General features: G+C 71.7%; 59 protein-coding genes (1 of these 59 only partly in view). 33 read left to right on the forward strand and 26 right to left on the reverse strand.

The window, feature by feature from the left end; genetic code table 11:
- Window positions 1-58 precede the first annotated feature (58 nt).
- Complete coding sequence (locus G5C51_RS07065) at window positions 59-913, reverse strand: menaquinone biosynthetic enzyme MqnA/MqnD family protein (RefSeq protein WP_206313550.1); 855 nt, start codon at window positions 911-913, stop codon at window positions 59-61.
- A 225-nt stretch (window positions 914-1,138) separates the two neighbouring features.
- Between G5C51_RS07065 and G5C51_RS07070 the strand changes: the two genes are divergently transcribed.
- Complete coding sequence (locus G5C51_RS07070; RefSeq protein WP_165233495.1) at window positions 1,139-1,342, forward strand: cold-shock protein; 204 nt, start codon at window positions 1,139-1,141, stop codon at window positions 1,340-1,342.
- Between the two features lie 80 nt (window positions 1,343-1,422).
- Here the strand turns inward: G5C51_RS07070 and G5C51_RS07075 are convergent, their stop codons facing one another.
- The gene (locus G5C51_RS07075) at window positions 1,423-3,168 is read right to left on the reverse strand and encodes an AMP-dependent synthetase/ligase (RefSeq protein WP_165233497.1); all 1,746 of its coding nucleotides are present in this window, start codon (window positions 3,166-3,168) and stop codon (window positions 1,423-1,425) included.
- A gap of 105 nt (window positions 3,169-3,273) precedes the next feature.
- On the opposite strand from G5C51_RS07075, the gene G5C51_RS07080 reads away from it, so the two are divergent.
- Window positions 3,274-4,380, forward strand: coding sequence for an AraC family transcriptional regulator (locus G5C51_RS07080; protein WP_165233499.1), 1,107 nt, complete (start codon window positions 3,274-3,276; stop codon window positions 4,378-4,380).
- A gap of 85 nt (window positions 4,381-4,465) precedes the next feature.
- Complete coding sequence (locus G5C51_RS07085; protein ID WP_165233501.1) at window positions 4,466-5,626, forward strand: lipase family protein; 1,161 nt, start codon at window positions 4,466-4,468, stop codon at window positions 5,624-5,626.
- Window positions 5,627-5,645: 19 nt separating this feature from the next.
- Here G5C51_RS07085 and G5C51_RS07090 read toward each other — a convergent pair whose 3' ends face one another.
- Window positions 5,646-6,653 carry an alpha/beta hydrolase-fold protein gene (locus tag G5C51_RS07090; protein ID WP_165233503.1) on the reverse strand — a complete coding sequence of 336 codons (1,008 nt, stop codon included), beginning with the start codon at window positions 6,651-6,653 and terminating at the stop codon, window positions 5,646-5,648.
- 135 nt (window positions 6,654-6,788) lie between these two features.
- Here G5C51_RS07090 and G5C51_RS44245 point away from each other — a divergent pair, with 135 nt between their 5' ends.
- The 6 genes from G5C51_RS44245 to G5C51_RS07120 all read left to right on the forward strand — a co-directional run bounded on the left by G5C51_RS44245 (window position 6,789) and on the right by G5C51_RS07120 (window position 11,781).
- Window positions 6,789-7,367 (forward strand): hypothetical protein, encoded by a 579-nt coding sequence (locus tag G5C51_RS44245; RefSeq protein WP_165233505.1) that lies wholly within the window; start codon window positions 6,789-6,791, stop codon window positions 7,365-7,367.
- Between the two features lie 110 nt (window positions 7,368-7,477).
- Window positions 7,478-7,999, forward strand: coding sequence for a GNAT family N-acetyltransferase (locus G5C51_RS07100; RefSeq protein ID WP_165233507.1), 522 nt, complete (start codon window positions 7,478-7,480; stop codon window positions 7,997-7,999).
- Between the two features lie 59 nt (window positions 8,000-8,058).
- Window positions 8,059-8,394 (forward strand): DUF4229 domain-containing protein, encoded by a 336-nt coding sequence (locus tag G5C51_RS07105; RefSeq protein WP_165233510.1) that lies wholly within the window; start codon window positions 8,059-8,061, stop codon window positions 8,392-8,394.
- A 281-nt stretch (window positions 8,395-8,675) separates the two neighbouring features.
- Window positions 8,676-10,052 (forward strand): cation:dicarboxylate symporter family transporter, encoded by a 1,377-nt coding sequence (locus tag G5C51_RS07110; RefSeq protein ID WP_165233513.1) that lies wholly within the window; start codon window positions 8,676-8,678, stop codon window positions 10,050-10,052.
- Between the two features lie 110 nt (window positions 10,053-10,162).
- Window positions 10,163-10,558, forward strand: a complete 396-nt coding sequence (locus tag G5C51_RS07115; protein ID WP_240929447.1) for a YciI family protein — start codon at window positions 10,163-10,165, stop codon at window positions 10,556-10,558.
- Window positions 10,559-10,566: 8 nt separating this feature from the next.
- On the forward strand, window positions 10,567-11,781 hold the full coding sequence (locus G5C51_RS07120) for an RNA polymerase sigma factor (RefSeq protein ID WP_338118040.1): 1,215 nt from the start codon (window positions 10,567-10,569) through the stop codon (window positions 11,779-11,781).
- Here the strand turns inward: G5C51_RS07120 and G5C51_RS07125 are convergent.
- Window positions 11,755-13,269, reverse strand: a complete 1,515-nt coding sequence (locus tag G5C51_RS07125) for an MFS transporter (RefSeq protein ID WP_165233516.1) — start codon at window positions 13,267-13,269, stop codon at window positions 11,755-11,757. The genes G5C51_RS07120 and G5C51_RS07125 overlap by 27 nt on opposite strands.
- A 115-nt stretch (window positions 13,270-13,384) precedes the next feature.
- On the opposite strand from G5C51_RS07125, the gene G5C51_RS07130 reads away from it, so the two are divergent.
- Window positions 13,385-14,230 carry a helix-turn-helix transcriptional regulator gene (locus tag G5C51_RS07130; RefSeq protein ID WP_206313546.1) on the forward strand — a complete coding sequence of 282 codons (846 nt, stop codon included), beginning with the start codon at window positions 13,385-13,387 and terminating at the stop codon, window positions 14,228-14,230.
- On the opposite strand, the gene G5C51_RS07135 is transcribed toward G5C51_RS07130, so the two are convergent.
- Window positions 14,223-15,158, reverse strand: coding sequence for an SDR family oxidoreductase (locus G5C51_RS07135; RefSeq protein ID WP_165233524.1), 936 nt, complete (start codon window positions 15,156-15,158; stop codon window positions 14,223-14,225). The two genes, G5C51_RS07130 and G5C51_RS07135, sit on opposite strands and share 8 nt — an antisense overlap.
- 82 nt (window positions 15,159-15,240) lie before the next feature.
- On the opposite strand from G5C51_RS07135, the gene G5C51_RS07140 reads away from it, so the two are divergent.
- Both G5C51_RS07140 and G5C51_RS07145 read left to right on the forward strand, forming a co-directional pair.
- Window positions 15,241-15,804, forward strand: coding sequence for a TetR/AcrR family transcriptional regulator (locus G5C51_RS07140; protein ID WP_165233663.1), 564 nt, complete (start codon window positions 15,241-15,243; stop codon window positions 15,802-15,804).
- Between the two features lie 81 nt (window positions 15,805-15,885).
- Window positions 15,886-17,817, forward strand: coding sequence for an AMP-dependent synthetase/ligase (locus G5C51_RS07145; protein WP_165233527.1), 1,932 nt, complete (start codon window positions 15,886-15,888; stop codon window positions 17,815-17,817).
- 18 nt (window positions 17,818-17,835) lie between these two features.
- Here the strand turns inward: G5C51_RS07145 and G5C51_RS07150 are convergent, their stop codons facing one another.
- Both G5C51_RS07150 and G5C51_RS07155 read right to left on the reverse strand, forming a co-directional pair.
- Complete coding sequence (locus G5C51_RS07150) at window positions 17,836-18,294, reverse strand: Lrp/AsnC family transcriptional regulator (RefSeq protein ID WP_165233666.1); 459 nt, start codon at window positions 18,292-18,294, stop codon at window positions 17,836-17,838.
- A 19-nt stretch (window positions 18,295-18,313) separates the two neighbouring features.
- Window positions 18,314-19,027, reverse strand: a complete 714-nt coding sequence (locus G5C51_RS07155; RefSeq protein ID WP_165233530.1) for a UbiX family flavin prenyltransferase — start codon at window positions 19,025-19,027, stop codon at window positions 18,314-18,316.
- 178 nt (window positions 19,028-19,205) lie between these two features.
- Here G5C51_RS07155 and G5C51_RS07160 point away from each other — a divergent pair, with 178 nt between their 5' ends.
- Complete coding sequence (locus tag G5C51_RS07160) at window positions 19,206-19,745, forward strand: rhomboid family intramembrane serine protease (protein ID WP_165233669.1); 540 nt, start codon at window positions 19,206-19,208, stop codon at window positions 19,743-19,745.
- A gap of 83 nt (window positions 19,746-19,828) precedes the next feature.
- Here G5C51_RS07160 and mqnP read toward each other — a convergent pair whose 3' ends face one another.
- The gene (gene mqnP / locus G5C51_RS07165) at window positions 19,829-20,743 is read right to left on the reverse strand and encodes a menaquinone biosynthesis prenyltransferase MqnP (protein ID WP_165233533.1); all 915 of its coding nucleotides are present in this window, start codon (window positions 20,741-20,743) and stop codon (window positions 19,829-19,831) included.
- Window positions 20,743-22,188 carry a menaquinone biosynthesis decarboxylase gene (locus G5C51_RS07170; protein WP_165233536.1) on the reverse strand — a complete coding sequence of 482 codons (1,446 nt, stop codon included), beginning with the start codon at window positions 22,186-22,188 and terminating at the stop codon, window positions 20,743-20,745. The genes mqnP and G5C51_RS07170 overlap by 1 nt, the downstream gene beginning before the upstream one ends.
- A 91-nt stretch (window positions 22,189-22,279) precedes the next feature.
- On the opposite strand from G5C51_RS07170, the gene G5C51_RS07175 reads away from it, so the two are divergent.
- From G5C51_RS07175 to G5C51_RS07195, 5 genes are all read left to right on the forward strand, one after another.
- Window positions 22,280-22,990, forward strand: coding sequence for a B3/B4 domain-containing protein (locus G5C51_RS07175; RefSeq protein ID WP_165233539.1), 711 nt, complete (start codon window positions 22,280-22,282; stop codon window positions 22,988-22,990).
- Between the two features lie 65 nt (window positions 22,991-23,055).
- Window positions 23,056-23,397, forward strand: a complete 342-nt coding sequence (locus tag G5C51_RS07180) for a PLD nuclease N-terminal domain-containing protein (RefSeq protein ID WP_165233542.1) — start codon at window positions 23,056-23,058, stop codon at window positions 23,395-23,397.
- A gap of 42 nt (window positions 23,398-23,439) precedes the next feature.
- Window positions 23,440-23,685, forward strand: a complete 246-nt coding sequence (locus G5C51_RS07185; protein WP_165233545.1) for a type II toxin-antitoxin system VapB family antitoxin — start codon at window positions 23,440-23,442, stop codon at window positions 23,683-23,685.
- On the forward strand, window positions 23,682-24,089 hold the full coding sequence (locus tag G5C51_RS07190; protein ID WP_165233548.1) for a PIN domain-containing protein: 408 nt from the start codon (window positions 23,682-23,684) through the stop codon (window positions 24,087-24,089). Before G5C51_RS07185 ends, G5C51_RS07190 begins: the two co-directional genes overlap by 4 nt.
- A 79-nt stretch (window positions 24,090-24,168) precedes the next feature.
- The gene (locus G5C51_RS07195; protein WP_165233551.1) at window positions 24,169-25,638 is read left to right on the forward strand and encodes a purine-cytosine permease family protein; all 1,470 of its coding nucleotides are present in this window, start codon (window positions 24,169-24,171) and stop codon (window positions 25,636-25,638) included.
- Here the strand turns inward: G5C51_RS07195 and G5C51_RS07200 are convergent.
- Window positions 25,557-26,954, reverse strand: coding sequence for a PucR family transcriptional regulator (locus G5C51_RS07200; RefSeq protein ID WP_165233554.1), 1,398 nt, complete (start codon window positions 26,952-26,954; stop codon window positions 25,557-25,559). The genes G5C51_RS07195 and G5C51_RS07200 overlap by 82 nt on opposite strands.
- A gap of 112 nt (window positions 26,955-27,066) precedes the next feature.
- On the opposite strand from G5C51_RS07200, the gene G5C51_RS07205 reads away from it, so the two are divergent.
- Both G5C51_RS07205 and G5C51_RS07210 read left to right on the forward strand, forming a co-directional pair.
- A complete protein-coding gene (locus G5C51_RS07205; protein WP_165233557.1) occupies window positions 27,067-27,507 on the forward strand; it encodes a nucleoside deaminase in 441 nt (146 codons plus the stop codon).
- Window positions 27,504-28,463, forward strand: a complete 960-nt coding sequence (locus G5C51_RS07210; RefSeq protein WP_165233560.1) for an isopenicillin N synthase family dioxygenase — start codon at window positions 27,504-27,506, stop codon at window positions 28,461-28,463. The genes G5C51_RS07205 and G5C51_RS07210 overlap by 4 nt, the downstream gene beginning before the upstream one ends.
- 9 nt (window positions 28,464-28,472) lie before the next feature.
- Here G5C51_RS07210 and G5C51_RS07215 read toward each other — a convergent pair whose 3' ends face one another.
- Genes G5C51_RS07215 through hemL form a run of 8 tightly spaced genes read right to left on the reverse strand, consistent with a single transcriptional unit; the run spans window position 28,473 to window position 36,409 of the window.
- A complete protein-coding gene (locus G5C51_RS07215) occupies window positions 28,473-29,417 on the reverse strand; it encodes a CU044_5270 family protein (protein WP_165233563.1) in 945 nt (314 codons plus the stop codon).
- A complete protein-coding gene (locus tag G5C51_RS07220; protein ID WP_165233567.1) occupies window positions 29,414-30,028 on the reverse strand; it encodes a sigma-70 family RNA polymerase sigma factor in 615 nt (204 codons plus the stop codon). The genes G5C51_RS07215 and G5C51_RS07220 overlap by 4 nt, the downstream gene beginning before the upstream one ends.
- Before the next feature lie 48 nt (window positions 30,029-30,076).
- On the reverse strand, window positions 30,077-31,165 hold the full coding sequence (gene ccsB, locus G5C51_RS07225; protein ID WP_165233570.1) for a c-type cytochrome biogenesis protein CcsB: 1,089 nt from the start codon (window positions 31,163-31,165) through the stop codon (window positions 30,077-30,079).
- Window positions 31,162-32,901, reverse strand: a complete 1,740-nt coding sequence (gene resB, locus G5C51_RS07230) for a cytochrome c biogenesis protein ResB (protein ID WP_165233572.1) — start codon at window positions 32,899-32,901, stop codon at window positions 31,162-31,164. The genes ccsB and resB overlap by 4 nt, the downstream gene beginning before the upstream one ends.
- A gap of 3 nt (window positions 32,902-32,904) precedes the next feature.
- On the reverse strand, window positions 32,905-33,669 hold the full coding sequence (locus tag G5C51_RS07235; RefSeq protein ID WP_165233672.1) for a cytochrome c biogenesis CcdA family protein: 765 nt from the start codon (window positions 33,667-33,669) through the stop codon (window positions 32,905-32,907).
- Between the two features lie 12 nt (window positions 33,670-33,681).
- Window positions 33,682-34,302, reverse strand: coding sequence for a TlpA family protein disulfide reductase (locus G5C51_RS07240; RefSeq protein WP_165233575.1), 621 nt, complete (start codon window positions 34,300-34,302; stop codon window positions 33,682-33,684).
- A 50-nt stretch (window positions 34,303-34,352) separates the two neighbouring features.
- Entirely contained in the window at window positions 34,353-35,084 is a 732-nt protein-coding gene (locus G5C51_RS07245) for a histidine phosphatase family protein (protein WP_165233578.1), read from the reverse strand.
- Between the two features lie 8 nt (window positions 35,085-35,092).
- The gene (hemL, locus tag G5C51_RS07250) at window positions 35,093-36,409 is read right to left on the reverse strand and encodes a glutamate-1-semialdehyde 2,1-aminomutase (RefSeq protein WP_165233581.1); all 1,317 of its coding nucleotides are present in this window, start codon (window positions 36,407-36,409) and stop codon (window positions 35,093-35,095) included.
- Window positions 36,410-36,526: 117 nt separating this feature from the next.
- On the opposite strand from hemL, the gene G5C51_RS07255 reads away from it, so the two are divergent.
- From G5C51_RS07255 to G5C51_RS07265, 3 genes are read left to right on the forward strand one after another with little or no spacing between them, the layout of a single operon-like run.
- The gene (locus G5C51_RS07255; RefSeq protein ID WP_165233584.1) at window positions 36,527-37,081 is read left to right on the forward strand and encodes a hypothetical protein; all 555 of its coding nucleotides are present in this window, start codon (window positions 36,527-36,529) and stop codon (window positions 37,079-37,081) included.
- Between the two features lie 39 nt (window positions 37,082-37,120).
- A complete protein-coding gene (locus tag G5C51_RS07260) occupies window positions 37,121-37,477 on the forward strand; it encodes a hypothetical protein (RefSeq protein ID WP_165233587.1) in 357 nt (118 codons plus the stop codon).
- Complete coding sequence (locus G5C51_RS07265) at window positions 37,474-38,139, forward strand: nucleotidyl transferase AbiEii/AbiGii toxin family protein (RefSeq protein ID WP_165233590.1); 666 nt, start codon at window positions 37,474-37,476, stop codon at window positions 38,137-38,139. The genes G5C51_RS07260 and G5C51_RS07265 overlap by 4 nt, the downstream gene beginning before the upstream one ends.
- A 23-nt stretch (window positions 38,140-38,162) precedes the next feature.
- Here G5C51_RS07265 and G5C51_RS07270 read toward each other — a convergent pair whose 3' ends face one another.
- Window positions 38,163-38,954: a thioesterase family protein gene (locus G5C51_RS07270; protein WP_165233593.1), complete on the reverse strand. Its 792-nt coding sequence runs from the start codon at window positions 38,952-38,954 to the stop codon at window positions 38,163-38,165.
- A 42-nt stretch (window positions 38,955-38,996) separates the two neighbouring features.
- Window positions 38,997-39,578, reverse strand: a complete 582-nt coding sequence (locus G5C51_RS07275) for a TIGR03086 family metal-binding protein (RefSeq protein ID WP_165233596.1) — start codon at window positions 39,576-39,578, stop codon at window positions 38,997-38,999.
- Between the two features lie 65 nt (window positions 39,579-39,643).
- On the opposite strand from G5C51_RS07275, the gene G5C51_RS07280 reads away from it, so the two are divergent.
- On the forward strand, window positions 39,644-40,507 hold the full coding sequence (locus G5C51_RS07280) for a helix-turn-helix domain-containing protein (protein ID WP_165233599.1): 864 nt from the start codon (window positions 39,644-39,646) through the stop codon (window positions 40,505-40,507).
- A gap of 42 nt (window positions 40,508-40,549) precedes the next feature.
- Window positions 40,550-41,335, forward strand: a complete 786-nt coding sequence (locus G5C51_RS07285) for a class I SAM-dependent methyltransferase (protein WP_165233602.1) — start codon at window positions 40,550-40,552, stop codon at window positions 41,333-41,335.
- Here G5C51_RS07285 and G5C51_RS07290 read toward each other — a convergent pair.
- The 5 genes from G5C51_RS07290 to G5C51_RS07310 all read right to left on the reverse strand — a co-directional run bounded on the left by G5C51_RS07290 (window position 41,319) and on the right by G5C51_RS07310 (window position 45,146).
- A complete protein-coding gene (locus G5C51_RS07290; RefSeq protein WP_165233605.1) occupies window positions 41,319-41,729 on the reverse strand; it encodes a TIGR03618 family F420-dependent PPOX class oxidoreductase in 411 nt (136 codons plus the stop codon). The two genes, G5C51_RS07285 and G5C51_RS07290, sit on opposite strands and share 17 nt — an antisense overlap.
- Before the next feature lie 90 nt (window positions 41,730-41,819).
- Window positions 41,820-42,449, reverse strand: coding sequence for a TIGR03086 family metal-binding protein (locus tag G5C51_RS07295; RefSeq protein WP_165233607.1), 630 nt, complete (start codon window positions 42,447-42,449; stop codon window positions 41,820-41,822).
- Window positions 42,446-43,504, reverse strand: coding sequence for a sigma-70 family RNA polymerase sigma factor (locus tag G5C51_RS07300; RefSeq protein WP_165233610.1), 1,059 nt, complete (start codon window positions 43,502-43,504; stop codon window positions 42,446-42,448). The genes G5C51_RS07295 and G5C51_RS07300 overlap by 4 nt, the downstream gene beginning before the upstream one ends.
- A 128-nt stretch (window positions 43,505-43,632) precedes the next feature.
- The gene (locus G5C51_RS07305) at window positions 43,633-44,316 is read right to left on the reverse strand and encodes an SDR family NAD(P)-dependent oxidoreductase (RefSeq protein ID WP_338118041.1); all 684 of its coding nucleotides are present in this window, start codon (window positions 44,314-44,316) and stop codon (window positions 43,633-43,635) included.
- Window positions 44,313-45,146, reverse strand: a complete 834-nt coding sequence (locus tag G5C51_RS07310; RefSeq protein WP_165233616.1) for an SDR family oxidoreductase — start codon at window positions 45,144-45,146, stop codon at window positions 44,313-44,315. The genes G5C51_RS07305 and G5C51_RS07310 overlap by 4 nt, the downstream gene beginning before the upstream one ends.
- Window positions 45,147-45,235: 89 nt before the next feature.
- On the opposite strand from G5C51_RS07310, the gene G5C51_RS07315 reads away from it, so the two are divergent.
- From G5C51_RS07315 to G5C51_RS07340, 6 genes are all read left to right on the forward strand, one after another.
- Window positions 45,236-46,663: an FAD-dependent monooxygenase gene (locus G5C51_RS07315; RefSeq protein ID WP_165233619.1), complete on the forward strand. Its 1,428-nt coding sequence runs from the start codon at window positions 45,236-45,238 to the stop codon at window positions 46,661-46,663.
- 214 nt (window positions 46,664-46,877) lie between these two features.
- Window positions 46,878-48,083 (forward strand): threonine--tRNA ligase, encoded by a 1,206-nt coding sequence (thrS, locus tag G5C51_RS07320; RefSeq protein WP_165233674.1) that lies wholly within the window; start codon window positions 46,878-46,880, stop codon window positions 48,081-48,083.
- 33 nt (window positions 48,084-48,116) lie between these two features.
- On the forward strand, window positions 48,117-48,932 hold the full coding sequence (locus G5C51_RS07325; protein WP_338118042.1) for a helix-turn-helix domain-containing protein: 816 nt from the start codon (window positions 48,117-48,119) through the stop codon (window positions 48,930-48,932).
- A gap of 208 nt (window positions 48,933-49,140) precedes the next feature.
- Window positions 49,141-49,689: a GlcG/HbpS family heme-binding protein gene (locus G5C51_RS07330; RefSeq protein ID WP_165233622.1), complete on the forward strand. Its 549-nt coding sequence runs from the start codon at window positions 49,141-49,143 to the stop codon at window positions 49,687-49,689.
- 157 nt (window positions 49,690-49,846) lie between these two features.
- Window positions 49,847-50,443 carry an ankyrin repeat domain-containing protein gene (locus G5C51_RS07335; protein ID WP_165233680.1) on the forward strand — a complete coding sequence of 199 codons (597 nt, stop codon included), beginning with the start codon at window positions 49,847-49,849 and terminating at the stop codon, window positions 50,441-50,443.
- Entirely contained in the window at window positions 50,440-51,552 is a 1,113-nt protein-coding gene (locus G5C51_RS07340; RefSeq protein ID WP_165233625.1) for a YncE family protein, read from the forward strand. Before G5C51_RS07335 ends, G5C51_RS07340 begins: the two co-directional genes overlap by 4 nt.
- A gap of 9 nt (window positions 51,553-51,561) precedes the next feature.
- Here the strand turns inward: G5C51_RS07340 and G5C51_RS07345 are convergent, their stop codons facing one another.
- Window positions 51,562-52,329, reverse strand: coding sequence for a sugar isomerase domain-containing protein (locus G5C51_RS07345; protein WP_165233628.1), 768 nt, complete (start codon window positions 52,327-52,329; stop codon window positions 51,562-51,564).
- A gap of 36 nt (window positions 52,330-52,365) precedes the next feature.
- On the opposite strand from G5C51_RS07345, the gene G5C51_RS07350 reads away from it, so the two are divergent.
- Window positions 52,366-53,340 carry an N-acetylglucosamine kinase gene (locus G5C51_RS07350; protein WP_165233631.1) on the forward strand — a complete coding sequence of 325 codons (975 nt, stop codon included), beginning with the start codon at window positions 52,366-52,368 and terminating at the stop codon, window positions 53,338-53,340.
- A gap of 94 nt (window positions 53,341-53,434) precedes the next feature.
- On the forward strand, window positions 53,435-53,817 hold the 5' portion of the coding sequence (locus G5C51_RS07355; RefSeq protein WP_165233634.1) for an alternative oxidase. It continues 358 nt past the right edge of the window; 383 of the gene's 741 nt are visible here — the first part of the coding sequence; the start codon lies at window positions 53,435-53,437; the stop codon falls past the right edge of the window.

Raw genomic sequence — 53,817 nt, forward strand, 5'->3', positions numbered from 1 at the left:
CCCAACCCCCAAGTCCCCTGTACCCACGCCAGCTTAGAGGCCCGAACCAAGCGCCCGCTCAGCTCTCCGGGAGCAGCTCCACCTTCACGTCTGCCGGGAAGCCCGTGTTGGGGCCCGTTCGGCGGGCGAACTCCGTGATGCCTGCCAGTTGGCGGGTGCCCAGGGTGAATTTCAGGGTGGTGAAGTAGCGCTCGAGCAGGGGGGCGTCGAAGGCTTCCCAGCGGGCGGCCTGTTCGGCGACCTTCGTGACCTCTTCGCCGGAGAGTTCTACCGATTCCAGGAAGGCGCGGTGGACCTCGCGGACGAGTTCGGGCTCGCGTTCGGCGTAGTCGCGGCGGGCGGCCCAGACGGCGAAGACGAAGGGGAGGCCTGTCCAGTCCTTCCACATCTGGCCGAGGTCGTGGACGTGCAGGCCCAGCTCGGGGGCGTCGTGCAGGGAGGCGCGGAGGGCGGCGTCGCCGATCAGGACCGCGGCCTGGGCCTCCTGCATCATCAGGCGCAGGTCCGGGGGGCAGGTGAAGTAGTCGGGCGCGATGTCGTAGCGCTCGGCGAGCAGCAGCTGGGCGAGGCGGACCGAGGTGCGCGAGGTGGAGCCGAGCGCCACCCGCTCGCCGTGCAGCTGGTCGAGCGGGACCTGGGAAACGATCACGCAGGACATCACCGGGCCGTCGCAGCCCACCGCGATATCCGGCAGCGCGATGAGATCATCCGCGTGCCGGAGGAATTCGACCAAGGTGACGGGACCGATATCGAGATCGCCGTCGATGAGCCGCTCGCTGAGCTTTTCCGGGGTGTCCTTCGTGAGCTCGAGGTCGAGCAGCGTGCCGGTGCGGGCGAGGCCCCAGTACAGCGGCAGGCAGTTCAGGAACTGGATGTGGCCGACTCGTGGCCGGGTAGGAGTCACGTCTCGCAGGCTACGCCTGCCGGGAACCGCACGAGGGTGCGGGGGTTCACTGAAACGTGATCTTGTCCTCTTCCGCGCCCGGCGGCTGCGTGCTAGGCTCGGCGCAAGTTGCAGTTAGGTTTCCCTTGCAGTACAGAGCCTGCGGAGCTACTGACGCCGCAGGCTTTTGTAGTTTTCAGACTTCTTTGTAGGTTCTGGAGCAGAGGGCAACCCTTTTAGGCCCAAGGAGGGCTTATGGCTACCGGAACCGTCAAGTGGTTCAACGCCGAAAAGGGCTTCGGCTTCATCGCCCAGGACGGCGGCGGTCCCGACGTCTTCGTCCACTACTCCGCCATCAACGCGACCGGCTTCCGTTCGCTTGAGGAGAACCAGATCGTCACCTTCGACGTCACGCAGGGCCCGAAGGGCCCGCAGGCGGAGAACGTGCAGCCCAGCTGAAGCTGAGCTTTTGATTCTCACCTGAGACGGCCCGGGACCTTTCGGTCCCGGGCCGTTTCGTGTTCCCGCAGGCAGCGCCCCTACTCGTACAGCGCGTCGATCTCCTTCGCGTACAGCCGTGCCACCGCCGCCCGCCGCACCTTCAGCGTCGGGGTGAGCGCGCCGGAGTCGATCGAGAAGTCCTCGTCCAGGATCGCGAAGTTCCGGATCCGTGCGGGCCGCGCCACCTTCTCGTTCGCCGCGTCGACCGCCTCCTGCACCAGCTCGCGTACCCGCGGCTCCCGCGCCGGCGGCCCGGTCAGGCCCAGCCGGCCGACCTCCTCCTCGTCCAGCGTGATCAGCGCTACGGGATGCGGCCGCCGGTCGCCGATCATGATCGCCCGGGAGACCCAGCGCGACTGCTGGATGCCGAATTCGACCAGGGACGGCGTCAGGTTCTTCCCGGCCGAGGTGATCACGATGTCCTTCTTGCGGCCGGTCACCCGCAGATAGCCGTCCTCGTCCAGGGACCCCAGGTCGCCGGTGTGCAGCCAGCCGTCCGGGTCCAGCGCCTCCGCCGTGGCGGCCTCGTTCGCGTGGTAGCCGGAGAAGATCATCGGGCCGCGGGCCAGGATCTCCCCGTCCTCGGCGATACGGACCTCGCAGCCCGGGATCGGCTTGCCCACCGCCCCGTGGCGGCAGGCGTCCGGGTGGCTGAGCGAGATGATCCCCGCCGACTCCGTCATCCCGTACCCCTCGTACAGCGGAATGCCGCACGCCCGCAGGAAGTCCAGGGTCTGCGGGGCGATCGGGGCGCCGCCGGAGTTGGCGTGCCGCAGCCGGCCGCCGAAGGCGCCGCGGACCAGGCTGAAGAGCTTGGCGTCGGCCGCCTCGTAGCGCTCCAGCAGCTCGCCCGCCGGCTCCTGGCCGGCCGCGCGCAGCTCGTCCACCTCGACCCCGGTGCGTATCGCCGCGTCGAAACGGTCCTTGCCGTCCGGGCCCTGGCTCTCGGCGAGCGCCTGGACCTGGGAGTGCACCTTCTCGAAGAGGCGCGGGACCGACGGCAGATGGGTGGGCTGGGCCTGGCCGAGCTCGGCGACGATGTTCTCGATCCGGCCGCCGAAGAAGTGCAGCGTCGAGCCGGCCAGCAGCGTCGCCATCTCGGTGAGCTGGGCGAGGAGGTGGGCGAGCGGGAGGTAGATGTACGTGCAGTCGCCCGGGCCCATGTGCTGGAAGCCCTCGGTGGCGTCGCGGATGGCGGACGAGTTGCCGTGCGTGAGGCGGCAGCCCTTGGGCAGGCCCGTGGTGCCGGAGGTGTAGATGATCGTCGACAGGTCGTCGTCCGTGACGGATTCGGCGCGGGCGAGCTGGTCCGCCTCCGGGGCGGGTTCGGGAACGCGGTCCATACGCAGCGGCGCGTCCTCGCCGGTCATGTGCACCACGTGCTGCAGCTCCGGCAGCTTGTCCCGCAGCCGCGCCACCTTCTCCGCCTGCGCGGCGTCCTCGACCAGGATCGCCGTGGCCGCGGAGTCCGACAGCACCCAGCTGACCTCTTCATCGCCCGCCGTCGGATAGACCGGCACCAGCACGGCCCCGGCGGCCAGCACCCCGAAGTGCGCGTACGTCCACTCCGGCCGGGTCTCGGCGAGGATCGCCACCCGGTCGCCCTTGCGGACGCCGAGGCCCATCAGGCCGCGGGCGATCCGCCGGACGCGGTCGCGCAGTTCGTCGTACGTGACATCGGGGACCGCCTCGGGGCCGCCGCGCAGCGCGGGCAGCTCACCGAAGCGGTCGGCGGTCCATTCCGTGAAGAGCGCGAGGGTACGGGGGCGTTGTGGCTCGGTCATCGGCTCCACCTCCGTAGAAGAAGCTAGGCAGCCGTGATCCGTCCGGTCATGGCCGGAAGTGTCACCTACGCTGACCTGACAGCTCATCAGGACTACCGTGCAGCCATGGGCGAGCCGCGGGAGCACGACAACGGGCAGCACAACGGGGGCAGAACCGTCACCGTGCACCACGTCCGCGCCGCCCTCCGTGGCGTCGAGCGGCGCGGCCTGGACACGCTGCCGCTGCTCCAGTACGCCGCGATCGCGCCGCTGCTGCTCGCCGACGACCGGGCGCGGGTGACGCCGGAGCAGTTCACCCGGCTGATCCAGGCGCTGCATGTGGTGATGGACGACGAGTTCCTCGGCCTCGGCCCGGCGCGCAGCAAGCGCGGCACCTTCGCGATGATGTGCTACGCGGCGATCGGCTGCAGCGATCTGCGGGGCGCGCTGCGCCGGGCGGCGCGGTTCTACGCGCTCTTTCCCGGCGGGCCCGAGCTGACGCTCGAGGTGCGCGGCGACCCCAGCGATCCCGGCGATACCAGTGCCCCCGGCGCCGAAGCCGTGCTGGCGATACGGAACGAGGCCGAGTTCCACGACCCGTTCCTCTCCGAGTGCCTGATGGTCATCTGGCACCGGCTCTCCAGCTGGCTGATCGGCCGCCGGATACCCCTCGCCACCGCCGACTTCGGCTTCCCCCCGCCGGTGTACGCCGACGAGTACCCGGCGCTCTTCGGCTGCCCGGTGCGCTTCGGCGCTGCCCATACCGAGGCGCGCTTCGCCGCGCACTGGCTCGCCGCCCCGGTCGTACGGAAAGAGAGCGAGCTGGAGGTGCTGCTCCGCCGGGCGCCCGCGGATCTGCTGTCCCGGCGCGAATACGGCACGACGGTGAGCGAACAGGTGCGGCACGCGCTCGCCGCCGCGCTGCGGGACGGTGGCCGGCGGCGGCCGCGGCTGCCGGAGCTGCGCGAGGTCGCGGGGCGTCTCGCGGTGAGCCCGGCGACGCTGCGGCGGCGTCTTGAGGCGGAGGGGACGTCGTTCACCGAGCTGAAGGACACCGTGCGGCGGGACGCGGCGATCACCTCGCTCGCCCAGGGGCAGGAGCCGATCGCGGGGCTGGCGGCGCGGCTGGGGTTCGCGGAGGACGCGTCGTTCCACCGGGCGTTCCGGCGCTGGACGGGGACGACGCCGGGGGCGTATCGCGGCGGCTGTGAGACATCGGGTCAGCAAAGCTGAGCCCTAAGGACAGCCCGCTCGTTACTGATGCGTCATTACGTTTCTCGTCCGACCTGCTCCCTCACAGCAGACGAACGGAGCTTTCATGAGCCGCAAGCTCGCCGCCATCGCGGCGGCACTCGGGCTGGCCTTCGCGCTCCCGGCCACCGGCATCGCGGATGCCGCCCCGACCGCCTCGGCCGCCGCCCCCGGCGACCTGGTCACCACGTCCAGTACAGACTTCCGCACCCTCAACCCGCAGCTGTCCAAGGCCTGGCACATCGAATACGGATCGACCTCCGGCACCGACAAGCCGAACACCGTCTCCGGCACGGTGATCGTGCCGCGCGACGGCCGCACCGGCACCCGCCCGCTGATCACCTACGCCGTGGGCACCGTCGGCATAGACGACAGCTGCGCCCCGTCCGCGGGCTTCCCGTACGGCACGACGCTCGAGGGCAACCTCATCGCCCAGGCGATCCAGCGCGGCTATGCCGTCGCCGTCACCGACTACGAGGGCCTCGGCACCCCCGGCGACCACACGTACACGGTCGGCCGCGCCGCCGGCACCGCGATGCTCGACGCCGCGCGGGCGGCACAGAAGGTGCCGGGCGCGCGGGCAGCCGGCGTCAACGAGAACTCGCCCGTCGGCATCATGGGCTACTCCCAGGGCGGCCAGGCCGCGAGCTGGGCGGCGCAGCTGCACAAGGCGTACGCGCCCGAGCTGAAGGTCAAGGGCACGGCGACCGGCGGGGTGCCGGCGGACCTGATGAAGGCCGCCGAGTTCAACGACGGCGGGCTCGGTTCGGGCCTGATCCTGATGGCGGCGGTCGGCCAGAACGCCGCCTTCCCTGAGCTGAAGCTCGACTCGTATCTGAACGACCGGGGCCGCTCGCTGGTCGGGACGATCAAGAAGAACTGCGTCGCCGTCAACGCGGTGGCCGGCGCCTTCACGAAGATCACCGACGTGACGACCAAGAACCCCCTCGAACAGCCCGACTGGCAGGCGCGGCTAGCCGAGTCCAAGCTCGGCGGGACCGCCCCGGACGCGCCGGTGTACCTCTACCACGCGCAGAACGACGAGCTGATCCCGCGCGCGCTGGGCGAGGGCCTGCGGGCCGACTGGTGCGCGAAGGGGGCGCCGGTGTCGTACAAGACGATCCCGGTGCTTGAGCACGTCAGCGGCGTCATCGCGGAGACCCCGTCGGCGCTGAGCTGGCTGGGCGACCGCTTCGCCGGAAAGCCGGCCGCGGGTAACTGCGGCTGAGACGGTGCGGGGGCTCGGTCTACTGCACCCCGAGCCCCTTCGCCAGCACCGGCCAGCTGGACTTGAACTCGGTCTGCCAATGCGGCCATTCGTGCGAGCCGCCCTGGTAGAAGTGCACCGTCGCCGGGATGCCGAGGGCCTTCAGGCGGTCGGTGAAGCTGTGCGCCTGCACCCACAGGGCGCCCTCGAGGACGCCGCCGACGATGAGGTTGGCGAAGTCCTTGTTCGGGCCGAAGCCGGTGCCCTGGGAGACGTAAAGGCCGAGGCCTTTGAGCTTTTCGGCCTGGGTGTAGGGGTTGTTGGCCTTCCAGGTCGACCGGTTCAGGAGCGGGCCGCCCCACAGGCCGGTGGGGAAGAGGCCCTCGCGGCCGACGATCGCGGACACGGTCGTCGGCATCCCGGTGTTGAGGGTGTCGAGAATCCCGCTGTACGAGGCGGCCGCGGTGTACGTGCCCGGGTGCCGGACGGCGGCGGCCATCGCGCTGTAGCCGCCGGAGGAGATGCCGGCGACGGCACGGGTGCCGTTCGCGCGGTAGTTCTTCTGCAGCAGCTGCCAGACCTCGGTGTTCTGGAAGGTGTCGTAGTCCGGGCTGTTGCTGCCGAAATTCCACCACTTGCTGACGATGCCGGTCGGCCCGGCGTCGGGGATGACGGTGATGACGTCCTTGTCCGCCATGAACTCCTCGACGTCGGTCTGCTCGGTCCAGTCCGAGAACTTCCCGTCGGCGCCGTGGAGGAGATAGAGCACGGGATACGTGCGGTTGGGCTCGGCGTCGTACGACTTCGGCAGCAGGACCCGTACCGGCGCGGACTTGCCGCCGAGCGCCGGGGACTGCACGGTCAGGTCCACGGCCTGCGCGCCCGCCTGCGTCGTCTGCGTGATCCGGGCGCCGTCGTCGGCGGCGACCGGCGTGGTGCCGGCGTCCGCGGCGGTGCTGAGGGCGCCGCCGGTGAGCGCGAGAGCGGCGGCCAGGAGCACGGCGGCGAGCTTGCGGCGGGGGCGCCTGAGGCGACGGGTTCCAGACACGACGCAAGGGTCGGCGGTCTTGCGCGCGGCGGTAAGTCGCCGGACTGACAGTCGTCCAGGGCCGTTCTGTCAGCGAGGTGACAACCACGTACGCTCTGCCTGACGGCACCGAGCAGGGATGGGGCGTAACGGATCATGAACGCGGAGCTCAAGCGCCAGCTGGAGAAGAAGGTCGCGAGCGGAGAGCGCCTCGACCGGGCCGACGGCATCGCGCTCTACGAGTCCGGGGACCTGGCGTGGCTGGGCGGCCTCGCGCACGGGGTGCGCACGGCGCGGCACGGGGACGCGGGGTTCTTCGGCGCGGGTGACGCCGTCGAGGCGCCGCTGTCGTACGGGGCCGACGCCGGCGAGCTCGTCGATGAGCTGCTCGCGCTGCGCGAGCAGGAGGGCTTCGAGGTCCTGGTCCCCACCCGCGCCTCGGACGCGGTCACCGGCGCCCAGACGCTGAAGACGTACGCCGTCGCCCGCCTGCTGGTGGACACCATCCCGCACCTGCGGACCTCGGCCGACGCCGACGGCGAGCAGGGCGCGAAGCTGGCGCTGCAGCACGGGGCGGATGAGCTGGCGGGCGACCTCAGCGATGAGGACCTGGTCATCCTGATCCGGGAGGCGGGCTTCCGTCCGGTGGAGCGGGGTGCGTCCTACGCGGTCGTCGCCGAGCACCCGGGGCCGGACGCGTCTTTGCGTGAGACGCCGCAGGCAATGCGCCTCTGAGCGGCCGCGTGCCGGTCGCATCGGCGGCCGCCGGAAACGTCCGGGCCCACCCGTCCCGCCATGCGGGACGCCTGCCCCCGAGGGGTACGGCCCGGATTAGCCTCGCTCCTATGCATTTCCAGCTCGACCCCCCGATCGACCGCCCGCTCCGCGATCAGCTCCTCGCCCTCTGGTCGGACGTCACCGACGCGGGCGGGGCCGTCGGGTTTCTGCCGGGGACCGATCCGGAGGAGATACGGCCCGAGCTCGTGCGGCATCTCGTCGCCATGGCCGAGGGGCGGGCGCGGCTGCTCGTCGGGCGGGACGAGGAGGACGGGCGGGTGACCGCCAGCGCGTTCGTGTACTTCAACGGGCACCGGCTGATGAAGCACTGGATCTGGGTCTACACCGTGATGGTGCACCCGGAGCAGCAGGGCGGCGGCAGCGGCCGCGCGCTGATGGCCGCCGTCGCCGAGGCCGCCCGCGGGTTCGGCGGCATCGAGGGGATCCGGCTCACCTGCCGCGGCGGCACCGGGGCCGAGCACTTCTACGCCGCGTGCGGATACAAGGAGGTCGGGCGGGTGCCGGGGGCGATCCGTACCGACGACGGGGACCGCGACGACATCACCATGTGGCTGCCCCTGCATACTTAGGGAGCGAAGGGGAGGAAGCCCCGTAAGCCCCGTATTGCAGGAGAGAGAAGTTGTCCGCCGTGAGCACCCCCAAGCCGAGCGCCGCCCTCCGCTACACCGCGATGCGTCTGGGCATCTTCGCCGTCTGCTTCATCGTCCTCGCCGGCCTGGTCCGGCTGCGGGTGCTGCCCGCGGGCCTGGGCGACTCCAACTATCTGTGGGTGCTGCTGCTCGCGCTCGTCGTCTCGATGCCGCTGAGCCTCGTGCTGCTGCGGCGCCAGCGGGACGAGATGTCCGCGCAGATCGTCGGCCGCATGGACCGTGCGAAGGAGCGGCTCGACGCGAACCGCGACATGGAGGACGAGGCCGTCGACAACGCCGCCGCCGCCGAGCGACGGAACGACGCGCAGCAGTAACAGCACGTAGCGACACGCGGGCCAGGCCTGTGTACCTGGTCACAGTGGGGCCGTATACCAAAGCTTGGCTTTGAGTATCCCAAAGCGCCGGTGTTAACGTTTTCGACATGAGGTCTTCCGCTTACGTGCCGCAGCAGCCGACGAGCACCCTGCTCGTCGAGCGCCTGCACGTCGACCTCTGCCGCCGCGTGGCCGCGGCCTGTATGGGCCGCTGACCTGCGCGCTTTCTGCGCCGCCAGGTCCCCGGCTTCCCCATCTCTTCTTCCCCACGGAGTGCCCGCGTGTCCACGCCCGCCCCTGCCGCCGAGTCCAAGTCCGGCGCCCCGGAAAAGTCTCGTCGAATACCCAAGATCCCCTTCTGGGTGCAGATCATCGCCGGTCTCGTCATCGGTGTCCTGCTCGGCTGGGCCGCCCGCAGCGGCGACGTCAGCTGGCTGAAGACCACCCTCGAGGAGGTCGGCAACACCTTCGTCAACCTGCTCAAGCTGGTCGTCGCGCCGCTGGTCTTCTTCGCCATCCTGGTGTCGATCACCAATCTGCGTAAGGTCAACAACGCCGCCCGGCTGGCCTCCCGCACGCTGCTGTGGTTCTTCATCACCTCGCTGATCGCGGTCGGCATCGGCCTCACCATCGGCCTGCTGACCAACCCCGGCTCCGGTACGGGCCTGACCCCGAAGGACGGCGCCAAGCCGGACCAGTCCGGGTCCTGGATCGACTTCCTGCACGAGATCGTCCCGACGAACATCATCACGCCCTTCACCGAGCTGAAGGTCCTGCAGATCGTCTTCATGGCCGCCGTCCTCGCCTTCGCCGCGCTGAAGCTCGGCCCGAAGGCGCAGCCGGTCATCGACCTCAGCGAGACCGTTCTCGAGCTGCTGCAGAAGGCCCTGTGGTGGGTCATCAAGCTCGCCCCGATCGGCACCATCGGCCTCATCGGCTTCGCCATCGCCGACTACGGCTGGAACCTGATCTCGAAGTACGCGACCTTCACCGCCGACATCTACATCGGCTGCGCGATCGTCCTCTTCGGCGTCTACCCGCTGCTGCTGGCGACGGTCGCCAAGGTCAACCCGCTGCAGTTCTTCCGCGGCGCCTGGCCCGCGATCCAGCTGGCCTTCGTCTCCCGCTCCTCGGTCGGCACCATGCCGGTCACCCAGAAGGTCACCGAGCGGCTCGGCGTCCCGAAGGACTACACCTCCTTCGCGGTGCCGTTCGGCGCGACGACCAAGATGGACGGCTGCGCCGCGATCTACCCGGCGATCGCCGCGATCTTCGTCGCCGACATCTTCGGCGTCAGCCTGGAGCTGCGGGCCTACGTCCTGATCGCCTTCGTCTCGGTCATCGGCTCCGCGGCCACCGCGGGCCTCACCGGCGCGACGATCATGCTGACCCTGACCCTGTCGACGCTGGGCCTCCCGCTGGAGGGCGTGGGCCTGCTGCTGGCCATCGACCCGATCCTGGACATGATGCGCACCGCCACCAACGTGGCAGGGCAGGCGGTCGTCCCGGTCATCGTCGCGGCCCGCGAGAAGATCCTGGACCGCGAGGCGTTCGCCTCGGCGACCAGCTTCGATGTGTCGGACCTGGACGACGACGCCCAGTCGCCCGCGGCGACCGAGCAGCCGGAGCAGCGGCAGCCCGTCGGCGCGACGGCCTAGTACGGCCCGTTACGGACCGCACGCCGGTGCCCGCGTCCCCTTCCCGGGGCGCGGGCACCGGCGTTCGCGTATCCGTAAAAAATCTTCGCGAGAGCATGTAGTGGAGCGGCATGCCCGTTCGTCATTCCCACGACGAACCGAACCGCGAAGGGATCGAAGCGATGAAGTACCTGATGCTGGTGTGCACCGACCCGGCCTACGTACCCGGTCAGGGCGACGGGGCGCCGGACGTCGAGGACTGGGTCTCCGAGATGGACGGCAAGGGAATCCGGCTGCTGGGCAGCCGCACCCGCCCGGCGAGCGACGCCACCACGGTGCGGGTCCGCGACCGCGAGGTGCTGCTCACCGACGGGCCGCACGCGGAGACCAAGGACCTGATGGCCGGCTTCGACGTCCTCGACTGCGCCGACCTCGACGAGGCGATCGAGGTCGCGTCCAAGCACCCGATGGCGTGGCACGGGATGATCGAGCTCCGGCCGTTCTGGCCCGACGACGCGGACGACTGACCGGCCCGGTGGAGCCCAAGGACCGTATCGCCGGGATCTACGCCGACGGGTGGAGCCGGATCGTGGCCACCATGATCCGGTTCACCGGCGGCGACTGGGATCTGGCGGAGGAGTGCGCGCAGGACGCGTTCGCGCAGGCGCTGCGGAAGTGGCCGGAGCAGGGCGTGCCGGACCAGCCGCTGGCCTGGCTGACCACCGCCGCCCGGCATCGCGCCGTCGACCGCATCCGCCGGGCGTCGACCGAGGCGGCGAAGCTACGGCAGGTGGCGGCGATGGAACCTGAGCAAGGGCCGGCGTACACACGCGACAGCGAGATCCCGGACGAGCGCCTTGAGCTGATGTTCACCTGCTGCCATCCGTCGCTGCATCTGCACGCCCAGGTCGCGCTGACGCTGCGCAGCCTGACCGGCATGAGCACCGCGGAGATCGCCCGCGCGTTCCTCGTACCGGAACGGACCATGGGCCAGCGCCTCTTCCGCGCCAAGCAGAAGGTCGCCCACGCGGCCATCCCGTTCCGGGTGCCGCCGGCGCACCTGCTGCCCGATCGCCTCCCCGCCGTGCTGCACGTCCTCTATCTGCTCTTCAACGAGGGCTACGGCGACCCGGAACAGACCCGGCTGTCCCGGGAGGCCATCCGTCTCGCCCGCGTGCTCGCGGCGCTGATGCCCGACGAACCCGAGGCGCAGGGCATGCTCGCGCTGATGCTGCTGCACGACGCCCGGCGGCCGGCGCGGATCGGCGCGGACGGCGAGCTGGCCACCCTCGAGGACCAGGACCGCTCGCTGTGGGACCAGAGCGAGATCGCGGAGGGGCTGGCGCTCCTCGAGCGCACTCTGCGGCGGCGCCGGGCAGGCCCGTTCCAGATCCAGGCGGCCATCGCGGCGTGCCATGCCACCGCGCCGACGGCCGACCGGACCGACTGGCCGCAGATCGCCGGGTTGTACGAGCAGCTCTCGCGCGTCGCACCCGGCCCGGTCACCGAGCTGAACCGGGCCGTGGCGATCGGCATGGCCAAGGACCCAGAGACGGCGCTGCCGCTGGTCGAGGCGATCGCCGAGGGCGGGGAGCTGGACGGGTACTACCTGCTGCACGCCACCCGCGCCGAACTGCTGCGGCGCACGGGCCGCGCGGAAGCGGCCCGGGAGAGCTACCGCGCGGCCCTCGACCTGGCGCCGACCGACGCCGAACGCCGGCACCTACGGAACCGCCTGCGGCTCCTGTGACAGCCCCACCCGCCGGTCCACCGGCTGCGGCGAGCGAGGACGGCCGCGCACGCTCCGCAGCGTGAACGCCCCCAGGGCCGCGTGCAGTCCCGCCGCCACCAGACCGACGACCTGCAGTCCCGTGGTGAAGGCGGACTTCGCCTCGGCGGCGGCCGCTCCGGTGAGGCCGGGGAGTTCGAGCGTCTCCGGGAGGGTGGCCGCCAGGTCAGGGCCCGTCACCCGGAACAGCACCGTGGCGAGCGAGCCGAGGAGGGCGATGCCGAGGGCGTTGCCGATCTCGTTGCTGGTCTCGGCGATCGCGCCCGCGGCCCCGGCGCGCTCGGGCGGTGCCGCGGCGACGGCGGTATCGGCGACGACGGCGAAGGAGATGCCGTAGCCGACGCCGGAGACCACGGTGGCGGCGACGTACCAGCCGGCCCCGCTGCCGCTGCCCACCGGCAGCAGCAGAAGCAGGCCGCCGGCGATGAGGAAGTGGGTGGCGATCAGCGCGGCGCGGGTGCCGATCCGGGCAACGGCCATCGGCGTGACGACGGCGGTGACCGTCAGGACGACGGCGCCGGGGAGGGCGACCAGCGCGGCCTGCAGGGCGCTCAGACCGAGCACCGACTGCAGGTAGATGCCGCCGAGATACGCCACCGCCGACCACGCGGCGAGCGGCAGCAGCCCGGTGATGACGGCGATCGCGAAGAGCCGGTCGCGGAAGAGCCGGAAGTCGATCAGCGGCTGGTCGAGGCGCAGTTGGCGGCGTACAAAGGCCGTGAGGGTGGCGACTCCGGCCGCGAGGGTGAGCAGCGCGGAGGCGGTCAGCCCTGCCGCTGCCAGGTGCTTGATCCCGTAGACGCTGAGCAGGGTGCCCGCGGCCGACAGCACCACGCTGCGGGCATCGACGCGGCCCGTACCGCCGGAGCGGACCTCCCGGAGCAGGACCGGAGCCAGGGCGAGAAAGAGCGCCACGACCGGGAGATTGATCAGGAAGACCGAGCCCCACCAGAAGTGGCTCAGCAGCTGCCCGCCCGTGACAGGCCCGATCGCGAAGCCCGCGGCGAAGGCGGCCGCGAAGATGCCGATCGCGCGGGCCCGTTGGCGGCGGTCGGTGAAGAGCTCGCTGAGTACGGCCAGCGCCGACGGCAGCAGCGTGGCCCCGGCGATGCCCATCAGCGCGCGGAAGGCGATCAAGAGCTCGGGGGTCGGGGCGAAGGCGGCGCCCAGCGAGCCGGCGCCGAAGGCGGCCGTGCCGATCATGAGCAGCTTCAGCCGGCCGTAGCGGTCGCCGAGGTTGCCGAAGGCGATGAGCAGCGAGCCGACGGCGAAGCCGTACACATCCAGAATCCACAGCGACTGGTCGGCGGTCGGCGACAGCGCCGCGGAGATCTGCGGCATCGCGAGGAAGAGGACCGAGCCGTCCATGGCCACCAGCAGGACGGGGCCGAGGATCACCAGCAGGCCGAGCCAGGCCCGCAGTCCGGGGTTTGCGCTTGGTGCGTTCATGGTCACGACGGTCCGCCGCCGCGCGCCGGGCAGCCAGCCACCTGTCGTGGGTACACCCCGCAGGGATACCTTCCGGCCTCCCGGATCACCGCCCGCCCGGCCTAGGCTCGTGAACATGCAGCTGGAGAGCCTCGGTGCCTACCTCAAGACCCGCCGCGACCGCGTCACGCCGGACGACATCGGGCTGCGCACCTACGGCGCCACCCGCCGCGTGCCGGGCCTGCGCCGCGAGGAGCTGGCGCAGCTCGCCGGGGTGAGCGCCGGCTACTACACGCGGCTGGAGCAGGACCAGGCGGGCCTCGCCTCCGACCAGGTCCTGGACGCGCTCGCGGGCGTGCTGCGCCTGGACCCGGCCGAGTCGGCCCATCTGCACAACCTCGCCCGCCGGACGACGACTTCGCGCCTCGTACGCCCCGAGCCCGAGACGCCGCACCCGCGGGTGCTCGCGCTGCTGTCGTCACTGGGCGAGTCCATGCCCGCCCTCGTCCTCGGCCGCCGCGGCGACGTGCTGGCCTGGAACCGTACGGGCCACGCCCTGCACGCCGGACACGTCGGCTTCGACGCCCCCGGCGACCCGGACCGCCGCCCGTCCGTCCCGCGGATGTTCTTCCTGGACCCGCTCACCCGCGACTCCCTCCGCAACTGGGACGAGCTGGCCCGCATCCACGTCGGCTACCTGCGCCTGACCGCCGGCCGCTACCCGGACGACGCCGCCCTCGCCGAGCTGATCGGCGAACTCGCCATGGGCAGCCGCGACTTCTCCCGCCTGTGGGCGGAGGGCGACGTCGCCGACTGCACCACGGGCCCGATGCTGCTCCGCCACCCGACCGTCGGCCGCACCGACATCGACTACCAGGTCTGGCTCCAGCCCGACAGCCCCGACCACCGCCTCGAGGTCTACACCCCGCGCGACCCCGCCTCGGCGGACGCGCTGCGGCTGCTCGCGGGGAGCCTCAGCTAGTACGGAAGTAGTGCCCCTGGTCGAGGTCGGCCAGCAGGCCCGGCTGCGTCGGCGCCCAGTCGACCAGTTCGCGGGTGAGCGTGGCGGAGGCGGGCTGGTCGGCGGTCAGCACCATGGTCAGCCAGCCGAAGTGGTCCTGGGCCCGCTCCGGCGGGACGGACTCGACCGGCAGGTCCAGATGGCGGCCGATGACCTCGGCGATGTCGCGCAGCGGCACGCCCTCGTCGGCGACGGCGTGCAGCGTCGAGCCCGCCGGGGCGGTCTCCAGCGCGACGCGGAACAGGTGCGCGGAGTCCAGGCGGTGGACGGCGGGCCAGCGGTTGGCGCCGTCGCCGTAATAGCCGGAGACGCCCTTGTCGCGGGCGGTCTGCACCATCGTCGCCACGAAGCCGTGGTCGCCCTCGCCGTGGTTCGTGCGCGGCAGGCGCACCACCGACGAGCGGACGCCGCGGCCCGCGAGGCCCAGCACGTACTCCCCGGTCGCCATCCGCGCGACCGCGCCGGCCGCCTCCGGCGGGACCGCGTCGAGCGGCGGCAGGTCGTGCCCGTCCCGCTCGGTCGCCACCTTCCCCGCTTCTACGGGCGTGCCTGAGGCGAGGACGAACGGCTTGTCCGTGCCGGCGAGTGCCTCCCCCATCGCCTCGACGGCGGCACGGTCGGCGTCGGCCGCGGACTTGAAGTCGCCCTGGAGAACGGCGACTTCGTGGTTGAACGCCAGGTGGATCACGCCGTCCGCGGCGGCCGCGGCGTCCCGCAGGACGTCCAGGTCCTCGAGCGAGCCGCGGACCGGCTCGACGCCGGCCTGGCGCAGCGCGTCGGCGGAGGCGTCCGAGCGGGCCAGCCCGAGCACCTCGTGGCCGCCCTCGATCAGGTCGGGCACGACGGCGGAGCCGATCCAGCCGGACGCGCCGGTGACGAAAACACGCATGATCAAAACCTCCATCTGACGACAGTCACTGACATCAGACTAGCACGCGATGACAGGCACTGACATCACGTACGATCTGCGCATGGTCAGATGGGCGCCCAACGCGCGCGGCCGCCTCGAGCAGGCGGCACTGGAGCTCTTCGGCGAGCGCGGTTACGACGCGACCACCGTGAAGGAGATCGCCGAACGGGCGGGCCTGACGGAGCGCACCTTCTTCCGCCACTTCGCCGACAAGCGTGAGGTGCTCTTCGGCGGGACCACGCTGCAGGACGGCCTGGTCGGCACGCTCGCGGAGATCCCGGAGGACACGGCGCCGCTGGCCGCGGTGGCGGCGACCCTGGAGGCTGCCGGGGAGCTCTTCGACGGGCGCCGCGACCTCGTCCGGCAGCGGCAGGCCCTCATCGCCGCTCACCCAGAGCTCCAGGAACGCGAGCTGATCAAGCTCGCCACGCTCGGCTCGGCGCTCGCCGCGGCGCTGCGCGAGCGCGGCATCGCGGAGCCGGCCGCGAGCCTCGCCGCGGAAGCGGGCATGGCCGTTTTCAAGGTCGCGTTCGAGCGCTGGCTCGAAGACGCGGAGGAGCAAGCCTTCACACAACATCTGCGGGACGGCTTCGCCGGGCTCAAAACCCTCACAGCAGGCGCTTGACGCGGCATTCCCCCGTAGACGAAATGTCAGTACGGTTACTGACGGGTTACACCATGCAGTGCAACTCTTCGGGGGCCGCTGATGTCGCAACAGACCGCGCCTGTCCACAAACTCGTCACCGACCGCCTCACGCCGGGTGCCGCCGTCCCCGAACTGACGCCGCCCGCCCTCGGGTTACACAACGGATCCCGCGAGGCCGCCGTCCCGCTGCTCGTCCCCGCCGTCGTCCGGGGCTCGCTCGCCGAGATCCCCTTCGACAACGCCGCCGCGGAGCCCAAGACCGCCGTCCTCGCCCGCAAGGACCGGGACGGCAGCTGGCAGGACGTCTCCGCCGCCGAGTTCGCGCTGCAAGTGCAGGCGCTCGCCAAGGGGTTGATCGCGCAGGGGCTCCGCCCCGGCGAGCGGATCGCGATCATGTCCCGTACGACCTACGACTGGACGCTGCTGGACTTCGCCGCCTGGGCCGCCGGGCTGATCACCGTCCCGATCTACCCCACCTCCTCCGCCTTCCAGGCCGCCTGGATCCTCAACGACTGCGGCGCCGTGGCCTGCGCCGTGGAGAACGTCGAGCAGGCCCGGATGCTCAGCGCCGAGCGCCGCGACGTCCCGTATATGCGCCACCTGTGGCAGCTGGACACCGGCGCGCTCAGCCGGCTCGCCGCCGAAGGGCGGCACCTGCCCGACAGCGAGGTGCGGCGCCGCCGCCGCGAGCTCACGCCTGACTCCGTCGCGACGGTGATGTACACGTCCGGCACCACCGGGCGTCCCAAGGGCTGCGTGCTCACCCACGGCAACTTCTTCGCCGAGGTCGACAACGCCATCGAGCTGCTCTACCCGGTCTTCAAGGCGGTCAGCAAGGACCCCGCCTCCACCCTGCTCTTCCTCCCGCTCTCCCACGTCCTCGGCCGGATGACCGCCATCGGCTGCATGCGGGCGCGGGTGAAACTCGGGCACGCGCCCAGCATCGCCACCGAGGATCTGCTGGAGGACCTGAGCGGCTTCCGCCCGACCTTCCTGGTGGCCATCCCGTACGTCCTGGAGAAGGTCTACAACACCGGCCGCGCCACCGCCGAGGCGATGGGCCGCGCCGCCTCCTTCGACCGCGCCGCGCAGATCGCGGTCCGGTACGGGGAGGAGATCGAGGCCGAGTTGCACGGGACGGGACCGGGGCCCAGCCTCCCGCTCAGAGCCGCCCGCAAGCTCTACGACCTGCTCGTCTACCGCCGCATCCGCGCCGCCCTCGGCGGCCGCGTCCGCTACGCCATCTGCGGCGGCTCCCCGCTCGGCCGCCGTCTCGCCGCCTTCTACGCGGGCGCCGACGTCATGGTCTTCGAGGGCTACGGCCTCACCGAAACCACCGCCGCCACGACCGTGACGCCGCCGCTGCGCCCCAAGCTCGGCACCGTCGGCTGGCCGATGCCGGGCTCCGCCGTCCGGATCGCCGACGACGGCGAGGTGCTGGTGCGCGGCGGGCAGCTGTTCTCCGGTTACTGGGACGCGACGACGCAGCGGGTGGAGCCGGCGACGATGGACGGCTGGTTCCCGACCGGTGACATCGGCGAGCTGGACGACGAGGGCTATCTGACGATCACCGGCCGCAAGAAGGACCTGATCGTCACCGCCTCCGGGAAGAACCTGGCCCCGGCCCCGCTGGAGGACCGGCTGCGCGCCCACCCGCTGGTCAGCCAGTGCATGGTGATCGGCGACAACCGCCCGTACGTCTCCGCCCTCATCACCCTCGACGACGACGGCCTCGCCCACTGGCGCACGATGCGCAAGCGCGAATACGCCGCCGTGGACGAGCTGATCCGCGACGAGCTGCTGCTCAAGGACCTGCAGCGGGCGGTGGACGAGGCCAACCTGCTGGTCTCGCGCGCCGAGTCCATCCGCCGCTTCACGGTGCTGGCGGAGGACTTCACCGAGCGCAGCGGCCACCTGACGCCGTCGCTGAAGCTCAAGCGGCGGCGGATCCTGCGGGACTTCGCGGAGACGATCGAGGGGCTGTACGGGTAACGGGCCTGGATGGTCGAGCTACTCGACGTCCTCCGCCAGCTCCCCCACCCGGTGCTCCCACTTGGTCGACAGCACGATCGTCGACCGGGTACGGGAAACGCCCTTGATGCCGGACAGCCGCCGGATGGTCCGCTCCAGGCCGTCCACGTCGCCCGCACGCACCTTCAGCATGTACGAGTCGTCGCCCGCGATGAACCAGCAGTCCTCGATCTCGGTGACATCCCGCAGCCGGTGCGCCACGTCCTCGTGGTCCACCGCGTCGGACAGCTGCACGCCGATCAGCGCGGTCACGCCGAGCCCGAGTCTCGCCGCGTCCACGGTGGCGCGATAGCCGGTGATCACGCCGGCCGTCTCCAGCCGGTTGATCCGGTCGGTGACGCTGGGGCCCGAGAGCCCCACCAGCCGGCCCAGCTCCGCATACGAGGCCCTGCCGTTTTCGCGCAGGGCCTTGATGAGCTGCCTGTCGACCTCGTCCATGTTGGTGTAGCGCCTTCCGTCACTCACGGCTGTCTCTCCCGGGGTGCTGCGCCCCCAGCTCCCCTTCCCACCTGCGATAGAGCTTGTGCGGCACGCCGGCCGAGTCAAGCACCCGGCCCGCGACGAAGTCGACGAGGTCCTGGATGCCGGTGGCGCCCGCGTAGAAGGCGGGCGACGCCGGCAGCACCACGGCGCCCGCCTCGTCGAGGGCGACCAGGTGCTTGAGGGTCGTACCTGCCAGCGGGGTCTCGCGCACGGCGACGACCAGCGGCCGCCGCTCCTTGAGCGTCACGCTCGCGGCCCGCTGCAGCAAATCCTTGGAGAGCCCGAGCGCCACCCCCGCGACACACGCGGTGGAGGCCGGGACGATGAGCATGCCCTTCGCCGGATACGAGCCGGACGACGGGCCCGCCGCGAGATCACCCGCCGCCCAGTGGCGTACGGCATCGTCGGGCAGATGCACGTCGAAGGCGTCCTTGCGGCCGCCCGCCCCGGTCGCGAGCCAGCGGCGCAGGTCCTCGCGCCAGTGCGCGTCGCGGAAGGGGCTCCCGGTCTCGTCGAGGATCGTCAGCCGGGCCGCCCGGCTGACCACCAGGTCGACGGCTTCGCCCGCGTGCAGGAGGGCGCGCAGCACGGCCGCGGCATACGGGGTGCCGGAGGCCCCGGACACCCCGACGATCCAGGGACGGCGGGCGTTGCCCGCGGCGCTGGGGGTCGAAGGCGGCTGGTCCACACCCTGAGCCTATCGGGCGTGGGCAGACGCGGAACTGGGGCGGGGTGGTCGAGCGTTCATTAAGGTAGGACGAGTGGTCTGAAGGGGGCATTCGGTGGCGTACGAACCTGACGGTGGTACTGGCTCCCGATTCACCGCCCGGCAGGGCGGTCAGCGAGCCAAGCAGGCGCTCGTCTTCATGGCGGCGTGGGTGGCGCTGCTGTGGCTGCTCGAGGGCATCGACAGCATCACGGGACATGCGCTGGACACGTTCGGCATCCAGGCGCGGGACTTCGGCGAGCTGCGCGATGTGATCCCGGCGTCCTTCATGCACTTCGGCTTCAGCCACCTGGCGGCGAATACGGTGCCGCTGCTGGTGCTCGGCTTCCTCGCGGCGCTGCGGGGGCTGAAGGTGTTCGTGGGCGTGATCCTCACGATCATGATCATCAGCGGGCTCGGGGTGTGGTTCATCGCCCCGCCCGACTCCAACACGGCGGGCGCCTCCGGCGTCGTCTTCGGCCTCTTCGGCTATCTCGTGGTCCGCGGCTTCGTGGACAAGCGGGTCACGGACGTGCTGATCGGCGTGGTGGTGGCGGTCCTGTACTGGTCGATCCTCGCCGGCGCCTTCCCGACCAACGAGGCGATCTCCTGGCAGGGCCACCTCTTCGGCCTGATCGGCGGCGTGGCGGCAGCGTTCTTCTTCAGCGACCGGCGCATGCCGAAGCTGTTCAAACGCTGATCCAACCCACCCGCCCGTTGCTCTTGCGACAGGCGTCGCGCGGCTTCCGGCGCGATGAGGTCTCGGCCGGCGGCCGCCGGCCGTCAGATCGTCAGGCCCCTGACCAGCAGATCCAGCAGCGCGCAGACGAAGAGCGCGATGCCGATGAAGCCGTTGACGGTGAAGAAGGCTCGGTTCAGGCGGCTCAGGTCGCCCGGCTTGACCAGGCTGTGCTCGTAGACGAAGGCCACCGCCACGATGACCAGGCCGAACCAGAAGAACCCGCCCGCGTCGGTGGCCAGCGCGTACCAGGCGAAGAGCAGCACCGTGACCACATGGCAGGCGCGGGCGCCGTACAGCGCGGCCGGGATACCGAAGCGGGCCGGGACCGACTTCACGCCGTGGGCGCGGTCCGCGGCCACGTCCTGGCAGCCGAAGATGAGGTCGAAGCCGCCGATCCAGATGCCGACCGCGAGGCCGAGGATCACCGCGTCCCAGGACCAGCTGCCGCTGATCGCGATCCAGGCGCCGACCGGGCCCATCGCCTGGGCCAGGCCCAGGATCGCGTGCGGGAAGTTCGTGAACCGCTTCCCGTACGGATAGACCACCATCGGCACGATCGCGATGGGCGCGAGCGCCAGGCAGAGCGGGTTGAGCAGCGCCGCGGCGCCCAGGAAGACGGCCAGCGCCACCGCGGCGCCGGTCCACCCCTGCCGTACGGAGACGGCGCCGGTGACGATCTCCCGCCCGGCCGTGCGCGGGTTCTTCGCGTCGATCTCGCGGTCGATGATCCGGTTCGCCGCCATGGCGAAGGTGCGCAGGCCGACCATGGCGATGGTGACGAGCAGCAGCCGGCCCCAGTGGATGTTCTCGTCCCACTGGAACATCGCGGTGAGCGCCGCGATGTACGCGAACGGCAGCGCGAACACCGAGTGCTCGATCATGACCAGGCGCAGAAACGCCTTCACCTTGCTGCTGGGCTGTGGTGCGGGCCCGACGACCCCTTCGGCAGCGGCCATCAGAGTCCGTACTCCTTCCATCTGCGGTCGACCTTCGCCGCCGTCTCCGGGTCGGAGACCACCATCTCCGGCCAGCCGCGGTCGTAGCCCTCCTCGGGCCACTTCGTGGTGGCGTCGATGCCCGCCTTGCCGCCCCAGAACTGCTGGTACGAGGCGTGGTCGAGATGGTCCACCGGGCCCTCGACGACGGAGAGGTCGCGGGCGTAGTCCGTGTTCCCGAGCGCCCGCCAGGCAACCTCGTGCAGGTCGTGCACGTCGCAGTCGGCGTCGACCACGATGATCAGCTTGGTCAGCGACATCATGTGCGCGCCCCAGACGGCGTGCATGACCTTCTGCGCGTGCTTCGGGTACTTCTTGTCGATCGAGACGATCGCGCAGTTGTGGAAGCCGCCGGCCTCGGGGAGGTGGTAGTCCACGATGTCCGGGATGATGATCTTGAGGAGCGGAAGGAAGAACCGCTCGGTGGCGCGGCCCAGCGGCCCGTCCTCGGTCGGCGGGCGGCCGACGACGATGGACTGGAGCAGCGGGCGCTTGCGCATGGTGACGCAGTCGATGGTCAGGGCCGGGAAGGGCTCCTGCGGGGTGTAGAAGCCGGTGTGGTCGCCGAAGGGGCCCTCCGGGAGCATCTCACCGGGCTCCAGCCAGCCCTCGATGACGACCTCGGCATTGGCCGGGACCTGCAGCGGGACGGTCTTGCAGTCGACCATCTCGATCCGCTTGCCCTGGAGGAAGCCGGCGAAGAGGTACTCGTCGATGTCGCCGGGGAGCGGCGCGGTGGACGCGTAGGTGACGGCCGGCGGGCAGCCGAAGGCGATCGCGACCGGCAGCTTCTCGCCCTTACGGGCGGCCACCTGGTAGTGGTTCCGGCTGTCCTTGTGGATCTGCCAGTGCATGCCGATGGTGTTGCGGTCGTGCCGCTGCAGCCGGTAGAGCCCGAGATTCCGTACGCCCGTCTCCGGGTCCTTGGTGTGCGTCAGCCCGAGGTTGAAGAAGGACCCGCCGTCCTCCGGCCAGGTGAAGAGCGCCGGGAGCTGGTCGAGGTCGACGTCGTCGCCCTGCAGGACCACCTCCTGCACCGGCGCGTCCTTCACCTTCTTCGGCGGCACGTGCGTCATCCCGGCCAGCTTCCCGAAGGCCTCGCGGAAGCCGGTGAAGCCCTGCGGCAGCTCGGGCTTCAGCAGCCCGCCGATCTTGTCGCTGATGTCCTCGTACGAGTCCAGGCCGAGGGCCTTCAGCAGCCGCCGGTCGGTCCCGAAGACGTTCATGGCCAGCGGCATCGCCGCGCCCTTGACGTTCTCGAAGAGCAGCGCGGGCCCGCCCGCCTTGTTGACCCGGTCGGTGATCTCACCGACCTCGAGGTACGGATCCACCTCGGCCTTGATCCGCTTGAGGTCACCGTCGCGCTCCAGCGCCCGCAGCAGCGAGCGGAGATCGTCGTAAGCCATGCCGCCCAGTATCCGTCACCGCTGATTGGTCCCGTAAAGCACCGCCCCTTTGGCCCTTCAGCGCGTGCCCTGACCAGGCCAGGCTGGGCACATGACACGCACTTTCCACCACTCCGACGCCCTGTGGGCGGACCACCCCGGTCTTGTCGCCGGGGTGCTGCACGCCTCCGGACTCGACGCTCTTACGGACAGCGGCCCGCGGGTCGCTGTCTACACCGATATCGCCCGGGAGCGGCTCGCCGGCGTCGGCACGGAGAGCGAACTCGGCGAGATCCAGGCATGGCGGCGGGCCTTTGCCGCGATGGGGCTGAAGCCGACGCAGTACCGGTGTGCGTCGGAGTCGCTGCTGCGGCGGCTGCGGAAGGAGGGGTCGCTGCCGCGGATCAATCCGCTGGTGGATCTGTGCAATGCGGTGTCCGTCGCGTACGGGATCCCGGTGGCGGCGATCGACGCTGGTCGGGTGGCGTGGCCGCTGCAGGTGCGGCATGCGGAGGGGGACGAGACGTACGAGACCTTCGGCGGGGCGGTGGAGCACCCGCAGCCCGGGGAGGTCACCTTCGCGGACGCGGGCGGGCGGGCGCATGCCCGGCGCTGGACGAACCGGCAGTCCGGGTACTCGGCGGTGGGGTCCGGGACGACGGAGGTGCTGATCGTCGCCGAGGCGGTGCACGAGACGGCGGCGCAGGACGTACCGAAGCTGGTCGCGGCGCTGGCGGACGAGCTGCGGACGCTGTGGGGGGCGTCGGCGCGGACGGCGGTGCTGACCCCTTCCGAGTCCCGCTTCGAGCTCCCGGGCCGGTAACGGGGGCGTGGCCCGTACCCTGGACGGAGCACACCGCACCGCCGCACCGTCAAGGGGTCCGCGACATGCTCAGGTATCTGCCGTTCCTGCTGGTCCTGGCGCTGTGGATCTATGCCTTCATCGACTGCCTCAACACCCCGGAGAAGGAAGTCCGCAACCTCCCGAAGCTGGTGTGGGTCGCGATCATCGTTCTCTTCGGCACGGTGTTGTTCGGCCCGCTTGCGTGGCTCTTCGCCGGCCGCCCCCGCGGCCCTCGGATCGCCGCAGCGGGCGGCGGCTCCTCCCGCGGCCGCGGCCCGCGCCGCGGCGGCTGGGTCGCCCCGGACGACAACCCGGACTTCCTCCGCTCCCTCGACGACGACAAACGCCGCAACGAGGACGGCCAGGGGCCTGAGGACGGCCGCTGAATATAGACGTGCTAACCTCTCGTATATACGACAGGGGTGGCCATGACGAAGATGCTCATCGACATCGATGAAGAAGCCCTCGCCAAGGCGCAGGCGGCGTTCGGCACCAAGACCAAGAAGGACACCGTCAACCGGGCCTTGGCAGAGGTGACCGAACGCCTGGACCGGGCCGCGGCTTTGCGGGAGTTGCAGCGCCTCGCCGTCGAGGAGGGCGCACTGGACCTCGACATGCTCGGCGACAAGACCAGGTACCGCCCCAGCAGCGACCCGGGCCAGGATGTGGCGTGAAGTACCTGGCCGACACCTCGGCAGTCCATCTCATCCTGCGCGACCCGGCCAACGACCTCGGCTGGAACGACACCGTCGCAACCGGAATCGTCGGCCTCGGCGACATCACGGAGCTGGAGGTGATGCGCTCCGCGATGTCCACCGGGCACGGCACCCGCCTGCGCACCGTCCTGCGCGACGTGTTTCCGTGGGTGCCGACACCCGACGGCGTCTATCAGCGCGCCCTTGAAGTCCAGCAGCTCCTCATCCGCCACGGGGAACACCGCGGCGCCGGCCCCATCGACCTCCTCATCGCGGCCACCGCAGAGCTGTCGGACCTGACGCTCCTGCACTGCGACAAGGACATACTGGCCATCGCCAAGCACACCCAGCAGCCCACCGAGTACATCCACCGCTCCGGCTGACGGTCCGTACGTCCGGCCCCCGCCCAGTGCGGACACGCTGACCGTTGGCGCGGGGGAACTGCGCGCTGACACTGGCGGGATGACTGCCGCCTCCGATGCCGCCTCGGCCAGTGCATCGTCCGCCACCGCCTCCGCCGCCGCCGGTTATGGCGGCAAGGTCACCGCCGTCGAGACCGCCGGGGCCGAGCCCATTCCTGATGCCGAGCGGCATGGCACGCCGCTGCAGTTGTTGTGGACGTGGGCGTCGCCGCAGCTGGAGTTCGCGACCGTTTATATCGGGGTCATCTCCGTTCTCTTCTTCGGGCTGAGCTTTTGGCAGGCTGCTGCCGCGCTCATCCTCGGGACCGCCTGCGGGGCCGCCGCGCACGGGGTGCTCAGTCTCGACGGGCCGCGGTTCGGGGTGCCGCAGATGGTCGCCGGGCGGATCGCCTTCGGGCGTACGGGGAATGTGCTGCCCGCTTCGCTCAATGCCGCCGTCGCCGGGGTCGGCTGGTTCGCCGTGAACTCCGTCAGCGCCGCCTTCGCGCTCAACACCCTCACCGGGCTGCGGCCGCTGCCCAGCCTGCTGCTCGTCGTCGCCGCCGAGATCGCGATCGGCTTCGTCGGGCACAACTTCGTGCACACCTTTGAGCGTTACGCCTTCCCGGTGCTCGGCATCGTCTTCCTGCTGGCGGCGGGGTGGATCATCAGCGGCGCGGACCTCGGCGCCCCGGCGGCCGCGGGCGGGCCCGGCACCACCGCGGGCTTCCTGCTCGCGTTCAGCGCCGCCTTCGGGTACGCGGCGGGCTGGAATCCGTACGCCGCCGACTACGCCCGCTATCTGCCGCGCGCCGCCGCCAAGTCCAAGGCCACGGCGCTCTTCCCGGCGCTCGGGATGTTCGTGTCGATCTCCGTCGTCGCCGTCACCGGCGCCGCCTCCGCGACCGTCGCCGCGCCCGAAGGGGCCTCCCCCACCGACGCGTTCACCGCGCAGCTGCCCGGCTGGCTCGGCAATCTCGTCCTCGTCGGCATCGTGCTGGGCGCGCTCTCCGCCAACGCCCTCAACATCTACTCCTCCGCCATCTCCATCACCGCCCTCGGCCTGAAGCTCCCGCCGTGGCTGAACCGCGCCACGCTGTGCGTCGTCGCCGGCGCGGGCGGCACCGCGGCGGCGTGGGCTTCGCTGGCGGACGCGGGGCATGCGTATGAGGCGTTCCTGCTGGTCATCGCGTACTGGGTGGCGCCCTGGCTGGCCGTGACGCTGACCGAGCGGGTGCTGTCCCGGCGTACGGACGACGCCGTGCTCGCCGCCCGCATCGCCGATCCCGCGCACCGCAACTGGGCGGGCCCGATCGCGATGCTCGCGGGCATCGCCGTATCGGTGCCGCTCTTCTCCAACCAGGAGAAGTACGTCGGCTGGGCCGCCGAGCGCTGGCCCGACATCGGCGACCTGACGTGCGTCGTCGGCTTCGTGGTCGGGGCTGTCGTCTACGCCGCGCTCAGGCCGCTGCTGGGCAAGGGCGTGACCGCCGCGACGGAGGCCTCCGAAGCCCCCGCCAGGATGCGGTGAGCGCACGCCGCCACCAGGAAGGCGGTGTGCTGCTCGGGGTCGGTGACCGGGACGCCGAGCAGCGACTCGATGCGTTCGAGGCGCTGGTAGAGCGACTGGCGGCCGATGTGCAGCAGCGCGGCGGTACGGGTCGGGCTGCAGCCGTGCCGCAGGTGCACCTCCAGGGTGCGGACGAGGTCGCTCGGGTGCGCCGCGTCCCAGGCGACCAGCGGGCCGAGCGCGTCGTCGGCGAGGCGGGCGAGGCGGGCCCGGTTCGCCTCCAACCCGCCGCGGGTCAGCTCGCGTTCGAGCGCGAGGGCGCCGGCGGAGACGATCCGCGGGGTCCGGTCGCCGTCGGTGGCGGGCTCGGCGGGCGCGGTCGCGGGCTCGGGGTCCGGGACGGTCAGCGCCAGTTCGAGGGTCTCCCGGGCCGCGCGCAAGGTCTCGCTCCAGCGCAGCCAGCCGCCACCGGCGGGGATGGAGTGGCCGAGGGCGGCGGTGATGCGGGCGGGGGCGGGGCTCCCGGAGGGCGCCATCGTCGCGGACGGCGCGGTCATCCCGGACGGCGCGGTCGATCCGCCCTTCACCCCCGCAGCTGCCTGCGCCAGCGCCGCCCGTACCGCCCGCACCGCCTCCCCGCCCCGCTCCGGCGGCGGCACCGCCAGCAGCGCGAGGGTGTCGCCCGGGAAAGCGGCTCGCAGCACGCCGCCGAAGCCCAAGGCCCGCACCGCCCCGTCCAGCACCCCCCGCGCGGCCGCCGCGGGCCCGTGCAGGCAGACCCCGACCAGCCGGTGCCCGGCGGGCGGCCGGAACCCGGCCAGCGCGGAACGAGCCGTCACCTCGGGCTGGTTGAGCGCCCGCCCCTCCGCGAGGTCGGCGAGCAGCGCGGCCGCCGCGTCGCCGCCCGGCGGGTGGTGCCGGGTGGCGGCGGTGAGCAGCCGGGTGACGATGACGGTGTTGGCGGCCTGGGTGATGCGGACGAACGGCACCACCCGGTGCAGCGCGATCAGCGGCAGGCCGAGCCGGCGGCTCTCGGCGACGATCTCCTCCGGCATCGCGGCGAGCCCGCGCCCCACCTCGACGGCGACGCCCGCCACGCCGCGGGCGGCCAGCTCGCGGACGTACGCGCGGCGGGTCTCCGCGTCGGCGGTGCGGATGCCGAAGCCGTTGGTGAGCAGCAGCTCGCCGCCGTCGAGGAAGGACACCGCCTCGTACACCTCGCTGGAGTGCACCCAGCGCACCGGGTGGTCCAACGCGCTCGCGCCGGCCAGGACTTCGGGCGCCGCTTCGCGGACCGTGTCGAGGGTGAGGATCTCGCGGAGGGTGAGTGCGGCCATGGACTGGGCCTCCCTTGCGGGAACAGGGCGGACACTTCGTCGGGGGCGGGGACGCCCGGAGAGTACGTGTCGCACGTTGCCGTGGTGTTTCCCGCCGCGGAGAGTGGTGGGCATGGACGCACACCGCATGCTGGCGACCGCGGTCGACGAGGCCCGGGCCGGACTCGCCGAAGGTGGCATTCCCATCGGCGCCGCCCTCTACGGCCCCGGCGGCGAACTGCTCGGCCGCGGCCACAACCGCCGGGTGCAGGACGGCGATCCGTCGCTGCACGCGGAGACCGCCGCCTTCCGCGCGGCCGGGCGGCAGCGGACGTACAAAGGCACGACGATGGTGACGACGCTGTCGCCGTGCTGGTACTGCAGCGGTCTGGTGCGGCAGTTCGGCATCTCGCGGGTGGTGATCGGCGAGGCGCGGACCTTCCACGGCGGCCATGACTGGCTGGCGGAGCACGGTGTGGAGATCGTGCTGCTGGACGACCCCGAGTGCGCGGCCATGATGGCCGACTTCATCGAGAAGCACCCCGACCTGTGGAACGAGGACATCGGCGCATGAGCGGCATTCCCACCATTGATCTCGCCCCGTGGCGCGCCGGCGACCCGGCGGAGCGCGCCCGGATCGCGGCGACCGTCGACGAAGCGCTGCAGACGGCCGGCTTCCTGCTGGTCACCGGCCACGGCGTGGACCCGTCCCTGCGTACCGAAATCCGGGACGCGGCAAGGGAGTTCTTCCGGCTGCCGCCCGCCGTGAAGGAGCCGTACGCGGTCAAGGTCGGCGGCCGCGGCTGGCTCGGCCCGGGCGCGGAGGCGAACGGCTACGCGGAGGGGACCGAGACCCCGCCGGACCTCAAGGAGTCCTGGTCCCTCGCCGCCGAGGAGCCGACCGGGGACGCGGCGGTGGACGCGGAGTGGTTCCTGCCGAACGTCTGGCCCGCGGAGGCGCCGCGGCTGCGCGAGCTGGTGGAGACGTATCTCGCGCAGATGCGGGCGCTGTCCGACGAGCTGCTGGAGCTGCTCGCGGTGGCGCTGGGCGCGGAGCCCGACTTCTTCACCCGGCACACCAGCCACCCCACCTGGGGCTTCAACGTCAACTGGTACCCCGGCACCGAGGTCGTCGGCGCCCCGGCCCCCGGCCAGTTCCGCATCGGCCCGCATACGGACTTCGGCACGGTCACGGTCCTCGACCGGCAGCAGGGCAAGGGCGGCCTCCAGGTCCACACGGACGCCGGCGGCTGGGAGGACGCCCCGTACGACGCCGACGCCTTCACCATCAACATCGGCGACCTGATGGCCCGCTGGACCGGCGACCGCTGGCGCTCAGGCCGCCACCGCGTCCTCCCACCCCCGGCGGACACCCCCGCGGAGGAGCTGATGTCGCTGGTCTACTTCTACGAATGCGACCCGGCCACCCGCGTCGAATCCGTCCCGGCCCCGACCGGGCGGGTGGCGTACGAGCCCGTCGACTCGCACGCCTACCTCCGCGACAAACTGAACGCGATCGCAGTCGGCTGACCGCCAGGGTTACGGGCGCTGCCCCGGCCTGTCGACGATGGCGCGCTGCAGGTTGGCGCTGGTGCCCAGGACCGTGCCCGGCTCGCAGGCGAGTTCCGGCTCGCCGTCGGTGCGGCCCTCGAGGAGGACCTCGCGTTCGCCGAGGTATTCCAGGGTCTTCTTGTCGAAGATCAGCTCGACCCGGGTCTCGACGCCGTGGTTCGCCTGGCGGGTGATCGCGACCCCGGGGCGGCCGAGGAAGTCGACGGCGTCGTTGACCACGGTCACGCCCGGGATCTTCGCGGTCGCCCGGTACATGGCGGCGCTCACCTTCGGCGGCAGGACGGACTCCCGGATCGTGTCGCCGACCAGCGTGAAGGCGGCCGCGTCCGTGGTCTTCTCGGCGTCGCGCTTCTCGTAGAGCCAGTCGTACATGCCCTTGGTGGTGGTGGGCAGCTTCTCGTACTCGCGGTAGTTGTCGGCGTCCTTGCCGCCGTACGACTCCTGCCAGCGCAGCTTCTCGTCCTTCGGGAAGACCCGCCGGTCGCGCAGCAGGCCGTCGTGCCTGCCGTCCACCGATTCCCAGATCTCGCGCTCGGTGGCGGGCTTCAGCTTGCACGGCTCGCCCTTGACCGAGTCGTACGAGATCTTGCTCCGGATGTACATGAACTGGTCGTCCCGCACCTCGCGCGGCGCCGGCTCCGCGGCCGCCACCGCGGCGATGCGGTGCAGCAGTTGAGTCGCGGGCTCGCCCCGCGCGGGGACGTCGCCGGCCGGGTCGCCGGACTCAAGACCGACGATCAGGCCGGCCGCCACCGTCGCGACCGCCCCGGCGGCGATCGCGGGGCGCAGCCACGGGCGGCGCTTCTGGACAGGGGCTTCGGACTGCCGGATCTCGCGCATCAGGTGCTCCTTCAGCAGGAGGTGACGGCCCGGCGGAAGGTCCCTTTCGGGGTTGGTCGGGAAGTCGTTCATCGCTGTCCCTCCGGGGTGGGCCTCGCCGCAGGTTTGCGGCCACCTCTCAGCTGTCCGCCACTGCCCGGCGGTTCCACGCCCAGCTCGGCCGCGAGTTTGGTACGGGCCCGGGACAGCCGGGAGCGCACCGTGCCCACCGGAATGCCGAGCGCGTCCGCCGCGTCCTCGTAGGAAAGCTCCGCCCACGCACACAGCGCGAAGACCTCGCGCTCCTGCCGGCGCAGCCGCAGCACCGCGTCCCGTACGGACGCGATCCGCGCGAGGTCGTCGAGCCGCCCCGCGACGTCGTCGGCGAAGTCCGGCTCGGCGGTCCGGTCGCGCGGCAGCCGGTCCATCGCGGCGGCGTGCCGGCGCAGGCCGCGGCGGGTATTACGGGCGGTGTTGGTGGCGATCCCGAGCAGCCAGGGCCGTAACGAACCGCCCTCCGCCTCCACCCGCTCGCGCAGCCGCCACGCCTCCAGGAACGTCAGCGAGACGACGTCCTCGGCGGTGGCCCAGTCGCCGGTCAGGCGGTAGGCGTGGTTGTAGACGGACCGCGCGTACGCGTCGAAGACTTCTCCGAACGCGTCCGCGTCCCCCGCCCTGATCCGTGCTCTCAGAGTTGACCCCACACCCCTCCCCTGTCCGCGGAGGCGTGTGGGGTTCCCGGAACTCCCGGACTAGACCCCCGAGTACGAGTGCAGCCCGTCGACGAACATGTTCACGCCGTAGTAGTTGAAGAGGAAGCACAGGAACGCGACGATCGCGAGATACGCCGCCTTGCGGCCCTTCCAGCCGGCCGTGGCGCGCGCGTGCAGGTAGCAGGCGTAGACGACCCAGGTGATGAAGGACCAGACCTCCTTGGGGTCCCAGCCCCAGTAGCGGCCCCAGGCGCTCTCGGCCCAGATCGCGCCCGCCACGATGGTGAAGGTCCAGAACGGGAAGACGGCCGCGTTCACCCGGTACGCGAACTTGTCCAGCGACGCCGCCGCCGGCATCCGGGACAGCACCGACTTGGCGAACGAGCCGGGCTGCGGGCCGCTCGGGTCGGCGACCTTGGCCTCGAAGCGGTCGCGGAAGAGGTAGAGGATCGTCGCGACCGCGCCCAGGTAGAAGAGCGCGCCGCAGGTGATCGCGAGCGAGACGTGGATCCACAGCCAGTACGAGTCGAGGGCCGGGACCAGCTGGTCGGACTCGGTGTAGAGGACGGTGACCGCGAGACCGAGGTCGAGCAGCACCGTGGTGATCAGCGGCAGGCCCATCCAGCGGACGTTCTTCTTCGCCGCCAGGAAGATCAGATACGCGCCCACGGCCACCATCGAGAAGGTGGTGGAGAACTCGTACATGTTGCCCCACGGGGCGCGCTGCACCGACCAGCCGCGGGTGAACACCCCGGCGAAGTGCAGCAGGAACGCCAGCACGGTCAGCGAGATCGCGAAGCGCCCGTAGAGATCACCCTGTTCGTCGCCGGCCGCCGCGCCCGGGCCGTCGGGCACGTCGCGGGTGCCGGCGGCGGAGCGGGTGACGACCTTCGGCCGCTCCAGCACCGCGGTGCCGCCGGCCTGCTTGACGGCGACCTTCACCGAGTCGGCGGGAGCGGCGTCGGCCGCGGTCAGCGCGGCGGCGGTCTTCCCGACCTTGCTGCGGCTGCCGAAGACCCACTCGGCGATGTGCGCGAGGAAGGCCAGCACGTAGACGGCCATGGCCGAATACACCAGATAATTGCTGATGTTCGCCAGATTCTCGTTGGTCGCGGCAGCGATGTTCACGCTCGCGCTCCTTCTTCCTGGTCTTCGGATACGGGCGGCGCCGCCGGGTGCAGCGCCACCGCAAGATCAGCGAGTTCCTCGGGCAGCTTCGCGCTCTCGCTGCGGCCGAGCCCGGCGAGCTCCACCGTCGTACGGCCGTCGGCGTCCTCTGACGCCCGCACCCACACCCGGCGCCGCTGGATGAACAGCGACCCGGCGAGGCCGAAGATGGCGGCCATGGCGCCGCCGAGCGCCCAGCCGTTGCCCTTCTGCTGGGAGATCTGGAAGCTGGCCCACTGCTCGTAGCCCTCGAACTTCAGCGAGCCCGCGCCGTTCGGCAGCTTCATGGTCTCGCCGGGCAGCATCATCTGCGCGAGCGGCCCGCCGCCCTTGCGCTTGAACTGCTTCATGTTCTTGGTCTCGAGCTGGTAGACGTTCTGCGGGATGCCCGCGTCCAGGCCCAGGTCGCCGTGGTAGGCGGTGAGGAAGAGCACCGGATAGTCGGGCTCGGGGAACTGGGAGAACATCGACCCGGAGCCCTTGCCGCCGTACGTCGGGACGAAGAAGCCCTGGAAGGCCAGCTGGTCCTTCTTGCCGTTCTTGTCCTTGGCGTCGGTGACCTTGATGGCGCCGGACGAGGTCAGGTTGCCGTCCTGCGGCAGGAACGGAACCGGGCCCTTGTACGCCGTCTCGCCCTTGCCGTCGGTGACCGTGACCACGGGCGCGTAGCCGTGGCTCATCAGATAGATCTTGGTGTCGTCGACGGTCAGCGGGTGGTTCGAGCGGATCGCGGACTTCTGCGGCTTGCCGTCGGCGCCCTTCCACCAGGTGACGTCGGCGCGGAATTCGCGGGCGGAGCCCTTCTGCGGGCCGCTGCGGGCGAACTTCGCGGTGAAGTCGTTGAGCGTGAAGCCGAAGGGGTCGAGGTCCTCGGCGCCGGAGAAGGTGCCGGGCCGGAAGTCGTCGTACTGGGTGAGCGTGTTGGAGAAGCCGTCGCCCTCCATCACCAGCTTGCCGCCGTCGGCCTTCCACAGCTGCCCCACCGCGAAGGCGATGAGCAGCACGAAGAGCGCGATGTGGAAGAGCAGATTGCCCGCCTCGCGCAGATAGCCCTTCTCGGCCGCGACCGCGCCGCCGCTCGTATAGGCGCGGAAGCGGCGCTTCTTCATCATCCGCTGGGCGGCTTCGAGGACCTCGTCGGCCGGCTTCTCGGTCTGCCAGGTGGTGTACGCCGGGAGCCGGTCGAGGCGCCGCGGCGCCTTCGGCGGCTTGGCGCGCAGCTGGCCGACGAACTGCCAGGAGCGCGGCACGATGCAGCCGGCGAGGGAGATGAACAGCAGGATGTAGATCGCCGAGAACCACACCGAGCTGTAGACGTCGAAGAGCTGCAGCTTGTCGTAGATCGGCGCCAGGGTCTCGTGCTGCTCGCGGAAGCGGTCGACCTTGATCTGGTCGACGGAGGTCTGCGGGATGAGCGAGCCGGGGATCGAGCCGAGCGAGAGCAGGAAGAGCAGGATCAGCGCGACCCGCATGGAGGTCAGCTGCCGCCAGATCCAGCGCACCCAGCCGGTGATCTCGCGCCCGGTCCAGGCGATGGCGCCCGCGGTGCCGGGGCGGCGTACGCCGCCGAACGATCCGGCGACGGCTTGGCCCTGCGGGGCCGCCGCGTCCTCGTCCACCGGGGCGGTGGAGAGCTGGGAGGTGGCGGCCTCGAGATCAGAATCGGTGGTGGCCCCACGCTGGTCGGTCGTGGACATGGATCAGATCCCTACAGTGAAGTTCGACGACCAGACCTGCATGTCGTAGACGATGCGGTCCCAGACCCCCGTGACGAGCAGGATGCCGACCGCGACGAGCATGCCGCCGCCGATCCGCATGACCCACACGTAATGCTGCTTGACCCAGCTGAAGGCGCCGAGCGCCCGCCGGAAGGCGATCGCGGCGAGCACGAAGGGCAGCCCGAGCCCGACGCAGTACGCCACCGTGAGCAGCGCGCCGCGCCCGGCGCTGGCCTCGTTCGTGGACAGCGTCAGCACCGCGGCCAGCGTCGGCCCGATGCACGGCGTCCAGCCGACGCCGAAGAGCACCCCGAGCATGGGCGCGCCCGCCAGCCCGAGGGCCGGCTTCTTGTGGATACGGAACTCGCGCTGCGTCAGCCCGCCCAGAATCCCCATGAAGGCGAGGCCGAGCACTATGGTCAGCGACCCGAGCACCTTGGAGATGGTCTCCTGGTGCTCCTTGAGCTCGTAGCCGACGCTGCCGAAGAAGGTGCCGAAGGAGACGAAGACGGCCGTGAAGCCGAGCACGAAGAGCCCGGCGCCCATGGCCATCCGCCCGCGCCGCGCCTCCGCGAGGTCGGTGCCGCTGACCCCGGTGACGTACGACAGATAGCCGGGCACCAGCGGCAGCACGCACGGGGAGAAGAAGGAGACGAGGCCGCCGGCGACCGCGATCGGCAGGGCCAGCAGCAGGGCCCCGCTCAGTACGGTCTGGTTCTCGCCGGTGACGGCCGCGAGCGTCTGCAGCACCTCAGGTCACTACTCCGCCGGCTTCTCGGCGACCACCGGGTCGAGCGCCTTGCGCAGCTCCTTCTCGGTGAGCGGCTTCAGCGCGCGGGCGGCGATCTTGCCGTCGCGGTCGAGGATGAGGGTGGAGGGGATGGCCTGCGGCGACAGCGTGCCCTTGGGGAACTTCAGGATGAGCTTCCCGGCCGGGTCGTACAGGCTGGGGTACTTGATCCCGAAGCTGCGGTCGAAGGCCTTGGCCTGGTTGACCTCGAGGTCGCGGGTGTTGATGCCGAGGAACTGCACGTCCTTGTCCTCGGTGTCGTCGGCGACCTTCTTCAGGTTCGGCGCCTCGGCACGGCAGGGGGCGCACCAGGAGCCCCAGACGTTTATGACGACGACCTTGCCCTTGAAGTCGGAGAGCTTCAGCTGGTCGCCGTGGGTGGTCTTGCCGGAGATGTCCGGGGCCGCGATGCGGTCGGCGGCCTTGACCGTGCTGATCTTGCCGGTGCCGGCGACGAACTGGGTGTTGTTGCCGCCGGACGCCTTGTTGCCGTCATCGGAGCCGCAGCCCGCGAGCAGTATCGCGGTGGCACCGGCGAGGGCCAGCGCGGCGCCGTTACGCCGCGCTCGGGGGCCGCTCGAAAAAATCATGTGAAAAGTTTCCCATGCCCAACTTGGGGATCTTGCGCACCCCCCTCTATCTACTTCTTGCCGGTGGCGTTCGCGGCCGCGCCGCGGATCGCGCCCCGGCCGAGCCGCCGCTGCGCGCCCGCGAGGAGGTGCGCGGGCACCAGGTCGCGGGCGGGTTCGCTGTAGCCGACGGAGACGATCGTGTCGCCCTCGTACGTGAAGGAGGTCAGCGACGCGAGGGTGCACTGCCGGCGGCGCGGGTCGTGCCACAGCCGGCGGCCCTCGACGTAGGACCGCAGCGTCCAGATCGGCAGCTGATGGCTCACGGCCACCGCCTCATGCCCGCGGGCCGCGTCCTTGGCGGCGTCGAGGGCGCCCATCATGCGCACGACCTGCGTCACATACGCCTCGCCCCAGGAGGGCTTGAAGGGGTTGGAGAAGTGCCGCCAGTTGCCCGGCTTGCGCAGGGCGCCGTCGCCGACACCGAAGGTCTTGCCCTCGAAGACGTTCCCCGCCTCGATGAGGCGCGCGTCGGTGGCGATCTCCAGGCCGTGCGCCTTGGCGATCGGCGCCGCGGTCTCCTGCGCGCGCTCCAGCGGGGAGGCGGCGACGTACTGGATGTCGCGCCCGGCGAGGGACTCGGCGACCCGCTCGGCCATCTTCCGGCCGAGGTCGGAGAGGTGGTAGCCGGGCGCCCGCCCGTACAGGATGCCGTCCGGGTTGTGCACCTCGCCGTGCCGCATGACGTGCACGACGGTGATGTCCTTGTCGCTGCTGGTGCCTTTATGGCCTTCGTTGCCCATGGCAGCCATCATGCGCTCGCTTCCGCCGCCGCCCGGGCCGCCGCGGGCAGCGCGTCGGCGATCCGCTGGACGGCGCGGTCGTCGTGGGCGGTGGAGACGAACCAGGACTCGAAGGCGGACGGCGGCAGATAGACGCCCTGCTCCAGCATCGAGTGGAAGAAGGGCGTGAAGCGCTCGGCCTGCTGCGCCTTGGCGGAGGCGTAGTCCGTGACCGGCGTCTCGGAGAAGAAGACCGAGAACATGTTGGACGCGTTCTGCACCTGGTGCGGCACGCCCTCCTTGCTGAGCGCGTCGTGCACCAGCCCCTGCAGCTGCCGCGAGACGGCGTTCACCTTCTCGTACGCGGCGTCGTCCAGCAGCCGCAGCTGCGCGACGCCCGCGGCGGTGGCGACGGGGTTACCGGAAAGGGTGCCTGCCTGGTAGACGGGCCCGGCGGGCGCGAGGTGCGCCATGACATCCTTCCGGCCACCGAAGGCCGCGGCCGGGAAGCCGCCGCCCATCACCTTGCCGAAGGTCATCAGGTCGGGCACGACACCGTCGACGCCGAACCAGCCGGCCTTGCTGGTACGGAACCCGGTCATCACCTCGTCGGAGATGAAGAGGGCGCCGAACTCCTGGCACAGGTCCTTGAGCCCCTGGTTGAAGCCCTCCCCCGGCGGCACCACGCCCATGTTCCCGGGCGACGCCTCGGTGATCACACAGGCGATCTCGCCGGGGTGCGCCTCGAAGGCGGCGCGGACGGCTGCCAAATCGTTATACGGAAGGACAACCGTCTCACCGGCCTGCGCCCCGGTGACGCCCGGCGTGTCCGGGAGGCCGAAAGTCGCCACCCCGGAGCCGGCCGCGGCGAGCAGCGCGTCGACGTGGCCGTGGTAGCACCCGGCGAACTTGATCACCTTCGCCCGCCCGGTGAACCCGCGGGCGAGCCGGATGGCGCTCATGGTCGCCTCGGTCCCGGAGGACACGAGTCGTACCTGCTCAACGGGCTGGATGCGCCGGACGATCTCCTCGGCGAGCTCGACCTCGCCCTCGCCCGGGGTGCCGAAGGAGGTGCCGCGCGCGACCGCGTCCTGCACGGCGGCGATGACCTCGGGGTGCGAGTGGCCGAGGATCATCGGTCCCCACGAGCACACAAGATCGACGTATTCGCGCCCGTCGGCGTCGGTCAGGTACGGACCCGTACCCGACACCATGAATCGGGGCGTACCTCCCACGGCGCGGAAGGCGCGCACCGGAGAGTTCACGCCGCCGGGTGTCACGACGGCCGCGCGGTCGAAGAGCGTCTGCGAGACTGGAGCCTGGTACGAGTAAGTCACGCAAGCCATGTTCTCAGAGCCGTGGAGTAAGGCGCTTCAGGGGCGTTTCGCGGCCGATCCTCTGGGGAGGACTCTGAGACGATGATCGGGTTGCGCGGCGGGGGCTGCGAGTGGTCGGGTGGAGATATGCATCGCGGTGGCGACATTGGCGAAGGGACGGATGACCGAGGGCCAGGCCCCCGGCGAGCCAAGTCTGGCCGCCACCGACGACCCTCCGAGAGCGGTTCTGCCGGCCGGAGCGGCCGCATGGGTGTGACCTATAAGTACTTCGGCGCCCCCGACGGCGCCACCGCCGCCCGCGTCCCGATCTCGATGCGCCCCGAGGAGCTCGGCGGCGACGAGCTGGGCCAGGGCATGTTCTCCAAGATCAAGCCGGAGACGATGGCGGCGATGGTCCTCACCGGCATCGAGGGCATACCCCTCCACAAGGTCCCGCCGCTCGAGCTCGTCGTCCTGCACCCCGACTACGCGGTGGTGCGCCTCCCGATGACGGTCGTCGACCCCCTCCGCGGCATCGGCGAGGAAGCGGTCGGCGCGGCCGCCTTCATCTGGTCCACGGTCCCGGACCGGGGTGGGCCCCGCGATGCCTTCGCGGTCTATCAGATGCTCCACGAGTGGCAGGACTTCGCGGACCGGCTGCATGAGGCGGGGCATCAGCTTTATTGCTTGGTGTGGCCATAGACGGCCTGCCGGCCTTGCATCGTCCGGGATAATCGACGCATGACGCACGCACACAGCGATGTGGAGTTGTACCGAGCGAAGTTCGCGCAGCGGCTGCCCCACGCGCTGGATGAGCTGCGCGGTCCCGAGCACGGCGTGGTGCAACTGCCGCTCCATGTGGCCTGGTCGGGCCTGACCTCCTACGACCTGGACCTGCCGCGCCAGCGCATGCTGCTGTACTGCACGGTGCTGCACGAAGGGCTGCACGACGACCTCGTCGCCTTCCTCAATCGCGAGCTGCTGCTGACGCTGTGGCCGGTGCTGCGCACCTTGGTGGGCCGCAACGTACGCACCGTGTGGGAGGACGCCTTCCCGGAGCTGGCCGCGCAGGCCGACGCCTCCGGAGCCGCGGCGTGAAACTGCCGGAGCTGCACGCCCGGCTCCTGGCGGACGTCCTGGCCATCGGCGCACCGTACCCACTCGTCCTGACCGGCGGTTACGCCGTCCAGGCACATCGCCTGCTGGAGCGCCCCAGCCAGGACCTCGACTTGGCCACCGAGAACCCCGCCCCCATGACCGAGATCGCCGACACGGTGTGCGCAGGTCTGGAAAAGAAGGGGTGGCAGGTCGCGATGCTGGAGACGGCGCCGCTGTCGGCTCGCTTCACCGTGACCGATCCCGTCACGGAGCAGGAGTGTGAGGTCGACATCCTGAAGGAGATCTTCTGGCGTCCGGCCGTGGAGACCTCCGTCGGGCCGGTCCTGGCGGAGGAAGACGTCATCGGCACCAAGATCCGTGCCCTGGCCGACCGGCGCGCCCCGCGCGACCTCATTGACGCCTACGCCTTCTCACGCCGCTGGTCCACCGCCGATCTGGAAGAGTTCGGCCGCCGCCACGCCCGGGACCGCTTCGAGCTCGAGGACCTGCAGGCCAATCTGGCGGGCGCGGAGTGGATCGACGACCCCTACTTCGCCGCGTACGGCCTCGACGACGACACCATCGCCGCCCTGCGGGCCTGGGCTCAGCAGTGGGCCGACGACCTGGCCAGGCGCCTGCATGAGGACATTGACGACGACTGACCGTCCCCTGTCCCGCCGTTTCCTCAGCCCTTCGGACGCGGAGCCACATACAGCGTCTGTGACCCCCGCCCCAGCGGCCCCTTCTCGTCATGCAGGCCCGACTCCGCCAGTCCGATGCCCGAGCCGTCCACGCTGGTCCTGGCGTCCACGCAGACCCATTCGCCCTGGGGGTGGCGGTGGAGGTTGACCGTGAGGTCGGCGTTGACGAAGACGTAGCGGGTGAAGTCGATGGCGCCGCTGATGCCGTTGCCCGAGTCGGCGGCGAGCAGGACGCGGGTGAGCGGGGTGGTCTCCTCGCCCGCGATCAGCGGGACGCGGGTCCGGAACCAGGCGGTGGCGGGGCCGAGTTCGCGGAACGATCCGGCGGTGAAGCGGACCTCCATCGCGGTGTGGTAGCCCTGCTCCCAGGGCACCGGGAAGAAGCCGTCGTCCTTCGCGCCCTCCGGCCCTGCCACCTCGGGTCCTGACAGCACGGTCGGCGCCGAGTCGGGCGACGTCCGTGCGCGCAGCACCGTCACGCGCATCACCTCCCGCCCGTCGTCGGGGCTCAGCGTGGCCTCGACGAGCTGGATGCTGCGGCCGTCGCGCAGGATGCGGGTGCTGACCGTCAGGGGAGCCACCGGGACGGGGCGCTGGATCTCATACGTGGCGCGGGCGACCCGCAGCTCGTCGCGCCGCCCCGCCGCCTCCTCCGCGGCGAGCGCGAGCAGCGCGGCGGGCGGGCCGGCGTGCTGGGCGCCGACGTCCCAGGGGCCGGTCGTGTACGGGGTGGACAGGAACCGGTCGTCGGCCACCCGCTCGTAGAACGCGTCCATGAACGCGAGCGTACTAAGCGCTTGCTCAGATGTCAGCAGATGTCAGCGGCCCCGCGGATCTCTCCCCGACAGCGCCAGCGCGCGCTCGAGCGCAGGCGCGTCGTCCGCCACGGGGACCGGCTCGGCGAAGCCGTCGTACTGGCGGTAGATCTCCGCGTGCTCCGCCACCACGCCCAGGATGAACTCGCCCGTCGCCTCCGGCAGTCGCAGCTCCTGGCCGGTGACCCGGGCGACGTCCCAGCCGTGGACGGCCAGCTCCTTCACCACCAGCGCCGCGATCACGGACGCGTCCATCTTCGCGAAGCCCGTATCGACCTCGCCCTCCCAGGCCGCCGGGTCCGCCCAGGCGGCCACGGCGCGGTCCAGCTGAGCGGCGTAGGCCCCGGCCCAGCCGGGCTCGGCGGCGAAGTCGCGCTTGGTGAGGTCCTCGGGGAGCTGCTTGCGCAGGGCGCGGTGTTCCAGGCCGTGGGAGCTGTAGAGGATCCAGTGGTTGAGCAGGGCGCCAAGGTCCCACTCCGGGCAGTGGGTGGGGGTGGTCATCGGGAGCGTGGGGTCGACGCCGCGGGCGATGCGGGACGCTTCGGCGGCGGCTGCTTGCATGTGCGGGTAGATGTCGTTCTTCATGTCCTCGACGCTATGACCTGGGGTGATCCCCGGTCTTGAACAAACGCGACAGCTATCGTGAGCGCATGGGCGGCGGAGGCGGCGAGCGCGGGCGCGGGGTGCTGCACCCCGAGGAGCAGGAGAACTACGCGACGCTGCACCGCTACGAGCCGGGCCCGGCCGCCGCGCCCTTCGTCGAGTACTACTGGCACGTCACCTGGCAGGTCCCGGGCACCGGCCCGTACGAGGCGAAGGTGCTCTCCCACCCGAATGTCCACCTGGTCTTCGAGGAGCCGGGCCCACTCGTCTACGGCGTGGACCGCGGGCTCTTCGTGCGCGAGCTGTACGGGCGCGGGCAGGTGCTCGGGGTCCGGTTCCGGCCGGGCGGCTTCCGCGGCTTCGCGGGCGGGCCGGTGGCGGAGCTGGCCGACCGGCGGGTGCCGGCGGCGGAGTTCTTCGGCCCCGAGGTCGAGGACGTGTCGCGGGCCGTGCTCGGCGCCGGGAGCGGGACAGGCAGCGGGGCCGGGAGCGGGGCCGACAGCGGCGCAGGCGGCGGGGCCGCCATGGTGGCGATCGCCGAGGAGTTCCTGGTGCCGCGACTGCCGGACGCCCCCGATCCGCAGGCGGTGCGGATCGCGGCGGCGGTGGAGCGGGTGACGGCGCAGCCGCAGCTGTTCCGGGTGGACCAGCTGGCCGCGGAGTTCGGGGTCACGGTGCGTACGCTGCAGCGGCTCTTCGCCGAATACGTCGGCGCGAGCCCGAAGTGGGTGCTGCGCCGCGCCCGGCTACACGAGGCCGCCACCCGAGCGGACGCAGGCGGCACGGTCGACTGGGCCGGCCTGGCCGCCGACCTCGGCTATGCCGACCAGGCGCATTTCGTACGGGACTTCACCGGCGCGGTCGGGGCGTCGCCGGGCCGGTACACGGGAACGGGGCGCGACACGGGCTGACAGGGGGTTTCCGGGTGAACGCCAAGGGAACACGATGAAGCCATGGCGAGAACCGCCCCCTCCCGCGACCGCTCCCGGCTCCTCTACAAGGCGGCCTACGCGCTCCGCCGCCCCGGCCGGGTGCCCCGCTATGCCCGCCGCAGCCTGCGCGACGCCATGCTGCGGGCCCGCTACGGCCGCGACCACGTGGCGTACTACCGCGCCGTGATGGCCTCCGACTCCGAGCGGAGCGCGGAGTCCGCGGTGGGCGGGCCGACGTCGTCGCGGGAGGCGTGGCTGCGGATCGGGAAGTGGCAGTACGAGTACCTGCTCGCGCACGGGCTCAAGCCCGCGGACCGGCTGCTGGAGATCGGCTGCGGCAACCTCCGCGCCGGCTGGCGCCTCATGCGCTACCTCGAGCCGGGCCACTACTACGGCATCGACATCTCCCCGCACATCCTGCTCTCCGCCAAGGACACGGTCGTCCGCTACGGCCTGCAGGACCGGCTGCCGCATCTGACGCTGACCGACAACCTCAGCTTCGACTTCCTGCCCGCGGACCACTTCACGGTGATCCACGCGCACAGCGTCTTCTCGCACACCCCGCTGGAGGTCATCGAGGAGTGCTTCGAGCACGTCGGCCGGATCCTGGCCCCCGGCGGGTTCTTCGATCTCACCTTCGACCGCACCGAGGGCCGCGAACACCACGTGCTGCGCGAGGACTTCTACTACCGCACCGAGACCCTGGCCGCGCTCGCCGCCCGGCACGGCCTGTCCGCCGAACTGATGGCGGACTGGGAGGCCATGCCGCACGGGCAGTCCAAGCTGCGGATCAGAGCCGACCGGTGACCTTATCCGGCGTGACGCGCACGATCACGCGCTCGCCGTCGCTCACCGACGCGGGGTTGAAGTCGGCGTAGTCCTTGCCCGTGAACTTCCGCGCGACCTGATTGACGAAGGTGTGGTCGGTGTCCGGCGTGACCGTGGCCGTGCCCCGGACCTCGGCGTAGGCATACGGGGAGTCCGGCGGCTGGATGAGCACGGTGACGCGCTCGTCACGGGCCGCGTTCCGGCCCTGCTGGCGGGTGGCCGTGGTGGAGAAGAGCAGGTCGTCGCCCTCGCGGGTGATCCAGACGACGGTCAGGTGCGCACGGCCGTCGGGCTGCAGCGTCGCCACGGTGGCGAAGGCGTTGGTGTCGTCGAGATGCTTCTTCAGGGCGTCGGAGAGTACGGCGTCGGCCACGGCGGATCCTCTACGGTCGATGGAGACGAGTCCGCAGCATCAACACCCGCCACGGCAGCGGCATTCCGCACCACGCCGCGGACCCGTCACCTACGGCCACCCGTAAGGATCCCGCCCCAAAAACGCCAGCAGCCGCTCCCCGGACCCGGCCTCCACCCCCGCCTCGCGCGGCAGCGCGAACCGCACCGGCCGGTCCGCCGCCGAGACGAACAGCGGGGCCAGCTCCAGCAGTTCCTCCGCCAGCGCCTCCGGCAGCGGCCGGTCCGCGCCGCAGGCCCGGGCGATGTCCCAGCCGTGCACCGCCGTCTCGATCGCGCCGGTGCTGGTCACGATGGCGGCGGTTAAAGGCGTACCGCCGACGGAGATCGTCTCCCGGTCGTTCGCGTCCGAGCCGCTCCACAGCCCCAGCAGCATGCGCCCCCTGGCCCGTACCGCCGCGACCGGGTCCGCCGAGGCGGCGGGGGCTATCGGCGGGCGGGCCGAGCCGACCGCGATGGTGCCCGCGGCCGCGGCTTCGCAGAGCGCGCCGAGGGAGTCGTCGAGATGCAGCAGCAGGCCGCGCAGGTCCCAGTCGGCGCAGGGCGTCGGGTTGGCCAGGGTGGCCGGGGTGACCAGGCTCAGATTGCCCAGGGCGTACCCGAGGCCGCGCTCCAGCAGGCTTACTCCGGCGGTCAGCAGCGCCACCGCGGACGCGTCATCGCACTCGCCCCCAGAATTCATCGCGTCGGCTCATCGGCGGGCAGCGTGGCCGGCAGGCCGGCGTCCGTGAAGAGCCGCTCGTCGAAGAAGGCGGCGCAGTGGGTGACCTGGCCGTCCGCGTCGAGCTCCAGCACCTGGTACTGCCACGGGCGGAAGTCGCCGGTCTCGCCCTTGTTGCGCAGGTACAGGCCGAAGGCGAGCTGGCCGTTGGCGGAGCTGATCCGCAGCCGCATGTCGCCGGGGCCCGCCGGGCACTGGGACTCGATGAGGGTGCCGATGGCCTCCGGGCCCTGGTACCAACCCGGGAACGGGGGCATCTCCCAGACGGCGTCCTCGGTGAAGAGCTGGGTGAGCAGCTTGACGTCCTTGCGCTCGAACGCGTCCACCCACTTGTCCAGCACCTCGCGCTGAGCGGCGTCGGTCGGCTCGTTGACCGCGTCCTCCTGCGGCGCCATCTTGGCGATCTGGGCGTGCGCGCGCTGCAGGGCGCTGTTGACCGACGCGGTGCTCGTGTCGAGCAGCTCGGCGACCTCCGCGGCCTTCCACTTCAGCACGTCGCGCAGGATCAGCACCGCGCGCTGCTTCGGCGGCAGATACTGCAGCGCGGCGATGAAGGCGAGCCGGATCGACTCCTTGGAGCCGACGATCGACGCCGGGTCGGTGGAGTCCCCGCCGGCCGAGCCCACCATCGCGTCCGGGATCGGCTCCAGCCACGGCACCTCGCCGGCCTCGACGACCTGCTCGGACGGGTTGGCGGCGGGCGCGCCGAGCCCGGTGGGCAGGGGGCGCTTGCCGCGCGACTCGAGCGCGGTCAGGCACGCGCGCGTGGCGATGGTGTGCAGCCAGGTGCGCAGGCTCGATCTGCCCTCGAAGCGGTCATACGCCTTCCAGGCCCGCAGATACGTCTCCTGCACCAGGTCCTCGGCGTCGTGCACCGACCCGAGCATGCGATAGCAGTGCGCGAGCAGCTCCCGCCGGAACGGGTCCGCGGCCTGCGGAAAGTCCTCGATCGCTACCTTCTCCGCCATGGCAGTGGCCCCTTCCCGTTCGCCCTGAGTGCGCTGCGCAATGCTCATGTACGTATGGACCGGCACGACCGCCGGAATTCATCGCGGTCTGCCGGAAAAACTAGCGGGCCCGACTGACAAGCACCACTGACCTGCACGAACTGCTCGTAACGGACTGCTCATAACGGACCCGCGGACTACCAGTCCAGCCGCTGCCCGTCCCGGAAGAAGCCGCCCGTCGGCCCGCCGTCCGCGAGCACGGCCGCCCACACCACGCTCGCCGCCCCCGCCGCCACCGGCCGCCCGCCCGCGCCGCCCATGTCGGTCGCGACCCAGCCGGGGCACACGGCGTTGACCAGCACGCCGTCGCCGCGCAGATCGGCGGCGAGCATGACGGTCAGCGCGTTCAGCGCGACCTTCGACGTGCTGTACGCGGGCGTGCTCGCACCGAGCGAGCCGATCGCGCCGACCTCGCTGCTGACGTTCACGATCCGCGGGTGCGCGGAGGCGCGCAGCAGCGGCAGGAAGGCCTGCACCATCCGCCACGGGCCGAGCACGTTCGTGTCCAGCGCGCCCGCCACCACCTCCAGATCGGCGGTCGCGGGCCGCTGCCACGTGTCGTACGAGATCGCCGCGTTGTTGACCAGCACGTCGAGGCCGCCGAAGCGATCGCGCACTTGGGATGCGGCCGCCGCCGCGCTGCCCGCGTCCGTGACGTCCAGCACCACCCCGTGCACGTCACCGCCCAGCTCGGCCGCCGCCTTCTCCGCCGCGCCGGGCCCGCGCGCGGTCAGCACCACCGTGTGCCCGCGCTCCGCCAGCTGCCGGCAGACCTCCCGCCCGATCCCGCGGTTGCCGCCGGTCACCAGGGACACCGTCACGACGCGAAGTCCCCCGCGTGCGCCCGCGCCCACTGCGCGAAGGTCCGCGGGTCGCGCCCGGTCACCTCGCGCACGGTCGGCAGCACCGGCGACTCGTCCAGGTCCCCGTCCACGTAGAAGCGGAAGAAGGCGTCCACATACTCCTTCGGCATCGCCGCCTCCATCTCCGCCCGCGCCTCGGCGTCCGGCTGCGCCTCGAAGCGCAGCTCGCACCCGAGCGTCTCGCCGAGGATGCGCACCTGGTCGGCGGGCAGCAGCGGCTCGGGTCCTGACAGGTCGTAGACCCTGCCGTCGTGCCCGTCCGCCAGCAGCGCCACGGCCGCCACCTCACCGATGTCGTACGGGTCGATGGAAGCGATCGGCACCCCGGCGAACGGCAGCCGCAGCACGTCACCGGCCCGCAGCTGCGGCAGCCAGCGCAGCGCATTGGCGTCGAAGGCGCTCGGCCGGATGATCGTCCACGGCAGCCCTGCGGCCCGGACCGCTTCTTCGGTACGGACCATGTACGCCGTCACGGCATTGGTCATGTCCCCGGTCGCCGCCGAGCGCCCGGACAGCTGCACCACGCGCTCGACGCCGGCGCCCTTCGCCGCCGCCAACAGCCCGGGCATATCGGCGTATCCGGGCAGAAAGAAGACGCCGCGGACGCCGGCCAGCGCCGGGGCCAGCGACGCCGGGTCGTTGAGGTCGCCGGCGACGGCCTCGGCGCCCTTCGGCAGCCCGGCCGCGTCGCCGGTACGGGTCAGGGCGCGCACCGGCGCCCCGCGGTCGAGCAGCGCGCGGACGACCTCGCGGCCGACGTTGCCGGTGGCTCCTGTCACCAAGTACATGCGAACTCCCGCTCTTTACCGATCAGTAGCCGCGCTCGCCTCCGCTATGTTTCCGGGCATCGATCATCCGACCGGCACGGGAGGCACGTGTGAACGGTAACCGCAGCGTCGTAGTCGTGGGGGCCGGGCCCACCGGGTTACTGCTCGCCGGCGACCTCGCCGAGGCCGGCATCGAGGTCACCCTGCTCGAGAAGCGCCGCCGCGAGATCAGCAATCTCTCCCGCGCCTTCGTCCTGCACGCCCGCTCCCTGGAGCAGCTCGACGCCCGCGGCCTGGCCGACGAACTGGTCGCCAAGGGCAAGCAGCTCCCCGGCCTGCAAGCCTTCAAGCACCTCAACCTGGACCTGTCGAAGCTGCCGTCCCGCTTCAATTACGTGCTCGTGCTGCCCCAGTACGAGGTCGAGAAGGTGCTGCTGCACCGGGCCGAGAAGCTGGGCGTGCGGCTCTCGTACGACACCGAGGTCACCGGCCTGACGCAGAACGCCGACCGGATCGTGGTCGAGACGGCCGGCGGCGAGACGTACCCGGCCGCGTACGCCGTCGGCACCGACGGCCTGCACAGCCGCATCCGCGAGGCGATCGGCCTCCCCTTCCCCGGCAAGTCGGTGATCCGCTCCGTCGTGCTGGCCGACGTGAAGCTCGCCGAGCCCCCGCCCACGCTGCTCACCGTCGGCGCCCGCGGCAACGCCTTCTGCTTCATCGCCCCCTTCGACGACGGCTACCACCGGGTGATCGGCTGGGACCGCCGCCGCAACGTCCCGGAGTCCGAGCCGCTCGACCTCGACGAGATCAAGGCCGTCGCGCACACCGCCCTCGGCCGCGACTTCGGCATGCACGACGCCCGCTGGATGTCCCGCTTCCACAGCGACGAGCGGCAGGCCCCGTCGTATCGCGTCGGCCGCGCCTTCCTCGCCGGCGACGCGGCCCACGTCCACACGCCCGCGGGCGGCCAGGGCATGAACACGGGCCTGCAGGACGCCGCGAACCTGAGCTGGAAGCTGGCGTCCGCGCTGCACGGCGGCCCTGACCTGCTGCATTCGTACGAGTCCGAGCGCCACCCGGTCGGCAAGGCGGTGCTCCGCAGCAGCGGCGGCATGGTCCGCCTGGCGATGGCCTCACGCCCGTGGACGATCGCGGCCCGCGCGGCGGTCGCAACGGCGCTGAACGTGGCGAAGCCGGTGAGCATGCGGGTGGCGGGCCAGATCTCCGGCGTCGGCTACGTCTACCCGGCCCCGTCCGGCGCCCACCGCCTGGCCGGCCACCGGGTGCCGGACCTGCCGCTGGCGGAGGGACGGCTGTACGAGGCGCTGCGGGAGCGGAAGTTCGTGCTGGTGGGCGCGGACGCCGGGGCGGCGGGCCGCGAGGACCGGGTGGTGGCGGCCGGCCGCGCGAACGGCCGGACGGGACCGGCGATCCTGGTCCGCCCCGACGGCTATGCGGCCTGGGCCGGCGATGCGGCGGACACCCGCGGGATCGAGACGGCGCTGGCGGACTGGACGGGGCCGCGGGAGGCGTGACGAAATGCCCTCGCGGGAGCTTCCCTGGCCTGGTTACGATGGACGCATGATGCAGCGCGCAGCGATGAGCACGACGACGCCGGAGCCAGTCCCGGCGCGCTGATCGATGTCTTAGAGACGACGAAGCCCCGGGGCGAGTGCCCCGGGGCTTCGTCGTGTTCGGCTCCGTGAGTGCTCCGCCCCGTATGAGATGAGGAGCACTCCCATGGGAGAGATCAAGGACCATCGCCGGCTCGGGCGGGAGCTCGGGCTGTTCGGCAGCGATCCGCTGATCGGGGCGGGGCTGCCGTACTGGCTGCCCGCGGGGGCCGCCGTGCGGCAGGCGCTGGAGGATTACATCGCGGAGGCGGAGCGGAGAGCCGGGTATCAGCGGGTGTACTCGCCGGTGCTCGGGAAGCGCGAGCTGTACGAGCTGTCGGGGCACTGGCAGCACTACAGCGACGACATGTACCCGGCGATGGAGCTTTCCGGCGACGAGCAGATGGTGCTGCGCCCCAGCCTCTGCCCGCACCACGCGGTCATCTACCGCTCCCGCGAGCACAGTTACCGCGAGCTGCCGCTGCGGATGTCCGAGCTCGGCGGCATGTACCGGTCCGAGCTGTCCGGCGTGCTGGGCGGCCTGACCAGGGTGCGTGCCATCCAGCTCAATGACGCGCATGTCTTCTGCACGCTGGAGCAGGTGGCGGAGGAGGCGCGGGCGGCGCTCGGGCTGATCCGGGCGGCGTACGAGGCGATGGGGATCGTCCCCGCCCGCTACCGGCTGTCGCTGCCGGGGCCCGGCGGCAAGTACGTCGACAAGCCGGAGCTGTGGGAGCGGTCCGTCCCGCTGCTGCGGGAGGTCCTGGACGCCTCGGGAGTCGCGTACGAGGACGGGCCCGACGAGGCCGCCTTCTACGGGCCGAAGATCGACGTCCAGGTCGTCGACGCGGCCGGAAGGGAATCGACCCTGTCGACCGTGCAGCTGGACTTCCATCAGCCGGAGGTCTTCGGGCTCGAATACGTCGGCGCGGACGGCGGGCGGCACCGCCCGGTGATGGTGCACCGGGCGATCATCGGCAGCGTGGAGCGGGCGGTGGCGCACCTGATCGAGGCGCACCAGGGCCGGTTCCCCGCGTGGCTGGCGCCGGTGCAGCTGGCCGTCCTGCCGCTGGGCGACGAGCAGGTCGACGCGGGCGCCAAGCTCGTACGGCGCTGCGTCGAGGCCGGTCTGCGCGCCGAGCTGGTCGCGCCTGACCGCGGCACCCTCGGGGCCAGGATCCGGGCGGGGCGGCTGGTCCCGTACCAGGCGGTCGTCGGACCGCGGGAGGCGGCGGCGGACGAGGTCTCGCTGCGGGTACGCGGTGGTGAGCAGGTCGGGCCGCTCCCGGTGGCGGCGGCGCTGGAGCGGCTGGGGCAGGAGTGCAGCCCCGCGTACCCCTGACGCGGATGGCACACCTGTGCTGCAATAGCGCGCGTGCTTCGCAGACCAGTGAAGACCCAGCCGGAGCCCGTGCCCCCGCCGCCGGGCCGCCGCAAGGCGCTGGCCGAGCTGCCCGCCCATCTGCCGTCCGGGCAGCGGGAGTTCGCCACCGCGCTGCGCTCGCTGTACGAGGAGACGGGCCTCAGCCTCTCCGAGCTGGAGGCCCGGCTCCCCGTCAGCCGCTCCACGCTGTCCCGGTATCTGCGCGGTGAGGGGCTTCCGGACGTCGCCGTGCTGCGGCTGTGGTGCGAGCTGCATCCGGCGGGGCGGGAGCGCGGGGACGCGGTGCTCGGTGAGCTGACGGCGCTGCTGGGGCGGGCGGCGTCGCCGGGGCCCGCCGCCACCCCGGCGGAGCCGCGGCCGCAGCCGGGCGAGCCCGGTCCGCGCACGCGATTCCGGCGCCTGGCCGTCGTGCCGCTCGTCGTGGGCGTGGCGGCGGCCATCGCGATCGGCTTCTGGATCACCGGCCCCGAGAACGCGGAGACCCCCCGCCGCCCCGTCACCGTCCACAACGTCGTCCAGTCCTGCCAGCACAAGGACACCCGCCCCGCCGACTGCTCCCTGGGCCTCGCCAAGGACCCGTATCTCCCCTACAGCGCCGACAACCGCGGCGCCCGCGTCTGGGACGACCAGCGGCTCAGCGCCGACTGCCGGATCACCGACGGCGTGGTGGTGACGGACGAGAAGGGGCGGCACAGCAGCATCTGGTACCGCGTCGACCACGCCGGGAAGCGGCTCTGGCTGCCCGGCATCCGCATCCTCCCCCGCGAGCTCGGCAAGCCCGGCGGGCTGCCGCTCTGCACGCGCTGACCTGCGGAAACGGTCACAGGACGGGACGTAAGACCCACCCCAGGTCAACCGATCGGCTGACGTTTGCCTCATCCGTCCCGCACGCCGGGTTTGCCCAGTACGACGACGGGTTGGCCCTGGTTGCGGCCCCAGGATGGATATCAGAGCGGGACGGCAGGAAACGGCCTCCGACCCGTCCCCCCTCCCGAGCACCTGGAGCTGAACCCTCATGAAGAAGCAGATCTCGAAGCGCGCCCGCATCGTCACCGGCAGCGCCCTCGTCGCCGCCATCGCCGTCGGCGGTGCCGGCGCCGTCACCGCGAACGCCGCCGACGCCCCGGCCGCGAAGCCCGGCAACGCCGCGGCCAAGAACACCACCTCCTCGACGCACCTCACCATCGAGGCCGCCACCAAGGCCGCGAACGCCGCCCTGGACGCCGCGAAGAAGGAGAACCAGCGCGTCTCCGTCTCCGTCGTCGACCGCAACGGCAACACCATCCTCACCATGCGCGGCGACGGTGCGGGCCCGCAGTCGTACGAGGCCTCCGAGAAGAAGGCGTTCACCGCCGTCTCCTGGAACGCCCCGACCTCCGAGCTGACCAAGCGCCTGGAGAAGGCCCCGACGCTGAAGGACATCCCCGGCACCCTGTTCCTCGCCGGTGGCGCCCCGGTCACCGTCAAGGACGCCCCGGTCGCGGGCATCGGCGTGGCCGGCGCCCCGTCCGGCGACCAGGACGAGAAGTTCGCCCAGGCCGGCGTCGACGCGCTGAGCAAGTGACTTCTGCCCGGCTCCGGGACCGCGCCGAGCGCTGATGTCCCGAACCGGTAGAACCAGGCCCCGGCGGCGTACGGATCCCCCCATCTCGTGCGCCGCCGGACCTGTCACACCCCCTTCCCCCATGTTCTTCCGCCTGCTGGAGCCGAAGGAGCCGACCATGAAGGCCCACGACCGCGCCCTTCTGGAAGCCGCGGACTTCGGCGACGCCGACGCCGTGCGTACGGCCCTCGCCGCGGGCGCCTCCGTGGAGGCCCGCGACGCGAACCGCCGCACCCCGCTGCTGCTCGCCGCGCTCGGCGACCACCTGGCCGCCGCCGAGGCGCTGGTCGCGGCCGGCGCCGACGTCAACGCCCAGGACGACCGCGACGACAGCGCGTGGCTGGTCACCGGCGTCACCGGCAGCGTCGCCATGATGCGCGCGCTGCTCCCGGCGGGCCCCGACCTGAAGGTCACCAACCGCTTCGGCGGCATCTCCCTCATCCCGGCCAGCGAGCGCGGCCACGTGGACTACGTCCGCGCCGTGCTCCGCGAGACCGACATCGACGTGGACCACGTCAACCGCCTCGGCTGGACCGCCCTCCTGGAGGCGGTCATCCTCGGCGACGGCGGCCGCGCCCACCAGGAGATCGTCGAGCTGCTGATCGTCGCCGGCGCCACCCCCCACCTGCCCGACAGCGACGGCGTCACCCCGCTCCAGCACGCCGAGCGGCGCGGCTTCGACGAGATCGCGGGTCTGCTCCGGGCCGTACGGTGAGGCGCGCGGCGCCGGCCGCCGCGGCCGCGGCGGTCCTGCTGCTGGCCGGGTGCTCCGCCCAGCAGCAGGACGCGGCCCCAGCTCCTAGCAGCGCGACTCCGAGCAAGAAGGCGGCCGAGCAGGCCGATCGCTCGCCGGAAGGCACCCTCCTCGTAGCCGACTTCGGCGCCGACACCGTCACCTTCATCGACCCCGACAAGGGCGCGTACGACTCCGTGAAGGTCGGCACCGCCCCGTACGGCCTGGTCGTCGGCGACGACGGCCGCGCCTGGGTCGCCACGGCCGAGGGCGTCACGGTCGTCGACACCGAGACCCGCGAGCGAGTGGGCCGGATCGCGTACGAGACCGGCGGCCTCGGGCGGCCCACGCACGGCGAATACCGCGGCGGCGGCATGGGCATCGCCCTCGCCCCCGACGGCAAACACGCCTACGTCGGCGTCAACCGCCCCGGTGGCAACGGCACCGTCGAGTCCATCGACACCCGCACCCTGAAGGTCACCGGCACCGCGGACGTCGGCCGCCGCCCGTTCGACGTGGACGTCTCGCCGGACGGCGACGAGGTGTACGCCACCGGCCACGACTCGTACGACGTCACCGTCGTACAGGCGGGCAGCATGAAGACCCGCCGCATCGAGGTCGCCCCGTACGGCACCGCCGGCGGCCTCGGCGGCTGGCTGAAGCCGCACTACGCGGTGGTCCGCCCGGCGGACGGCAAGCTGCTGTTCCCCTTCGAGGGCGAGCGGCTGGTCGTCCTCGACCCGGAGACCGGCGCGTCCCGGATCGAGAAGATGACCGCCAACACCCACCAGCACGGCGTGGCGTTGACCGACGACGGCACCCTGCTGGCCGTCGGCACCGGACCGATCGACCCGGCCGAGGACAAGGGCCCGTCGCTCACCGTCCGCGCCCCGGACGGCAAGGAAAAGGTCATCCCCCTCGACGGCCCGCACGAGGACGTCGCCGCCTCCCCCGACGGCCGGACCGCCTACGTCACCGGCGGCTTCACCCGCGACGGCTACTGGAACGGCATCACGGTCGTCGACCTCGACTCGGGCGACACCCGCCGACTCCCGGCGGGCGAACGGCCGTTGGGGGTCGCCGTCCTCTAACAGGCCGGCCTACGCCCCCCGCCGGATCCGCCCCTCGTACCGCGCCTCCAGCTCCTTGTTGTGGGCATCCCCCGCCGGGATGTTCGCCGACAGGTACACCGGCGGCTTCACCCCCGCCGCCAGCAGCAGCCGGATCGTTTCGGCGACGATCTGCTGGACCAGGAAGGCGCCCGTGATCGACGAGATCGCGCAGGCGGTGCCGCCGCCCGGCAGCTCCAGCAGGGAGTCGCCGAAGGGGGCGCCGTTGTCCAGCACCACGTCCGCGAAGTCCGGCAGCCGCTTGCCCGACGGGTGCCGGGAGACCGCCTGTTCGCCGTGCGCCGCCGAGGTGATCGCGATCAGCGGGTGGCCGTGCTCCTTCACCACCGCGGCCATCTCCACGATCGCGCCGTTGATGCCGGAGTTGGAGGCGATCACCCACAGGTCCTGCGGGCGCGGGGCGGTCAGCTCGTACAGCCGCCGGGCGGTCGCCGGGTCGCGCTCCAGGTGCGAGTCGCCGAGGAACTCCGGCGGCTCGCCGCCGCGGAGCACGAAGTCGCGCAGGGCGACCTTGTTCGTCGGTACGAAGCCGCCCGCCCGGCCCGATATCTCGGTGGCGAGCGCCTCCGAGTGGCCGGTGCCGAAGGCCTGGACCACGCCGTCCTTCCGCAGCGCGCCGGCGAAGAGCGCGGCCGCGGCGAGCACGGCCTCGCGCTGTTCGCCGTCCACCTTGCGCAGTGCGGCCAGAGCGGCCGCGGCGTAACTGTCCGCTCCGATACCGTCGTTCCGGTCTGTCATGTCTCTCCCAACGCCTTGGCTGGAGCAACATTCTCCATGAGTCTCGTGATCGGCATAGACGCCGGCGGCACCCGGTTGCGCGCCGCCCTCGCCTCCCCCGAGGGCGTGCTGGCCACCGCCGCCTCGGGCGCGGGCAACCCCCGCTCCGTAACGGAGGCCGCCCTCGCCGACCACCTGACCGAGGCGATCGCCGCCGTCTGCCCGCCGCAACACGCCGGTGATGTACGGGCATTGGCGGCCGGCTTCGCGGGTGCCCGCAGCCCGTCCGCCGCCGACCCGGAGCCCGACGACCCGGGCAGCCGCGCCGCCCGCGCCGCCCTCGCCACGGCGCTGCGCCGCTGCGGCGTGACCGGCGCCGCGGTGCGGATCACCGGCGACATCGAGATCGCCCTCGCCGCGGGCCCCGGCGGCCCGCGCGACGGCCTCGTCGTCGTCGCCGGTACGGGCGCGGCCGCGGCCCGGATCCGCGGCGGGCTGCAGGTCGCCGCCGTCGACGGCCACGGCTGGCTGCTCGGCGATGAGGGCAGCGGCTTCTGGATCGCCCGCCGCGGCCTGCGCGCCGCCGTCCGCGCCCTGGACGGCAGCGGCCCGCCCACCGCCCTCGTCCGCACCCTCGTGGCGGCGACGGGCTCCCAACCGGACCTTCCCGCGGCGGACTTGCGCCTCCACCTGATCGACGCCGCCGTGGCCCACGACCCGCCCCCGCGCCTCGCGTCGCTCTGCCCCGTCGTCGTACGCACCGCGGAGGAGGGGGACGACGTCGCCGCCGCCCTCCTCGACGAGGCCGCGAACCGGCTCCTGGAATCCCTCACCACTCTGCGCCCGGAACCCGGCGAACCCCTGGTCACGACGGGCGGCCTGCTCGGCCCGGCCGGCCCGCTGCTCTCCCGCTTCACCGCCCGTACGGCCGCCCTCGGCGTCCACCCGCACCCGGTTCCGGACGGCCTCGCCGGCGCGCTCGTACTGGGCAGGTCTGACGCCGGACACCGCGCCCTGCTCCCGCCGACGTAGCCGCACTGCCTCCCGCCACCCGACGCGCCGCACCCCCTCCCGCCAGCACGATCGATCCGTCACCTCAACTCAACTCCCGGAAGAGGACGGACCGATGACCACCACACTCATCACCCCGGACACGACCCCCAAGCCGCACGCCGGCGCCCCGCCCAAGCTCTCCGCCGACCGCCTCCGCCTCGCCCAGCTGGAGACCCTCAACACCCCCCGGCTGCGTTACGGCCTGCTCGCCCGCGCGCTCTTCAAGCAGATGGACCTGGTCTACGGGAAGGAGCGCACGCTGGTGAAGTTCACGATGCTGGAGTTCATCGCCCGGGTCCCGTACCAGGCCTGGGAGCGCATGGGCTACCACGCCCTCGCCCGCGTCCGCCGCCGCTCGGCGCTCGCCAAGCGGGTCCACGAGCGGATCGCGGAGACCCGCGAGGAGCAGGACAACGAGCAGTGGCACCTGCTGATCCTGCAGGACCTGGTGCAGCG

It is taken from the genome of Streptomyces coryli, assembly GCF_011044975.1.
Classification (GTDB): domain Bacteria; phylum Actinomycetota; class Actinomycetes; order Streptomycetales; family Streptomycetaceae; genus Streptomyces; species Streptomyces coryli.

What these genes read in the sequence shown, in the direction of transcription:
- G5C51_RS07070 (WP_165233495.1), top strand. Translation starts at nt 1,139, where the DNA reads ATGGCTACCGGAACCGTCAAGTGGTTCAACGCCGAAAAGGGCTTCGGC.
- G5C51_RS07075 (WP_165233497.1), bottom strand. Translation starts at nt 3,168, where the DNA reads ATGACCGAGCCACAACGCCCCCGTACCCTCGCGCTCTTCACGGAATGG.
- G5C51_RS07080 (WP_165233499.1), top strand. Translation starts at nt 3,274, where the DNA reads ATGGGCGAGCCGCGGGAGCACGACAACGGGCAGCACAACGGGGGCAGA.
- G5C51_RS07085 (WP_165233501.1), top strand. Translation starts at nt 4,466, where the DNA reads ATGAGCCGCAAGCTCGCCGCCATCGCGGCGGCACTCGGGCTGGCCTTC.
- G5C51_RS44245 (WP_165233505.1), top strand. Translation starts at nt 6,789, where the DNA reads ATGAACGCGGAGCTCAAGCGCCAGCTGGAGAAGAAGGTCGCGAGCGGA.
- G5C51_RS07100 (WP_165233507.1), top strand. Translation starts at nt 7,478, where the DNA reads ATGCATTTCCAGCTCGACCCCCCGATCGACCGCCCGCTCCGCGATCAG.
- G5C51_RS07115 (WP_240929447.1), top strand. Translation starts at nt 10,163, where the DNA reads ATGCCCGTTCGTCATTCCCACGACGAACCGAACCGCGAAGGGATCGAA.
- G5C51_RS07125 (WP_165233516.1), bottom strand. Translation starts at nt 13,269, where the DNA reads ATGAACGCACCAAGCGCAAACCCCGGACTGCGGGCCTGGCTCGGCCTG.
- G5C51_RS07130 (WP_206313546.1), top strand. Translation starts at nt 13,385, where the DNA reads ATGCAGCTGGAGAGCCTCGGTGCCTACCTCAAGACCCGCCGCGACCGC.
- G5C51_RS07135 (WP_165233524.1), bottom strand. Translation starts at nt 15,158, where the DNA reads ATGCGTGTTTTCGTCACCGGCGCGTCCGGCTGGATCGGCTCCGCCGTC.
- G5C51_RS07140 (WP_165233663.1), top strand. Translation starts at nt 15,241, where the DNA reads ATGGTCAGATGGGCGCCCAACGCGCGCGGCCGCCTCGAGCAGGCGGCA.
- G5C51_RS07145 (WP_165233527.1), top strand. Translation starts at nt 15,886, where the DNA reads ATGTCGCAACAGACCGCGCCTGTCCACAAACTCGTCACCGACCGCCTC.
- G5C51_RS07150 (WP_165233666.1), bottom strand. Translation starts at nt 18,294, where the DNA reads ATGGACGAGGTCGACAGGCAGCTCATCAAGGCCCTGCGCGAAAACGGC.
- G5C51_RS07160 (WP_165233669.1), top strand. Translation starts at nt 19,206, where the DNA reads ATGGCGGCGTGGGTGGCGCTGCTGTGGCTGCTCGAGGGCATCGACAGC.
- mqnP (WP_165233533.1), bottom strand. Translation starts at nt 20,743, where the DNA reads ATGGCCGCTGCCGAAGGGGTCGTCGGGCCCGCACCACAGCCCAGCAGC.
- G5C51_RS07170 (WP_165233536.1), bottom strand. Translation starts at nt 22,188, where the DNA reads ATGGCTTACGACGATCTCCGCTCGCTGCTGCGGGCGCTGGAGCGCGAC.
- G5C51_RS07175 (WP_165233539.1), top strand. Translation starts at nt 22,280, where the DNA reads ATGACACGCACTTTCCACCACTCCGACGCCCTGTGGGCGGACCACCCC.
- G5C51_RS07180 (WP_165233542.1), top strand. Translation starts at nt 23,056, where the DNA reads ATGCTCAGGTATCTGCCGTTCCTGCTGGTCCTGGCGCTGTGGATCTAT.
- G5C51_RS07185 (WP_165233545.1), top strand. Translation starts at nt 23,440, where the DNA reads ATGACGAAGATGCTCATCGACATCGATGAAGAAGCCCTCGCCAAGGCG.
- G5C51_RS07195 (WP_165233551.1), top strand. Translation starts at nt 24,169, where the DNA reads ATGACTGCCGCCTCCGATGCCGCCTCGGCCAGTGCATCGTCCGCCACC.
- G5C51_RS07200 (WP_165233554.1), bottom strand. Translation starts at nt 26,954, where the DNA reads ATGGCCGCACTCACCCTCCGCGAGATCCTCACCCTCGACACGGTCCGC.
- G5C51_RS07205 (WP_165233557.1), top strand. Translation starts at nt 27,067, where the DNA reads ATGGACGCACACCGCATGCTGGCGACCGCGGTCGACGAGGCCCGGGCC.
- G5C51_RS07210 (WP_165233560.1), top strand. Translation starts at nt 27,504, where the DNA reads ATGAGCGGCATTCCCACCATTGATCTCGCCCCGTGGCGCGCCGGCGAC.
- G5C51_RS07215 (WP_165233563.1), bottom strand. Translation starts at nt 29,417, where the DNA reads ATGAACGACTTCCCGACCAACCCCGAAAGGGACCTTCCGCCGGGCCGT.
- resB (WP_165233572.1), bottom strand. Translation starts at nt 32,901, where the DNA reads ATGTCCACGACCGACCAGCGTGGGGCCACCACCGATTCTGATCTCGAG.
- G5C51_RS07240 (WP_165233575.1), bottom strand. Translation starts at nt 34,302, where the DNA reads ATGATTTTTTCGAGCGGCCCCCGAGCGCGGCGTAACGGCGCCGCGCTG.
- G5C51_RS07245 (WP_165233578.1), bottom strand. Translation starts at nt 35,084, where the DNA reads ATGGGCAACGAAGGCCATAAAGGCACCAGCAGCGACAAGGACATCACC.
- hemL (WP_165233581.1), bottom strand. Translation starts at nt 36,409, where the DNA reads ATGGCTTGCGTGACTTACTCGTACCAGGCTCCAGTCTCGCAGACGCTC.
- G5C51_RS07255 (WP_165233584.1), top strand. Translation starts at nt 36,527, where the DNA reads ATGCATCGCGGTGGCGACATTGGCGAAGGGACGGATGACCGAGGGCCA.
- G5C51_RS07260 (WP_165233587.1), top strand. Translation starts at nt 37,121, where the DNA reads ATGACGCACGCACACAGCGATGTGGAGTTGTACCGAGCGAAGTTCGCG.
- G5C51_RS07270 (WP_165233593.1), bottom strand. Translation starts at nt 38,954, where the DNA reads ATGGACGCGTTCTACGAGCGGGTGGCCGACGACCGGTTCCTGTCCACC.
- G5C51_RS07275 (WP_165233596.1), bottom strand. Translation starts at nt 39,578, where the DNA reads ATGAAGAACGACATCTACCCGCACATGCAAGCAGCCGCCGCCGAAGCG.
- G5C51_RS07280 (WP_165233599.1), top strand. Translation starts at nt 39,644, where the DNA reads ATGGGCGGCGGAGGCGGCGAGCGCGGGCGCGGGGTGCTGCACCCCGAG.
- G5C51_RS07285 (WP_165233602.1), top strand. Translation starts at nt 40,550, where the DNA reads ATGGCGAGAACCGCCCCCTCCCGCGACCGCTCCCGGCTCCTCTACAAG.
- G5C51_RS07295 (WP_165233607.1), bottom strand. Translation starts at nt 42,449, where the DNA reads ATGAATTCTGGGGGCGAGTGCGATGACGCGTCCGCGGTGGCGCTGCTG.
- G5C51_RS07300 (WP_165233610.1), bottom strand. Translation starts at nt 43,504, where the DNA reads ATGAGCATTGCGCAGCGCACTCAGGGCGAACGGGAAGGGGCCACTGCC.
- G5C51_RS07310 (WP_165233616.1), bottom strand. Translation starts at nt 45,146, where the DNA reads ATGTACTTGGTGACAGGAGCCACCGGCAACGTCGGCCGCGAGGTCGTC.
- G5C51_RS07330 (WP_165233622.1), top strand. Translation starts at nt 49,141, where the DNA reads ATGAAGAAGCAGATCTCGAAGCGCGCCCGCATCGTCACCGGCAGCGCC.
- G5C51_RS07335 (WP_165233680.1), top strand. Translation starts at nt 49,847, where the DNA reads ATGAAGGCCCACGACCGCGCCCTTCTGGAAGCCGCGGACTTCGGCGAC.
- G5C51_RS07345 (WP_165233628.1), bottom strand. Translation starts at nt 52,329, where the DNA reads ATGACAGACCGGAACGACGGTATCGGAGCGGACAGTTACGCCGCGGCC.
- G5C51_RS07350 (WP_165233631.1), top strand. Translation starts at nt 52,366, where the DNA reads ATGAGTCTCGTGATCGGCATAGACGCCGGCGGCACCCGGTTGCGCGCC.